Here is a 57671-nt window from a genome sequence, read left to right as displayed (position 1 = left end):
TCTTTTTCCAGGAAATTGTCGCCAAATAACAGGGATAAATCTTCTGTCATGGCTATATTTGTTAGATGCTGCTCATTGCTTGTGTCTTCATCAAAGGAGAGAAAATCGGATAAATCGCTATGAGCATCTTCAGCATCAGTGCTACTGAAATCAATCCCAAAGTTCTCGGTGGCAACAGTATCTAAGGTTTCTTCTTGATGCCAGCTTTCATCTAGTTCGGGAGTATCACCTTCAAATAAATCGGCAAGGGTATTTAACTCAGCTATTCCTACCTCTGGCCCATTAGGGTCAAGATTACTACTGATTGGATGTACTTCGTCATGTGTGGTGATAAGACTAGTGTGGTTTAATGGTGTCCCTTGTTGAAGATAAGGGCGAACGCTAGTATCTTCGTCTAGATTAAGTTCTTCTGTTGTCTGGGCTAGGTTAGTTATCACTAACGGCTCGGTGTTACCAAATATAATTGGCTCTAACGCAGTTGATGATTCTGTCAAAGCCGCAGACTGTTCGTTAAATAAATCAGGGATAACTTCTAATAACTCAATTTCTGCAAAGCTCAAAAGTGCTTCTAGTTGCTGACTAATTGCAATTTCGGCTTCCCTACCTTGCAGGACTAATTCTTGAGCTTGCTTGATTTCGGTAATGACAATTTTAGCTAATGTGAGATAGGTATTTTCAGGATTGCCGATCGCACTGGCTGCTGCTTGACACAAACCACACCACTTGGACAAATTCCAAGTCTCACCAAGTTTGACTAACTGGTAACAGCATTGTTGAAGATTTTGCCGAGTTGAGGGTGTTGTGGTTTGCTTAAACAGTTGCAACATTTCCCGCAGTCTTTGCAGCACCTGGGCTTGAAACTCGCCCCAATTGTGATTTTCTTTAGCGGTGGCTACCGCTTGTGCCTCTTGGGGTGCTACTGACAAAGATGTTTCTGGAGATTGCTGATGGGTATCTTCTGGCAAACTAGGAACATCTTGGCGTAGGAAAAGTTCTGTAAGTGCGGAGACATTTTCTACAGAGGTTGTGTGTAGTTCTGTTGTGCTAGCTACTCCACCTTTTCCTTGTTCTACAAGTAGTTCTAGATGCTGATACAACCATTGAAAGACTGGCTCAGTTTCTGACATCAAAGTATTAGCTGCATCTTCGGAAAGACCATAAGGCCCACTCAAATGCTCTAACAGCGCTTTTAGGGTATCAGATACACCAAGAAATAAAGACTCTAACTTTTGGTCAATCTGAACCGGATGATCTTTGAGAACTTTGAAACAATCTTCCAGACGGTGGGAAGTATGCTGGATGCTAGTCAATCCAAGCATCGCCGCTCCTCCTTTGATGGAGTGAGCCGCCCGGAAGACCTCACTGATCATTTCCGGGTCGTTCAGGGTACCTTCTAAATTCAGCAAGCCCTGCTCAATGGTATTCAGGTGATCCCTGGCTTCTTCAATAAAGTAACCCAAAATCCGCTGTTGTTGTTCCGGCAGCATAGCAAAAGTTATGAGTTATAAATTATGAGTTGTGAATTATGAGTTATGAATTATGAGTTATGAGTTGTGATTTTTATTTCTAACTCCTCACTCCTAACTCCTAACTTTTTTACCTAGTTTCCATAGTTTCCACTCGGAAACGTTCAACGGAGGCGATCAAGTCACGGGATACACCTGCTAAGTGTTGTAGGGCACCTGAAACTCGTTGTGCTTCCTGGGAAGTTTCTTGTGCAGTGAGTTCTACTGATTGCATTACGTGAGCGACGGCGCGGGAGGTTTCAGTTTGTTCGACAGTGTCGGTAGTAATCGAGCGCACAAGAATATCGATACGATTCGCCACTTGAATAATGTTTTCGAGCGATCGCTTGGCTTCTTCTGCCAATTTTGTCCCTTTAATTACTTGTTGTGTGCCTTCTTCCATCGCGGTCATTACAGAGCCTGTTTCGCTTTGGATTTGCATCACAATTTGTTCAATTTCCTTGAGAGATTTAGCAGATTTGTCTGCTAACTGGCGCACTTCGTCTGCAACGATCGCAAACCCGCGTCCAGCTTCTCCCGCCCTTGCCGCCTCAATACTAGCATTGAGTGCTAGTAAGTTTGTTCTAGAAGCAATTTGGGAAATCAACGCCACAATTTTAGAAATTTCTTGGGAAGATTCCGCCAACCGTTTCACTTTGCGAGTGGTTTCGGCAACGGTTTCTCGAATTTCCAAAATCCCCGCCACAGTATTTTCTACTGCTTCGCCACCTTTCAAGGCGATCGTACTAGCATCACGGGCAACGGTTTCAGCTTCCCGCGCCGCCTCTGCTACCCGTTGAATCGAGTCAGTCATTACTTGTACAGAATTTAGCGTCACTGCCAACTCTTCTGCTTGGCGCAAAGCATCACTAGATAAGGCTCTCGCAAAGGTTTCGGAGTTGGTTGCACCTTTTGTTACATCCTTCGCTGCCACTTTTACCTGTTGCACAATATCCCGTAGGTTTTGAATTGTCAGGTTAAAAGCATCAGCTACGGCTCCCAATACGTCGGCTGTAACTTCAGCTTGGACTGTTAAATCGCCTCTAGCAGCTCCTTCCACATCATCTAAAAGGCGAATTACCTGACGTTGGAGGTTTTCTTTGGCTTCCTCTTGTTCATCGGCTTTTCGTTGGGCTTCACTTGTAGTCGTGAAAATTACCCGTGCCATTTCATTAAAGCCAGTGGCTAAATGCCCCAATTCATCTTCAGAATACACCGTGGCTTGAGCATTCAAATTTCCTTGACGTACGGCCTCAAACTGAGCTTGCAGATCATTGGTTGTGCGCCGAATTTGTTTGAGTGCAAGATTCCCCATAAAGCCTGCGGTAGCAAAACCTGCAATCCCAGCTGCGAGGGACATTGCCCAACCTGTGTTTCGTACTGATTCCCGTTGTTGGGGTGGCGAAAATGTGGTGGCCACAAAGCTAACTGTGGCTACAACCAGCGCCGAGACAATGCCTACACTTCCAGCAATTAACCATTGTTTTCTTTCTATGGAGGCATTCTCTAATGGTGCTAACCATCCTTGCTCGACGCTGACGTTGGGTTCTAGTTTCGAGACATCTGTTTGGCTAAAAACTGGAACTTCTTCATGGGAACCAGTCATTGAGAATAGTTCTTCCTCGCGATCGGCTGCATTACTTGCAGAAGCTTCCACGACTTGAGAGCGTCCACTGCCACTGGTTTCTGATGGAGCAGAATGCATTGCTAGATCACTGAAGTTAGAATCTCCTTCGAGTAGGTCAAACCCTGGAATGCTGCCTAAATCATCAAATTCCTCAAAGTCATCTAAAAATTCTATATTGCTCTTAGAATTTTCTCCATTCAGTATATTGTTTGAGTCTTCATAAGAGCTTAACCCCTCTGAGCCAAAGGCAGACTCAAATGCTTCCATATCAAAATTATCATCGTCATCAAAGCTATTTTTACCAATGAGTTCACCTGAGTTAAACTGCTTTTCTTTTAAAGGTAAGTTGCTGCTAAAAGATGAAGAATCATCAGACAAATCTGGAGTAATAGCTTCTTCTATTTCAAAAGTTTTTGACTTTAACCAATCATGCGCTTCGGTTTCAGGCAAATCATATTGACTGTGGTTATTTGTTGACGAACTATTTCTAAGTTCTTCATCAACAATAAGTAAAGTTTCGTCTCCCAAACTAGATTTTGTATATTCTAATTCGTCAATACTAGGTTCTGGAAAATTTGGCTCACTCGACAAATCAGGGAAATTATTCTCTTTGTTACCAGTTTTTGAATTAGAAGATGAAAAGTTATTATTGTCAATATCTAAATTCTCGTGAGCAGAATTTATCCCATTATCTGAAAAATGACTATCTACTAGTGATTCTTCATGGTTATCTTCTGATACATCTTCCTGCCAGAAAGCGGGCAACTCTAACTCTGTTTTCGCCTCCCAAATGTTGCTACTAGACTCTTGTGCCTGTGATTCTTCATTGAAGGCAAAAGGATCGTCACCAAAAGCTGTAGAAAAATCTGATATTTGTCCCGTTCCAATACTATCTTCTGTAGGTATATCAAATGGACTATTTGAAGATAACTCTTCAATGCCATTCCCAGTTTCTTGATGCTCTCCAAAAAAGTTTAAATCAAGATTCTTGCTGTCAAACTCCTCACTAGCCTTCAAATCTTCTAATTCTTGTTCGCTATATGCCAGTGCATCAGATATCTCTGGGGAATTTATTTGCTCTTGACTACCTGATGTATCAATCTCTCCACTGAATGACTGTAAATATTGATTGATATTCTCAATTCCATTATTGGCAAAACCAATAATTTCTTGATCGTTAGTCAAGCCTAATACCTGTTGATATTCTTCTTTTGCTACATCGTACTGCTGCAAAACATAGTAGATGTGACCCCTTAACAAATGGGTATTGGGGTCTTTTGGTAAATTTTGCACCACTTGATCAACTAAAGTGGCGGCAACCTCATAATTCCTTTGAACATAGGCGGTCATCGCCTGTTGATATGTTGGCTCGAAATTATCAATACTTATTGCCATTTCCTCCTCCAATTTCATCCTGCCCACCTAGCACTTCGTAAAATTGCCATTTGATCGAGCAGCCGTAAACACTGGTTGTTTTTAGCACCTAATAACCACTCTCCACGTAAAAAGGGAGCCATAGTATCTGGAACACTGGTTGGTGGCATGAGATTCTGGACATCTAACCAGTGCATACCACCGATTTCCTCTACTGCTAAACCCACTATTGTGTCTTGCTCTTCAATGGCAATCACCGGAATTTCAGCTTTATCCGTGTTTAATGCACTTGCTTCCCCCAGAAATTGACCCAAATCAGCCACCCAAATAACTCGACCTCGTAAATTTAGAGTACCCAAAAGTAAAGGAGAAGCATTAGGAATCGGGGTGATTCTATCAGGACTTAGTTCAATTACCTCCCGAATGCCAGTTGCTTGTAGTGCAAACTCCTGATGCGAGGGAATGTAAAACCTCAAATGTAACTCACCTTCAGGACTTTCTACTTGTAATTCTGGTCGGAAATGGTCTTGACCACTGCCACTTAAAAAGTCCGGTTTGCTGACCATATTGCCTTTATCCTTATCCTCGCAGCAGTTGTTTGACTGTTCCCACCAACTCGGTTGGTTGAAATGGTTTAGCTATGTAGGCGTCTGCACCTTGTTTCATGCCCCAATAGCGATCAAATTCTTCGCCTTTGGAAGAACACATAACTACAGGGACATTTTGGGTTTTTGGATCGGATTTTAACCGCCGACAAACTTCGTAGCCGTTCATCCGAGGCATGACAATATCCAACACCACTAAATCGGGAGGTGCTACTTGAATTGCCTCCAATGCTTCTAATCCGTCACTGGCATGGGTTACCGTTAAGCCAGTTGCTTTCAGGAGGTCTGTAATCATCTCCCTTTGCGCGATACTGTCTTCCACAATCAGAACTGTACTCATAAATGTCTATTTACCTCCTGATGTAGACGTTCCTATTTGGAACATTCCCTGATTCCTCCGCAAGTATTAACTGTATAAATTAATTCTAGTTTTTGACTTTTTTCTTGGGTATTGAGATTTCACTGAGTTAGCTGACTCTGTGATAACATCTTTTACCTAATCTTTTGGTAGATCAATAAATCTTGGATCTCTTTATCTGCCCCATGCCCAATATTCCATGCCCAATGCCCAATTTTCATTAGTTGTTGATATATTTCTCTACGAGCATAAGTAACTCAGTGTCTGTAAATGGTTTTGTTAAATAATCTGTTGCCCCGACCATACTAGCTTTGACTCGATCAATAAATCCATCTTTACCAGTGAGCATGATAATCGGTATAAGCCGAAATGCTGTTGAATGCCGCAGCATGGCGCAAATCTCGTACCCCTCCAATTCCGACATGGCAATGTCGCATAAAATTAAATCCGGTTTGAGTTGAAAAACTAGACTCAGTGCCTCTAAAGGATTGGTGAGAGCGATCGCTTCATAACCTTGTGGTTGTAAGATCGAATTTATAGTCTCACCGATGGCGATCGCATCGTCAATACATACTATCCGCCCCTTGTGTTTTTCCTTCAATTCACAGTTATCAGTATGAGTATCTGGTTTAGTTGTGAGTGAATATACTAGTTGTAACCAACTCTGTTGCACATATGGATATATTGCCTTAGCCACTGTCAAAATGTCTCGGTTAAGATAGCGAGCCAGTTGACGCAAGGATGTTTTACCGTCAGCCCAATGTTGTAGCTTACTTACGGTTGTTTCTGGTAGCGAGGATTGTAGCTGAACTTTGTCAGATAGCACTGGCAATTGTTCGGGTGACTGAATGTGCGGATACAGCTGCTTCCACTCTTGCACCTGCTTCGTAATTTTTGTAACAAAGGGAGCAATCTCGAAAGTGTTTAATTGCGGGGCAAGTGCTGCACCTTGATGGAAAATGAAGCTTCCTTGGTGTATACTCAGCAGGTCAAAAAGGGTTTCATGCACCAAGCCGTGAATAATACTACCAGCTATCTTAGGGTTGATAATATTCCGCTCCAAAAGTGCCCAAAGATAGGCATACTCTGGTGCGTCGGTTGATGGTAGGGAGGCAATTTGTTTGTCAGTGAGTCGCGTCTCAACTCGGTAATGACGTAAATAATCGTTAATTCTGGATAAACTACTCTCGCCTTCTTGACAATAGATAATTTGACCATTGAGGAAAAAGACGAACCAAGACTGTTGTTTGGGGCGATAAATGCTTGCTCCGTCTCCACCCAGTTTGTTGTTATGGTGACCAGTAGCTCTCACCCATAGTTGCCCAGTTCGCTGCCCTAAATCAATCAATTGCAAAATACTGCAAATATCAATTTCATTTAAATTTCCCTGCATTGATCTAAAAAGTACTCCTTCAGTGTTGCTGAATTCAGAATTCTGAATTCAGACTTCTTCTTTAAGTATTGATTATGGAGTATTGGCAAGATTTTTACCCTGTTTCTTGTTGCCATTACGAAATAGATTCAGCTATAGACCTTAATCTTTCGTAATACACTTCGACAAAGCTAGTGTTAACACGGAAGTCATCATCACTGCCATCAGTACAAAATATAAGGGCGCGACTAACTCGCTTTTATAAGTATCAAGACGTAATATCTGGCGTCTATAGTTTTGTCTGTCTTGCTCTCCTAAACTTCGGTTCAGTGAGGCAAGTTAACAGAATTATTTAAGGTATATCCCAAAACATGAACTTTAAGTGCATCCATAAAGGACTAACGGTGTGCTGTATTTAGCAGAAGTACAAAAACAGAAAGGTGGTTTACTCAGTGGCGGTGCCAAAACTGAACTGAAACTGCTAGCTTGTCAGCGAACTGACCAGAATTGGAATACTGTGTCGGAAGAAGTGATTGCCGCTGAGGACGCAAGCAAATTAAATGATGGTGCTTTGGTACTGGTTGAACTGAATCCGAATCGTCAAGTACAACGGATTCAAGAAGCAGGGCGACCACTAGTCAACATTTTGCAGAATTTTTCCCGCCAATTGGAGAAATTTAAGCTTAAGGAAGATGAGATTGATCAGTGGAAGCAATCACTGACGTTTCAGGCGCAAGAGTTGAATCGCCGTGAAATGGACATGGAAGTACGCTCAGAACAGTTGCAACAATTGGAGGATGAGTTGCAACAATTAGAGGAGCAAAAGCAGGAAGTTGACACATCTCGCCAAGAAATTGAACGGTTACAAACAGAAGTTGAACGCAACCGCCTAGAATTGGAAGGCGCTTGGGAGCATTTGCGGGGTGAACAGCGCCGCCTGGAGGAAGGTCTTGCGGATTTCCAACAGGGGACGGTTTTGGATGAGGAGCAAAGTCGGGTAATGAGTGAGTTACTCGATCGCTTGTCTAGTCGTGTTGCTCCCACGGAGATAGTCAGAGAACAGTTGCATTTGGCCTTTGAATTGGTCGAAAAGCAGCAGGCGACTCTTACCCCACACTGGCAAAAACTCCAGGAGCAAAAAACTGTGATCGCACAACAGCAAGAAGAAGTCGAGCTATTGTCACAAACATTTAGCGATCGCCAAAATGCATTGCAACAAGCACAAAATTCCCTAGTCCAGCAAACAGCACAATTACAGATAAATACAGCAGACCTTACCAGCAAGCAAGAGTATGCTAAGTCAATTAAAGAGCAGTTGCGAAAGGCGGAAGAGTTATATCAACAGATTCACTCTTTTGCTGCAACGTCTGGTGGTGTAGTTCTAGGACAGCAGGCTGATGTGAAAGCTTTGGATAAAATGCCTTTAGAAGAACTACAAAAGATAGTCCAAGAATTGGAACATAAGTTGGAAATAGACGCTAGCTTTGTTCACGATCAAGAACAAGAACTGAAATACAAACAAGAAGCTATAGAAGAACTGCAAAATAAATTAAGCCAAGCATCTGACCATGACCACATCAATTTGGAACTGGAATTAACGGATGAAAAAGACCTCTATCAGATGCTAAACTCCAGCTTGGTGGGACAACGCCGCAATATGCTACAGCATCAGAAGTTTCTCAAGCAACACCAAGCTGTACTGCTACGGCGACAAGGACATACTGTTGCTGAGGAAGAAGAGGGTAATAAAGTTAATTTAGAGCCAATTCTGTTACAAATTGAAACCCATCGACAACAATATTCGCAGGAAATCCAAAAGTTGGAACGTGAAATTGATCAGATCCGTGCTGGTATTGAACTAAATCAGGGAATGATTGACAATCAAACCCATGATTTAGATGAAAAGCGCCAAGAACTGAAAGCGATCGAAGAAAATTTGCTATCTTTACGAAGAACAACTGCTGAATGCTGTGGTCGGGTGAATCTTTATCAAGAAGCACTCCAACCAATTCAGGATTCTCTCGATGGCTTACGGCAAAAGCTGCAAGGAATTGGAGAATCTTTGGATCAATTCCAGGAAACTGGTGATTTTCAAGTCCAAGCGATCGCTCAGTTGCGTCATACTCTCCAGAGTTTAATATCTCAGCCACAACTACTAGCGTCTTAACAAGTTAGGAGTTAGGAGTTAGGAGTTTGCTGTTATAGTGCTTCCCAGAGTTATAGAACATACTCCATCGCATTAACTTCTAACTATTTCAACCAGATCCAGTCGCCTTCTACTTGAGTGATCGCACCACCAGGAAATGGATCAGTTTGCGATCGGGCATCAGCCCTAACTTATATTTTTCGGGCTAAAGCCCAACTACAAACTATGAACTTAGTTATTCCATAAATAAACTAGATTCTACATGAAAAAACTCTCCTAGCTTACACGCTTGTTCTGTATTTATCTTCTGTTGTCCATTTAAAATATTATCAACCAAATCTTCTTTCCCTAAAACCGCTACTAAATCATCTCTACTTTTCTCAGATTCCTCTAAAATAAATAACAACATAGATACAGGATTATTCTGCTGGCTTGGCTGATAATATTCTTGTTCAAATTTTTCAATTAAAGTAATTAATAACTGATAAAGTTCGTCTTCTTCTGGGGTGCGTTTCCGGTGCATTAAATCTTCCACTATCTCTAAAGCTTGCTCATTTTCAGCTTCACTTTTTATCAGCTTGGGAAGATAAGCTGTTAATAATTCCTTGTATTTATCTGGATTAAAAGTAAGGGTCATCTTTCCAGTTCTCCTTATCATATTCCGCATGGGTGAGGATATACTTAATATAAATTAACTGGCCTTCATAATCTATACTAACAATCAAGCGATATTTATTTCCTCTAATATTGAATACTGTAAAGTTACCAACAGCTTCAGCTTTAATAAAAATTTGCTGTACTTCAACTAAATTTTACCATTTCGCTTTAGTAGCAGCCTTATACCAATTGCTTAATGCTTCCTGACAATCTGCATGGGTTCCTGCATATTTTCTTAATATTCTAAAACTAATAATGTGCATCGTCCCTGATAACAAAAGACTTTAAATAACTATTTCAACCAGATCCAGTCGCCTTCTACTTGAGCGATCGCGCCACCAGGAAATGGATCAGTTTGCGATCGGTTTGGCGCTGTAATTAAACCCGTTAATTTCTCGATGTGTTCAAAACTGGGGGCATCAGTAAGTATTTGCTGCAACACCTGACGCATCACCCGGCGTTGCAGTGCCAATGGTGCGTTCTGCAATACTCGACGATTTAAGCATAAAGGGAGTGGGGAGTGGGGAGTGGAGAGTGGGGGAGATGAGGAAAAAGCAGGGGAACTGTTAGCAGGGAGCAGAGGATAAAGAGGTAATTTTTCATTCTCACCCATGCCCAATGCCTCTTCCCGTAACTGCTGGGCAGCTTTTTCGAGATATTCTACTTCTGCTTGAAGAAGTTCTGCTGTTTGGGCTAAGGCTGATTCTACTTGGGGATTGAAATTTTCCCGCAAATATGGTATTAATTCTTGGCGAATGCGGTTGCGGGCATATTGCAAATCTTGATTGGTGGAATCTTCCCAAATTGGCAATTTAAATTCTTGACAAAATTGCTCTGTTTGTATTCGAGTGATTTCTAACAGTGGGCGCACTAGCATAATGCCTGTAGTTAGGGGGCGTTGCCAAGTTAGAGCTTGTAAGCCATCAGCGCCAGTACCGCGAATTAAGTTGTAGAGGAGAGTTTCGGCGCGATCGCTTGCCGTATGTCCTGTAACTATATATTGATAATTATTTGCTTTGGCGATCGCACTTAAAGCTTGATAGCGCCAATCGCGTGCAGCAGCTTCACTATTTATAGGTTCGTTCGCTGTTTCTAAATAAAAGGTTATACCCCAAGTTTTAGCTAAATTTTCGACGTGATGAGCATTAGCTTCGGAGTCAGAACGCCAGCGATGATCGCAGTGAGCAATACCTAAATCCCATCCCCATTTGGATTGTAAATCTAAAAGTAATTTTATTAAACACAGAGAATCTTGTCCGCCGGAGACAGCGACTAATAGACGCTGGTTGCGCTCAAATAAGCGGCGCGATCGGATTGTGCGATGAATTTTTGCATGTAGAGGAGTCCATACCATTTTTAGAACTTCTCATACTAATTCGTAATTCGTAATTCGTAACTGGTCAGATTCAATTTGGGTTTCCAGGTTTGAGTTTGTTGCCTTATTTTAGGCAATTCTTGCAACACAAAGTAAATAATTTTGTAATTCTCTCTGCGTCTGTGCGTGAACCTTATCCCTAATTCAACGCATAATATACAGAATCTTGGATAAATTCGCAGGTGATTTAATGGCAGGAATTCAAGTAGGTATTGAGGGTGAAGGCGCACCAGTAGCAGCCGAGGCTTTGCTGGTGAGGATTTTTTGGTCAAGCGGGTTAATCCAGTGGTGTTACCTCTGCGCTGGGTTGAGAAAGAAACGGAAGCGTTTTCTGTGGAAGCACGACAATTGCGAGTATTGTTTATGGCAACCGACCCGGAAGATGTGGAACCAAAGTTAGAGTTTGAACAGGAAGAAGCGAGAATTCTGGCTGATACGCGAGATTTTGCTGTAGATTTGCGGGTGGAAGAAAGCGGTTGTGTTAGCGAGTTGGGTAAGGTGTGGAGTCGCTATTTTAATGACTTTGATGTGTTTCACCTCACAGGACACGCGTCAATTACTCCTCCCGAAGCGGAAAAGAACCCCACCCCCAACCCCTCCCCGCAAGCGAGGAGGGGAGCAGGTTTAGAGCCGAATACGCCTTACTTTATTACGGAGACGGAAATCGGCGATCGCCACGAAACCACAGCCGCAGAACTTGCCGATGTCTTCCGGTTTCGCTTTCCCAAATTGGTGTTTTTATCTGGGTGTCGGACTGGACAAGCACCAGATAAAGGCGCTGTCCCTTCAATGGCTGAGGCACTAATTGCACAAGGGGCGATCGCTGTTTTAAGTTGGGGGCGGCCTGTGGAAGATCGGACAGCTACAGCCGCCGCCGCGCACCTCTACGGCAAATTGGCAGCCGGATATCAATTAGCCCAAGCACTCGCTAGCACTTACCAGCAGTTGTTTAAACAGAATGTGCGTGACTGGCATTTGTTGCGGTTATACGTCCAGGGAGAATGTCCGGGTGCGTTGGTGGATGTGGTGGGAGATGTGCCACCCTCTGCGCCGGAACCTGCATACCAACAGTTTTTAGATCCCGATACCCAACAGGTGCGGGTGGCGAAACCCTCTGAGTTTGTTGGGAGACGGCGGACTTTGCAACGTTGTCTCAAAGCAATTCGCACTTCATTAGGGGTACTAATTCACGGACTGGGGGGTGTGGGTAAGAGTACGGTGACGGCGCGACTTCTGGAAAGGATGGTTGGCTATCACAGGCTGATGAACTTTCGGCAACTGGATGAGGACAAACTGCTCAAAACCCTTGCTGAACAATGTACCTCGGAACGGGGGCATGAAATTCTCAATGGCAAGTTACCCTTGATGCAGCGCCTCACCAAGTTTTTCACTGAAGGACTGAATACCAAAGAACAGCGCTTTGCCTTTGTGCTGGATGACTTTGAGGCTAATTTGGATTTACGAAATGGGGTTTATGTCTTGCAACCACAAGTTGTGGATGTACTGCTAGCGTTGCTGAAGGCGATGCAAAATTCCCAACTTCCCCACAAGGTAATTATTACCTGTCGCTACAATTTCACTTTGTCAGAACTGAATCATCGTCTGTACCGCGAACCTCTGGGTGCTTTGGGTGGGGCAGATTTAATTAAAAAGTATAATCGTCTGGATTCGTTTAATGGCAGTTGGCAATTTCAGCCAGATTTGCCCGAACGTGCCAAAACAGCAGCAGATGGAAATCCTCGGCTGTTGGAATGGTTAGATAAGATTTTGCAAAATTCCCCGAAGTCGCCAGAAGCGGAGAGGGGAGTTGAGATGATTCTGCAAAAGATGGCAGATAAGGAAAAGGAATTTCGTGAGGATATTTTGGCACAGGTATTGCTGAAGCAGCAAACTCCAGCTTTGCGTCTTATGCTGGGGAAGTTGTTGGTGTATGAGTTACCTGTTCCTCAAGCTGCGATTTTCCCGATTTGTGAGGATATCTCAAGTTGGGAAAGTCATATTCAACGCGCTGAAATTTTGGGTTTGTTGGAAGTTACCCTCACCAACAACACAGAGAGGTTGTATCGTGTTCCCCGGATTTTGTCACCGTTGCTAGAGTTTCCAGAAAACCCCAAGGGTGAAGAGTTGTATAAACAAGCTGCACAAATTTTATATCGTCTGTGGTGGGAAGAGGTGGAAGCTACTACAGAGGCACAAAAGTTAGAAATTCATCGCTTGGCGTTGCTGGGGAAGGATGGAGAAATTGCGGCGAAAATAGCCGTCTCTCTGGCACGTAACTGGAAAAATAAAAGCCGTTTTCGGGAATCAGTGCAACTGTGCAAATCTACTTTAAAACTCACTCCAGACTACCGCGTTTTACATCAAATAGCTCGCTCTCAAGCAGAACTCGGTGAAGTTGAAGAAGCACAGCAGTATTATCAGCAAGCGCTTGAATTTTGTTTGGAAACAGACAAAACAGACAAAGCTGCAATAATTCATAACCAGGCAATTCTCTACGCTAATAAAGGGGAAGTAGATAAAGCGCTCGTACTCTACAATCAGTCTTTGAAAATAAATGAACGCATTGGTAATCTCGAAGGCAAAGCAGCGACGTTGCACTGTTTAGGAATGATCTACGCCGACAAAGGGGAAGTGGATAAAGCGATGGCACTCTACAATCAGTCTTTGGAAATAAAAGAACGCATTGGAGATATCCAAGGCAAAGCGGCGACATTGCACAATCTAGGATATATCTACACCAACAAAGGGGAAGTAGATAAAGCGATCGCACTCTATAATCAGTCTTTGGAAATAACTGAACGCATTGGTGATGTCCAAAGCAAAGCAGGGACGTTGCACGAACTGGGACGTATTTACGCCGACAAAGGGGAAGTGGATAAAGCGCTCACACTCTACAATCAGTCTTTGGAAATAACTGAACGCATTGGAAATGTCCAAGGCAAAGCGGCGACATTGCATAACATAGCAAGTATCTACACCGATAAAGGGGAAGTGGATGAAGCGTTCGCACTCTACAATCAGTGCTTGGAAGTTTTTGAATGTATTGATGATGCTTACTGGAAAGCAGTAACGTTGCATAATATAGCAAATATCTACGCCAACAAAAGGGAATGGGATAAAGCGCTCACACTTTTCAATCAGTCTTTGGAAATAAATGAACGCATTGGAAATGTCCAAGGCAAAGCGGCAACGTTGCAAGAACTGGGATGTATCTACGCCAACAAAGGAGAAGTGGAGCAAGCGATCGCACTTTTCAATCAGTCTTTGGAAATAAAAGAACGCATTGGTGATGTCCAAGGCAAAGCAATAACTCTGTGGTGGTTAGGACATTTGGCGGAACAGCAGGGTGAATACACTAAAGCGATATCATATTTGCAACCAGCTTTAGAGATTTTGCAGCGATTGAAGTCACCGGATGCTGAAGGTGTGAGTGCAAGTCTTGATAGGGTAATTCGTAATTACTGAAAGATTTTTGTTTCACGCATTCGCCTTTAGGCGTTCCCGCAGGGTAGGCACAGAGGCGCGAAGAAGAAGGCAAGAGTGTGAGTTAAGTAAATGAAAACTGCTGTAATGAGTCTTTGATACTCGTGGACGAGTCTTTTATACTCGCGGACGAGTCTTTGATACTCGTGAATGAGTCTTTTATACTCGCGGACGAGTCTTTTATACTCGTGAATGAGTCTTTTATACTCTTGGATGAGCCTTTTATACTCGCGGACGAGTCTTTGATACTCGTGGACGAGTTTTTTACACTCGCGGACGAGTCTTTTATACTCGTGAATGAGTCTTTTATACTCGTGAATGAGTCTTTTATACTCTTGGATGAGCCTTTTATACTCGCGGACGAGTCTTTGATACTCGTGGACGAGTCTTTGATGCTCGTGAATGAGTCTTTGAACTCCATTAATGAACCTCAGAGCTTCGTTGATGAACCTCGGAGCTTCATTTGTGAACCTCGCAATGTTGTTCGGTTAAGGGAAAAGACGCGATAAATCGCCCTCTCTACAATAATCATTCCTTTGTAGAGACGGCGATTTATCGCGTCTTCGTGATTATGGGATTTATTTCATTAATAGATTTTGATAGCAATTCAAGTGAGAGAATCAGGATCTATGCCAAGCGATCGCAACCGTTCTGCTAATAATTGAGTGCGTCGTTGGGCAAGTTGTGCTTCTTGTTTTGCTTGTTGAGCTTCTTGTTGAGCAAGTTTTTTGTCTTCTTCTGGTGTTAAAAACCGTTGTCCTTGTTGGTTATACCAATACATCCACTCCCGTGGTATGCCTAAATACGTTCCTCGTTCGATGCCAATTCCTAAACCTATTTCTGGCAACCAAACTGGATTACCATCATGTAATTCATAAACATTGTTAACTAATTTGTAAACTTCTAAACGCGGCTTACGGCGACGAAATGGGTTGTAAACTACATAATACAAAATCCCCAATCTTCCATACTCTGCTTTCTTAGTCGAGTACTCACCACGATATGTTTTAGATACCACTTCCAGCGCTAATATGGGTAATTTCTTCTCTTCCCAAAGCACATAACTGGGACGGAGGTTTTCATCATAAAATCGCTCAACTCCCAGACTCAAAAACCCATCTGGGACTATTGCTGGTAAATCTGGATCATAATAAATTCCCATATCTACGCCAAAAAACCAATCCATGCGTTCTGGCCAAGCCATTGCCAGAAGCGCTTTGAGTAAACCGGGAATCAAATCTTGTAATTCATTATCCACTGGTGTATCGTCAGAGTCTGGCAGTTCCTCTGATGAGGGCAAACAAGCTAATGGATCGTAATTTAGCATGATTGATTTCCCATTCCTCAGTTATTAGTACATCTTTATTTTATAAATGAATCTTGATAGCAATTAAGGTGAGAGAATCAGGATGTATGCCGAGCGATGTCTACGACGGGCTATTCGGTGTCGCACTTTTCAATCAGTCTTTCCTTCTGTCTTCTTCACGTTTGCAAGTCCTTGTCTGCCCATCGGCTCAGAAAAACTGCGAGATTGAACACCCAAGATACTATAATTTAGTTGCAAATGAAGACATAATGTTTAATATTCGCTGTTTTCGTGGGATATGGCAAACCCTAGTTAGATTCTGATTTATCTTTTAACATGGCTGTTTCCGAAAATAGAGAAGCGTTCATTCCCTACACTCGCAGTGATATTATCAAGCTTTGCCTGCAAGATGGTCAGCTAAATGAAGATGATGCCAAAAAATTTCAAGATTTTTGCCAAATCCTCATTGCATATTATCACTTTCACTTCCACAAAACCTTAGAAGTTATCAAAGATAACTACATACCCTTTAACCCTAATGCAGATATTCAACCAATAACTCCACCAACATTCGAGCAATATGATGATATGGAGTTGAAAGTAGTTGAAGCCTTTAGGCATATTGTTGAAAGGGCTAATTATATTCTTTTACCTGAATCGATTCTCAAGCGATCGCTGGCAACAAAATCTCTAATTGAATTGAAAACTGAAGTCAATTTTGAGGATTTTGACCGCTTTATCTGTTATTACCGGGGTGATAGTTATAAAAACATTTCAGTTAAAAAGTTCTTCTTTTGGCAAGAAGAAAAGAGAATTGATCTTTTTGAACGGATTGTTTTATTAGTTAAGTTCAAAGAAGCAGCTTACTTTCTTGGGAAGAAAAACAAAATCCAAGAATTAAAATTTATTCCCGGCAAGATGTATGTTTACTTCTACAAAAATATTCCTAAGCTAGATGTTGACCTAATCTTTCCCAATGTAAAAACAAGTATGACCTGGAAAGATCGCTTATTATTTGGAATTCCGGCGATTGGAGCAGCAATTCCTTTGATATTAAGAACATTGCCGAATTTTTTATTGCTAGTGGCTGCAATTTTGCTAGTACTAAATGTACCCGTTTTGGTTGAATCTCTAGATGTAGAGTTGGATAAAGTCAGAAATTTTATGCCTGTTTTGGTGGCAACTTTATCATTAGCGATCGCTTTGGGTGGATTTGCCTTTAAGCAATACACTAATTACAAAAATAAAAAAATTCATTTTCAAAAACTTGTTACTGATACACTATTCTTCAAAAATTTAGCCAACAACAGCAGTGTTTTTCAAATGTTTATTGAATTGGCAGAAGAAGAAGAATCTAAGGAAGTTATTCTGGCATACTATCATTTACTTACCAGTCCCACACCATTAAGCCCTCAACAATTAGATTCTCGTATCGAAACTTGGATGGAGAATAAACTAGGTACAAAGATTAACTTTGATATTCAAGGGCCTCTGAGCAATCTAGAAGATATTCGTGGCCAAGTATTGCAAAATAGCGAAACAACAGACAATGTACCAGAAATCCCTTTACTAACCTACGATCGCCAGGGAGCATGTCACATTCTCCCTTTGGATGATGCTAAAGCAGTGATTGATTATGTTTGGGATAATGCTTTTCGTTATAACGGGATAATCTTGTAGACTTGTAAGCGATCGCCATCATGTAATTTATAAGTATTATTAACTAATTTGTAAACTTCTAAACTTTAATAGCAATATCCTATTTTATTTGTAAAGATTGAGACGCAAAAGAACCCCGACTTCTGAAATAAATCAGGGTTCTTTTAGTAATTGGGTATTAGTTTTCTACTTGTTTGAGTTTGTTAAAAATCTCATCAAGTGGTGACTCAGATTCATCAGGACAAAATTCTAAAGCAAGTCTCACTTTTCCTTTTTTCCATCCCAAAGTACTAAATTGTAAAACTTCACAATTCAATCCTTGGGTATACAAATTTACTTCATCTGTCTCATCTGCTCCAATATATTCCTTAATTGCTGTAATCAAATCACAGACTTTAAAAGTTTTAGCAATATTTAACTTATTAAAAGTGTCTGGTTCTATAGACACGACTTCATTGTGATTCAGTCTCTCGAATCCATCTTCCATACAATTCTCCTGTCGCTAAATCTATACTTTCCAGTGATATGACAGTTCATCCGAAATAAAATGATGAATTTTTTAGATTTAGTGCTGCTCAGTATAAAAATTTACGACTGTTTGTACAAACTTCTTCCCATCTCATAGTTAATATTTGCCTAGAGTGATTTGATTTTAACTCACCTATTAATAGTCATATCCACCGAATATTGCAGATATCTTTCGTTGATTCATAGCGAAAATCTCACGCAAATACGCAATTTCTTTTCTTAGCCACTTGGCGTATTTGCGTGAAATAATCAATCATATTATCCTAAACTTCTACATCCAAAGTACGCACCAAAAAAGCCCATTTATCTGCGGCTTCCTCGATAATTTTAGCTGTAGGTTTACCCGCGCCATGCCCTGCTTTAGTCTCAATTCTAATTAAGACTGGCGTATCACCTATGTGAGCCTCTTGCAAAGCGGCGGCAAATTTGAAACTATGAGCAGGGACAACGCGATCATCATGATCGGCTGTGGTAATTAAGGTTGGTGGGTAAGCTGTATTTGGTTTGATGTTGTGTAGTGGCGAATAAGCATACAGCGCTGGAAACTCCTCTGGATTATCTGCTGAACCATATTCGGAAGTCCAAGCCCAACCGATGGTAAATTTGTGGAAGCGCAACATATCCATGACGCCGACTGCTGGTAACGCTGCACCAAACAAATCGGGACGTTGCGTTATACAAGCACCTACTAATAAACCGCCGTTACTACCACCTGCGATCGCTAGCTTCTTAGTCTTAGTATACTTATTAGCAATCAACCATTCAGCAGCACCAATAAAGTCATCAAAGACATTCTGCTTTTTATCTTTTATTCCTGCTTGATGCCATTCTTCGCCGTATTCTCCACCGCCGCGTATATTAGGCATAGCATAGACACCACCCATCTCCATCCACACCAAAAGACTCACAGAAAAACCAGGTGTCATTGAGGCATTAAAACCACCATAGGCATAGAGATAAGTCGGGTTATTCCCATCTAATTTAATGCCCTTTTTATGGGTGATAAACATGGGTACTCTAGTACCATCTTTACTTTGATAAAAAATTTGTTTCGTCTCGTAATCATCAGGATTAAAATCTACCTGTGGCTGGCGGAAAATGGTACTTTTACCAGTTACCATATCATAGCGATAGATAGTTCCTGGTATGGTAAAACTGGTGTAAGTATAGAAAGTTTCGGTATCATGACGCTTTCCTCCAAAACCTCCGGCTGAACCGAGTCCAGGTAATTCTACCTCACGAATAAACTCACCTTTGAGGTCAAATATTTTTATTTGGCTGTGAGCATCTTTGAGGTAATCAGCAACAAATTGGTTATTCAGTATCCCGACACTTTCCAAGGTTTCTGCTGATTGGGGAATGATTTCTCGCCAATTTTCTGGTGCAGGGTTTTTGGTGTCAATAGCAATAACTCTTCCTCGTGGTGCATTTAAATCCGTGCGGAAATAAAACACGCTATCATCATTATCGATAAAGCTGTAATCTGCCTCAAACTGGTTAATTAGCTCTACGACTTCAGCATTAGGGTTAGTCAAATCTTTAAAGAAAACCAAATTTTTGGAGTCAGTTCCCAGCCAAATTGAAATTATTAAATAGCGTCCATCTTCAGTAACACCGCCACTAAAACCCCATTCTTTTTGGTCAGGACGATGATAAATTAGTACATCTTCTGATTGGGGTTTACCTAGTTGATGATAGTAGAGCTTTTGATAATAGTTAATATCTTCTAATTGAGTTTTTTCATTCGGCTCATCGTAGCGACTGTAGAAGAAACCTTGATTATCATGTGTCCACGATGCACCAGAAAATTTAATCCACTTCAGATGGTCTTGCAGGTCTTCACCAGTTTCGACATCGCGTACTTTCCACTCTTGCCAATCAGAACCAGAGGCAGATAGACTGTATGCTAAAAGTTTACCATCCTCACTAATAGACAATCCTGAAAGGGCAACAGTGCCATCTTCTGAAAGTTTATTAGGGTCGAGTAAAACTTTGGGTTGGTCGTCGAGGGTTTTCAGAGTGTAAAGGACACTTTGATTTTGCAGTCCATCGTTTTTAAAGTAAAAGTAACGTTCACCTTCTTTAAAAGGGATGCCATATTTTTCATAATCCCAAAGTTTGGTGAGGCGTTCTCTAATTTTTTCCCTAGTAGGAATTTCCTTCAAGTAGCCAAAAGTAACTTGATTTTGTGCCTCAATCCAAGCTTTTGTTTCTTCCGAGTCAGGATCTTCTAGCCAACGGTAAGGATCTGCGACTAAAGTACCGTGGTAATTATCGGCTTGATCGCTTTTATGGCTAGATGGGTAGGTGAGGGGTTTTTTAGAGGAGGGCATAATCTCAGGTCAAAAGTACTTCTTTACATACTACAAAGATAGACCTAAGACGTGGAGCATATACTAACCAAGCCTGCGGGAAAATTTCAATTTAAGACCAGCCTTTTCAAGGTGGTGAAATTTTTGGACAATGATTCCTCTTTTCTCTGTGTTCTCTGCGCCTTTGTGGTTCTATAAATTACTTTTAAACCGCAGAGACGCAGAGAGAAGAAAAGAGATTTTAGAAGTTACGTATTGACAGGAAATACTAAATATGTTGATTTTGAAATAATCACATCTGTCATAGGGGTAAAGGGCATTGCTAAACCCCTACAACGCTGGTCTACAGAAGCATTTAGTAGACTACTTGCCACCAACCGAAGGCTGGGCCGATAAAACGGATAGTTGCCCATGCTACAACCATAAGGAAAATACCTATCCAAGCACCACGACTTGTCCAACTGACAAATAATTCGGCTTGGGTTTTTGTGATGGGAAGCCAAGGCAAGATGCGAACCTCTTGACCGTATGTTTCCCCTTGTGTGGCTTTACGACGCTTTGCTTCACCCATAATCAGAAACTCAAATTTTTTTAGGTTCTAAATTTATCTTGCCAGGAATCATGGCTATAGAGAGGCAATAAATCACATTACCTTTATAAAATGTAAATTAGGCATTGGGCATTGACCTTAAGCGGAATTTTCCTCATCAGTATTAGAAAACAGACTGGGGTCGAGATAGTTAATGCGGGCCAGAGGACTTAAAGCAGCAAGAATTTGAGCGCCGTAACTGCGATTAACTACACGACTATCAAGTAAAGCAACAATACCTTGACTTTCTCGGACTGGAGCGATCGCTCTTTGTAATTCACTCAAGGCTGCTGGCAACAAATATAAACGGAACCAATCTTGATGCGATCGCTTATAACGAGCTACCCTACCAGCTACTAGCGGATTTTCTAAAGATGGTAAAGGTAAAGTAGCAATAATTAACAGATGGGGTGCTGGCAAAACTCGCTGATGTTCTCGCCAAAATTCCCAACCGCTAATCAAAATACCATTTTCATCTAAACAAGTTTTTTCTACTTGCACCCGCGAACCAAATTCTGAAGCCAGAATTGTCGCAACTTGAGCCTTTAGTGGTACATCTCCCACCAAGACAACCGTTAACCCCGGTGCTGTAGCACTTAGACAAACCAGTGTGCGGACTTTGTGAATAAATGCCGCTTGAAATTCTGGCGTGTTGGGTAGGGGCAACTTGTAAGGTACATACAGTTGAATTGCTTCTGCTTGATCCGCAGAGAACTTCAGACAAGTTAAATCGTCCAAACCAAGGCGCTGTCGGAAAAGAGGAGCTTCAGTTTCCGGTTCGATAGCGCTGCCAATTAAAACTACTGGTTGTCGCTGCCAAATAGGTGAGAGTATTTCACCTAACTCCATTGGGGCGTAGTGTAAAGAAAATAAACCTTGTCGATGGGCAATAGTCGCCCAAAAGAGGGCAGGGGGGGCAGGGGGAGATGAGGGGGCAGGGGAGGAAAGATTTTCATCAAGGGTTTGAAATTGCTGCCAGAAATTTTTCCAATTATCTGGGAGGTTGGCTTGATCTAAAGCTAAATACAGACGATTTAAAATTTCTATTTCTGGCTGGGAAATTAGGTAGCACTGATATGGATTGACAGGATGCTGAAAAAGTTGGTGTGTAAGTTGTATCCTTGCTTCCCGAATTGCCTCAGCTTGATTTGGGCAAGCCAGTATGAGTTGCTCCCAATCATCGGGTTGAATATCTTGGGTAAGTTGATGACGCACCCAATCTTCTAGATCATCTACCCCATCAATAATTGTGGGGATACCTTGGGGAAAGCAAGAGCCACCAGCAAATTGTCCTTTTAACCAAGCTTCTGGCGAGGTCAAAAGTAGCCCTTGGAACTCAGCACTAGGCCAAGCATCACCTGTCCTAATCGCTTTGTTAGCTGGTAGCCACTGCTGTAGACGAGGAATTTCCACCCGCAGCAGAAGTTGCTGCACCGCTTCTTGAGCAACAATAATTACAGGGCCGTGCCACATCAGGGCTGATGCTACGAAACTAGTACGATATCGCCCTTGATAGCCACAGACCGCCCCTACTTGAATTAGGGCGCTACGTCCCAGGCGCAAGGCGCGTGCTACCAACCGTGCCATCGTCAAATGATGGGGCCAGGAAGGGAACCCCGCCTGCGATCGCAAAAAGTTATGTAGTGAAAAATGAACTTCTGCTTCAATCACACGCTTTTAATTCCATACAAAGTGACTTTTACTTCCAATTGCCCCACTTCTATTATGTTGTCCTTTGTCATTTGTCATTTGTCCTTTGCTAATGACTAATGACCAATGACCCTTCGGGTTCACCAGTTGCTCATGGGGGAAACCCCCATCGCCCTTGGCGTCTCCCTTTGGGAGAAGACCGCACTGGCTCACCAATGACTAATCACCCAACACCCTGAATTATGCCAACTTACACAGGAATTTCCAGCGAAGCCTTCAGGCATCCACTAGATCGCCAAGCCGAGCAAGCTTTACGGAATTTACCGGGATTTGATTTAATCGCTCGTAAATTTGTGGAATTTATCTACGAACGCCCTCAGTTAGTCTATCTAATGGGTAACGCCATCCAAGTCGGGCCGCGTCAATATTCCACTATTTACCAGATGTTCCGGGAATGCGTCCGAGATTTGGACATTTACCCAGAACCGACACTGTTTGTCTCGCAAAATCCCCAAGCAAATAGCTATGCGCTGGGGCAAGAGAATCCTTACATAGTCATAAATACAGGGATACTAGACTTACTAGACGAAGCCGAGATTCGAGCGGTGCTAGCCCATGAACTGGGGCATATTAAATGTGGTCATACTATTTTAATTCAAATGGCGATGTGGGCGATGAGTGCTGCTTCCGCCTTGGGAGAATTGACCTTCGGCATCGGTAATATTGTCACACAAGGTTTGATTTACGCCTTTTTCGAGTGGCGGCGTAAAGCCGAGTTATCGTCAGATCGCGCCGCACTACTAGTCATGGATGACTTGAATCCGGTGATGTCAACGATGATGAAACTCTCTGGCGGTAGTAACAAATATGCCAATGAATGTAGTTTACAAGAGTTTATTAAGCAGTCAGAAAATTATCAGGCACTAGATGATGATGGACTGAATCAGGTGTATAAATTCTTAATGTACAATGGCGCTCAGGGTACGATGTTAAGCCATCCTTTCCCAGTGGAACGCTTGCATTACTTGCGGACGTGGGCAATATCTGAAGAATACCAAGAAATTCGCCGAGGAAATTATCAGCGATCGCCTGCTTCAGGATCAGTAAATGTTGCAGCAGAATCTTCCGCCAATGAAACAGAAACTTTACGCCGTCAAATTGAAGAATTACAACGCGAAATCGACAGAATGAAAAGGTCTGAGTAGTTTTGAGTCCTAACTGAAGTTATATCTAGTGCGTTAGATTTGTCTAATGCACTATTTATATCTCTTTTAGCACATGCTTTGTGTTAGGGATTTCCAGAAATTAAATTGAGAACTTACGCATTGACAGATAATTCATATTATGCAATTAAGTCCAACTTCTGTGACAGGTGTTCTAAAATAAAATCACAAGGTACTTGCAGGATTTACGCATTGACAGATTAACAGAAATGAGCAATCAAGTGATGATTTTGTAAAAACTTGAATTTGAGTCTGGATTTTAGCAAAAATAATTCAGTTAAGTTTGCCATTCTAGTTTTTTTGGATTCCCTTAAAGCGGATAATATTTTTTAGCTGAACTACCATCCTCTTGGGGGTGGATAAATTCAAGATTCAAAATTAAGGCTTGAAAATTGCTTAACTATATCTCAGCATTAAATTAGATGTAGGCATTTCTGAATATGGCAATTCACTTGACAAAACGGCTTTCTGTGTTCGCTGCTATTCTAGCTCTTGTCCTTTCCATGCCGGGAATTGCCTTAGCTGCACCCGTTAAACTCCATACTACTTCTGGTGTTATTTCCGCCCAAACTACCAAAACTGCAACCTACTCCACCTCGTCGGAGATTAACCTGACTCCCTTACAGCGCCAAGAACTCCAGGCTGTGCGTCAGAGAAGAAACAGGGAAATTGAGGCAGTCTTAAACACATCGCAACGTGCCCAACTTAATCGCAATCTCCGGGCTGGTAATAATATCAATCAAGCCCTAGAAAAACTGAATTTGCAACCAGAACAGCAAGATTTTGTAAAAGCGATCGGGCAATTTACTAACTTGAAAATGAAAGCTATTTCATCTAGGCATTCACTAACAGTAGATCATAAATAAAGGTTTGACTTGTACATTGAATTATTAAATCGTTGTCATAGAAGATATCAATCATATTTTCTATAACAATCTTTTGGATAAAGTGCGATCGCTTGATCGCACTTTTTATTTAAAAAATTTCATACTCAATTTCTGTTAGCTAACCTATGGAAACAGTTGACTAATCTGGACTTCAATCTCTGGAAATGCAATCAAGGATAACGTTGCATCCTCCTGCAAAATCAATTGTTGATTGTAGCCTTGAAAAAGTGGTTCGCGGAAAATAAAAACCTGACGCTGATTCACATCCAAAATCCAGTAATCAGCAATTCCTGCATTAGCATATAAAGGTGCTTTCTGTTTGCGATCCATGTCTAGCGTTGTATCTGCTACCTCAATCAATAAAAAGATTTCATTGGGTGCAGGATGATGATTAATGTACTTTCGCGCATCAATGCGGACAACTGCAATATCTGGTTCAGGTTCCGAGTATTGGCTTACCTGAATGGGATCTTGCACCCGAACTAAGGCAACTCCTGCTAGCGAACGCTTGAGATAATCAGACGCACACAGCGTTGTTGCTGCATGGGGGGATTTTTGGCACTCATGGGGATAACTTGCCCATTAATCAGTTCTACCCGTTCATCGGCTGTGATAATACCCGTCTCAAGCATCCGGTGATATTCATCTACATTCCACAAGCGCACTCTAGTTTGTGTCATTGTATTTGGTTTGGCGATATTATCATCTGCAAAGTGCAAATATGTCTTACTCTCAACTTTTGCAGCATCTATAATTAATCTTGCCCTATTTAGTTCGTCACCATGTCGGAAGAAGATATCCGAGCCGCAAGGCTGGAAAAAGTAGAACAACTCAAGCAGCTAGGGACTAATCCCTACGCCTATCGTTGGGAATCTACCCATCATGCAGCGCAGTTGCAAGAAAAGTTTGTCGATTTAGCCAGTGGGGAAGAAGTTGATTTAGAAGTTGCGATCGCTGGACGCATTATGGCGCGTCGCGTTTTTGGTAAACTGGCTTTCTTCACTTTGCAAGATGAAACTGGCACAATTCAGCTTTATTTGGATAAAAATCGCATCCAAGAAGGGATGGCAGATATTGATGCTGATGCCTTCAATCACTTAAAACAACTCACAGATGCAGGCGACATCCTGGGAGTTAAAGGTACTATTAAACGGACTGAAAAGGGCGAGTTATCTGTCTACGTTAAACAATATACTATCCTGACTAAATCCCTGTTGCCCCTACCCGACAAGTGGCATGGATTGACGGATGTTGCCAAGCGCTACCGTCAGCGCTACGTTGACTTGATTGTTAACCCGGAAGTGCGGCAAACTTTCCGCCGTCGCGCCCAAATTACTGCTGGTATTCGCCGTTATTTAGAAGAACGGGATTTTCTGGAAATTGAAACGCCAGTTTTGCAAAGTGAGACTGGGGGTGCAGATGCGCGTCCATTTATTACTTACCACAACACCTTAGAAATGGAGTTGTATCTGCGAATTGCCACAGAACTTCATCTCAAACGGTTGATTGTGGGTGGTTTTGAAAAGGTGTTTGAATTGGGGCGGGTTTTCCGTAATGAGGGAATTTCAACTAGACACAATCCCGAATTTACGACGATTGAAATTTACCAAGCCTACGCCGACTACAACGATATGATGGCGCTGACTGAGGGGATTATTACCACTGTTGCCCAAGATGTACTCGGTACATTGCAAATCACCTACCAAGGGGAATCTATAAATTTAACACCACCTTGGCGACGGGTGAAAATGCACGATTTAGTTAAAGAATTTACAGGCTTGGATTTCAATTCTTTCCAAACCTTGGAAGAAGCAAAAACAGCAAGTAAAAATGCTGGAATTCCTGGTGTAGATGAAGTGAAATCAATCGGAAAGTTACTAAATTTAGCTTTTGAAGAAAAGGTAGAAGCTAATTTAATTCAACCTACCTTTGTAATTGATTATCCAGTAGAAATTTCGCCTCTAGCAAAACCCCACCGTTCTCAACCTGGTTTGGTGGAAAGATTTGAGTTATTTATCGTAGGGCGAGAAACTGGGAACAGCTTCTCAGAACTTACCGATCCTATCGATCAAAGAGAACGCCTAGAAGCTCAAGCTGAAAGAAAAGCTGCTGGCGACTTAGAAGCCCAAGGTGTCGATGAAGACTTTTTGACAGCCCTTGAATACGGTATGCCGCCTACGGGTGGTTTAGGGATTGGGATTGATCGGTTGGTAATGTTACTAACTGATTGTGCCAGTATTCGGGATGCGATCGCCTTCCCGCTACTCAAGCCTGAAGGCAGCGTTATTAAGCAATTTACCTATGAGCCAAAAACTCAAACACTAACTATTGAATTTGACAGTGGAAGTGTTTACGAATATTTCAAAGTACCTTCAAGTGTGAAGGAAGACTTAGACAATGCACCGTCTAAAGGTCAATACTTTAACAAGTTCATTAAAGGGAAATTTAAGTTTGAACAGTTGAGTTAGTAAGTAGCATTCAACAGTCGGGTGCGTTATGGCTTTGCTTAACGCACCATTTTTATTACCTTGCGTTTTTATCTCACTGATAACTAAAAAAATATTGTGTAGCCCGATGCCTACGACTGCAAGCTACGAACCACACAATTTAAAATAATCTAAACTAAAATTTAATGACTAATTCGCTACTTCAGCTACCTCAATAACCCGCCCTTCATAGTCCTTGACCAAAAAATTCAGGGGCTTCTGGTTGCGAATCTTGAATTTCAAACCGCGCACTTCGACTCGCATTAAAATCATTTCCAGGCAGTTGTGGTCAAAGCAAACGTGGCGTTGCTGATTTTTGCTGCCTAAACTCGCGCCAGTAATCACATGTAGCTGGGTGTTTTTCTTCAATTGATACCACAGCCCATCATTGGCATTATTCATCATTTTGCTAGACAAACTCGGCCCAGTAGACATATATAGGGGATCAATGCCAGTCGCGCCAATAGTTTGTTCGTAGTTGTAGTAGTAGTGCAATGGCACCTCAGCTGCTGGCAAATCTAGCAGCCCTTCATACAACTGTCGGGCAATCTCCAAATCTGACACCATTACAGTGTGTACTTTTGGGGCACTGGTGAGAAACATCCACATTGCGCCAGCGTAAGCTGCTAGCAGCATCACCATAATGCCTTGGGTGGAGAACAGGCTATCTAAGGGCAGGGAAGGCAGAAAGGAGCCTAAAGTAAGGGGACTGAGCAGGAACGATATCACACTAACTGCTATAACCATGAACAAATAAGGATTCTATAAGGGAGCCGATTTTATGATTGTCGATTAAGACTAAAATTAAGTCTTTGTTTCTAGTTTATCAATACTCAAGTAGTCTGAGTTTGGGCTACAAACTGGGCAACACCAAGATATTATGCGATTAACTACGGGAGTGCAATTCTCAAAACTATTTTAACAACTATCAATTGAAAGGCTTATGCAAATTCCTCATTTCCCGGAAGCTAATCACCCACTGGTGAAGTCGCTGTTCCATCACAGTGATCATGAACTCCTGACTTTGTTTCAGCAAAATCCAGATGCCGGAAAGTACTTCACGGTGATTTTTTGTCGCTATAGTCCCATAGTGTATACCTTAATTCGGCATTCGGCGCGATCGCCTGTGCAGGCAGATTATCTGTTTGCCCTCACTTGGCGACATATCTACTACGAACTCGGTGGGCTAAATTTAACTGCCTCTGAATCAGGCGAGGAAGCCTTAACCATGCAAAATTGGTTAATTAATATGACAGCTTTCTGTATTAACGAGATTAAGTTACCACCCACAGAAGCAATTCATTATTCTCTACAAGCGACTTCGCCGCCACTATGGTGCTATGTAGAACAAGCATTAGACCAACTACCACCTGTTTTGCGATTAATCGTGTTGATGGCTCAAACTTTCCACTGGAGCGAAACTAGAATCGCCGCCTATCTGCAAGCTGAAGGAGAAGCGATCGCTCCAAGCGAAGTAGCCAATTTTCTCCAGGAAGGCTATCGTATGCTAGAAGACAAATTACCCACAGATATCCGCGCCATATACTTTGGAGAAGATTCTGATCAATCATAACTTAAGTGTAAACCCTTATATTGTTTGTCTTCAATTTAAAAACTTAAAACTTCTTCTTAGACCTTCTACTTAAACCCGCAACTTTAGGGGTAATTTTTATGAAACAACGGCTTGTATTTCCAAGGCAAAAGCTAGGCTTAATTTGTGTAGGCGTGATTTCTCGTCCCCAAATACTTTTACACAGCTTTTTAGTGTTTACTTTTTTGCTGAGTCCCATAGCGGTGGGTGCAGTTGATATTACGCAACAACTCCACCGTCCTTTAAATAGTTCTGTTGGGCGACAATCAAGAGATGAAGCAGATAGCCTGCTGAGTATCGGTGAACAACAATACACCTCAGGATATGCTGGTAAAACCATTGCATCTTGCTTGCGGGCACTGGAACTATATCACTCAATTGGCGACTTGAAAGCACAAGGTCTGGCTTACAATTTGCTTGCTAAGGCTTATGTTCAGCTAGGTAGTTTAAAAGAAGCAGAGGATGCTTTACGAAGAGGATTAGCGATCGCTCGTGACACTAAAAACTTTCAAGCTCAGATTTTTGTGCTGAATAATATTGGTACATTTTTCTTGCAACAAGGAGAATTTTCTACTGCTGGTAAAACTGTTGAAGATGCCCTTGCAATTGCTCACAATGTCAAAAATATTGAAGGTCAAGGACTATCTTTAAGTAATTTAGGTTTGGTAAATGCAAGGTTGGGAGAGTATAATAAGGCAATTAAATTGTATGAAAAAGCTTTAATTTTTCGCCGTCAGACTGGTGATACTATCGGTGAAGCAAATACCCTAAATAATTTAGGTGATGCTTACTTAGCATCTGGGAATTATCAGGATACCATTGGCACTTATGGGGCGGCGATGCGAATAGCTAAAACTAACCGCGATCGTACTAATGAATTACGAGCAATTGACGGTTTAGTTACGGCTCATACTGCTGTCGGACGTTATGAACGGGCTTCTGATTTACTAGAGCAACGTTTAGCACTTGCTAAAGAATTGCAAAATTTGCGAGAAGAATTAAAATCTTTTGAGTCTTACGCTCAGTTATACAAGCAACAAGGTAACTACCTAACTGCCCGCAATTTTTACGAAAGGGCAATTATACTAGCACGGACATTGAAAGACAGCAAACAAGAGGTGCAATTGCTGGATCAGTTAACTAAAATGCTTCAGCGAAAGTAGGAATCATTCAATTTTGGATTTTAGATTTTGGATGGAAGCAGAAATCTAAAATTGGCAGAATTTACTCTTTAATCAACATAAATTCGACGGCTCAGATCATGTCCACCAAATTACCTAACCAAAAGACCTCTCCCTGCTTTTACTACGCAAAACCTTCCCTCTCCGACTCGGAGAGGGACAGATTTGAATTTTAGTTTAAGTCAGGTTAATTCAAGAAGACTGAACCATTTTGTTCAATCCTCATAGCACTTTTACCTTGTGCGACATCGGTGGCTTCGTCAAATCTAACTTCTAAACTTCCTGACTCTGACGAGGACTGTGGTGTTACCGTCAACTGTCCGCCATCTTCACGTTGGAATGTTACAGTTACTGGTGCGCTTAAACTTTGCAGTATCACATCAGACTTACCTGGTAGCGATCGCGGTGCTGTATCGCCAATTACTTGGTAGGTTACATTAGTCGCAGTTTCATTTACCAACCTGATATTAACTCTACCATTCGCTAGTGTGATCGTAGCGCTGGGGGCTTGTTGCTCACTGGGTAAAGATGGTTGAATTATTGAAGTATTTGGGCTTCCGGGCGTTAGAGTTTGCTCACCTGGGACTGCGGTTGCTGGGCTGACACCAGGTTGTGATGAAGTCGAAGGTTGCGTTCCCTGCGCTGCTTCACCGCCGACACCCAATGTTTGCTCTTGTGATGGGTTAGCAGAGGCGGGAAGAAGCCCTTGAGCGGCTAGTCTTTGAGTTAACGCATTCGCAGGACATCCCTGCGGTACGATAACCCGACTGTTATGTGGTTCTTCGTAGAAAATTCTCGGACAGGGATTAATCTTAGGAGTAGATTGTTGTGCTACTGATTGTTGTGCTATTGCTTGAGGCATTGCTGGCAGAGTGATTAATAATCCACCACATATAGCGCCAAATAACTCAACAGACTTACGAAGATTTTGAAAATTCATATTCATTCTTAACTCCTGATACAATTATTCAATTTGTCTTTTTTTAAAGAAAAGTTTCTCAAACAGCAAATTTAATTAGCGGCTAATCTATCGCCGATTACATCTAAAAATTAACAACCCAGACGATTTTTTATCTCTAACTATAGGTTCAGAAATAATAGATAATTAGGCATAATATCTCATTCTAAAGTCTGACAAACTAAATCAATTAGGGATTTCCAACAAATAAATTATCCAATTTTGTAAGGTGGACATCTTGTCTACCTTTAATTACAGGTGGGCGAGACGCAGACTCCACAATAACTAGTTGAATATTTTTTTATTTATAAGTTCCTTAAGTAAGCAATACTTCGCCAAAATTTGATACTTTAGTTCTGTGCATCTGTCACAGGAAACAATTATTGAATTTACGAACTAAGACTCAAGAGTTATTGGAAAAGTGACAGTGAAGGTAGTCCCAATGCCTTGAATGCTTTCAACTTGAATATGACCCTGATGATGTTCAACAATAGCTTGGGCGATCGCTAATCCTAATCCTGAACCAGTAGCGCTGGCTGTAGCTTTATTCCCAGCTATATGAGTCCGTGCCGGATCTACCCGATAAAAGCGGTCAAACAAGTGTGGGAGTGCTTCTGCTGGAATTCCAACTCCAGTATCACTCACTTTAACTTGCAACTGGGCACTGCTGTAACGTAGTCCAGAAACGCGATTTATTCCCTCTATCCGCGCCAATTCAACTTTCACGCGTCCACCTGCTGGTGTGTAATGCAAGGCATTAGCAATTAAATTTGTGAACAGCCGCACCAGTTGATCCCAATTGCCTACAAGGGTAAACCAATTTTCCAGTAATTCTGGGTTAGTTTCAGAAGCAGGAGGATCGACTAAGTCTAGAGAAAGGGCGACTTTTTTTTCAGGAAATAACAATTGTTGTTCTTCAACCACCTCTATCAACAAAGCGTCCATCGGACAAGGTGAAAAGATATCTTTGCTAATACCACTATCCTGCCGTGCTAAGAACAGTAAGTCATTGACTAACTTCCCCAAACGCTGCGTTAACCGTTCCACTATTTTTAATTGTTGCCGATACTGCAAGGAAGTAGCCCCTTCTGTCTCTGCTAAATCCAAGTCAGCAAGGGCAACTTGCACATTTGTTTGAATCAAAGTAATCGGACTTCTAAGTTCGTGGGAAGCATCAGCAGTAAATTGTTTGAGGCGTTGATAAGATTCACGTACAGGTTCCATCGCTTTACCCGAAAGAAACCAGCCACTTGCGCCTACAGAAAGCACCATTACCCCAATACCTAGTGCCAAATCAAAAATTAGCTGGCGACTAGGTTTAGTAACTTCAAACCAGGGATGACTAACACGCAGATATCCTAATACCTGCCGTCCCACTTCCACTCGTTGGGTAACTTGCCGTAATAATAGTGCTGAGTCGCTCCAAGCCCCCTTCTCTGCCTTGACTACGCGTACAGTTTCACCAGTAAGATTGGCATGAATGGGAATATTTAGAGGTTCAAACAGAGTTGACCAGAGTAATTCACCCGTTGGGCTAAACCATTCTAGGTCAATATGGTCATCTTCTACACTGTCAGCATTATTGCGAAAACTGGATTCTACATTAACGCGGAATTTGCCAACATCACCATTGATCGGCTCAACTACAAGCGATCGCTCGACAATTTCCACCACATGATTGAGGGTATCGTCAATCCGCTCGATTAATGTACTGCGGACATATAAATATACTCCACTGGCGAATAATAGTAGTAAAACAGCAGTGATGGCAGTATACCAGACGGCAAGACGGCGACGAGTAGCTTGAAACATTAAATCAGCGAGTTAGGAAAGATGAAAACAGAGATAGTATCACCAATTATTTTCTCTACATAGACTTTCTGTATGGTTATTATAAGGCGCTTCACCCTATGCACTATTTAACTTACTATGTTTAGTATCCCCCAGTTAAATGGGCTATATCTGCCTGCCTTTAAGTCATTATGGCAAAATCTAAAAAAAGCTCTACTCCTATTAATCTCAGCGATCCACAATATTATCTTAACCGAGAGTTAAGCTGGCTAGAATTTAATAGCAGGGTGTTACATGAAGCCTGTGACGATCGCACACCTCTTCTGGAACGCCTCAAGTTTTTGGGAATCTTCAACTCTAATTTGGATGAGTTTTTCATGGTGCGGGTTGCTGGTTTAAAGCAACAAGTAGAGGCAAAAGTCACCCTGTTAACTCCCGATGGTCGGACACCACAACAACAGCTAGACGATATTCGGTCTACCCTGATTCCTCATGTAAAAAAAGAGCATCAACATTTTGAGGAAATACTTCGTCCCCTATTAGCAAATCATGGCATCCATATTTTAGATTACATAGATTTAAATCAAAAACAGCGAACTCATCTAAATAGCTATTTTGAGGAACAAGTATTTCCAGTTTTGACTCCTTTGGCTGTTGATCCTAGTCATCCCTTTCCTTTTATTTCTAATCTCAGCCTAAATCTGGCTGTTGTGGTCAAAAATCCAGACACCGAAGAAGAATTCTTTGCCAGAGTTAAAGTCCCTAGTGTTCTCCCACGATTTTTACCGATTCCGCCGGAGTTGGGAGATCAAAATAACGAAAAACCTGCCCACTGGACTGGAGTACCTTTAGAACAAGCGATCGCTCATAACTTGGAATCTCTATTTCCAGGGATGAACATTCAAGAATATCATCCGTTCCGCATTACTCGTGATGCCGATTTGGTCTTAGAAGAAGATGAGGCAGATGATTTATTGTTAGCGATCGAACAGGAACTGCGAAAACGGCGGCTAGGTGGGAGTCCAGTCCGCTTAGAAATTCAATCCCAGACTCCTGAAATAGTGCGATCGCGACTATTGCACGATTTGGAATTAACAGAAAGTGATCTCTACGAAGTAGATGGTCTTTTGGGACTGCGAGATTTAATGTCTTTTATGTCCTTGCCATTGCCAGAACTCAAAGATCCACCACGCCAATCTGTTGTACCATTACGCCTGCAAAGGCTAAGGGAACCAAGTTTAAACCCAGATGCACTGGAGACGGACGAAGGAAAAGACTTTTTTGCTGTGATTCAAGAAAAGGATTTGCTAGTACACCATCCTTATCAATCCTTTTCGGCTACAGTAGTGCGCTTTATTACCCATGCTGCCTACGATCCGAATGTGTTAGCCATCAAGATGACCCTTTACCGGACTTCTGGTGACTCGCCCATTGTCAACGCTTTAATTGCCGCCGCCGAAAATGGCAAGCAGGTATCCGTACTGGTGGAATTGAAGGCGCGATTTGATGAAGAAAATAATATTTATTGGGCAAGACGACTAGAGAGAGTTGGAGTTCATGTTGTCTATGGTCTAGTGGGACTAAAAACCCATAGCAAAACCATCCTGGTGGTACGCCGGGAAAAAGACCGGATACGTCGTTACGTGCATATTGGCACAGGTAATTATAACCAGAAAACGGCACGGCTGTATACAGACTTGGGATTATTTAGTTGTCGTGAAGAATTAGGTGCTGACATCACAGATTTATTTAATTTTTTGACAGGTTACTCCCTGCAAAAATCTTATCGAGAATTGTTAGTTGCACCTGTAAATATGCGCGATCGCTTTTTGGCACTAATTCACCGCGAAATCGAAAACGTTCAGAATGGATTTTCTGGGCGCATTGTTGCCAAAATGAATTCTCTAGTCGATCCGCAAATTATCGCCACTTTATATGAAGCTTCCCGCGCCGGAGTGCAAATTGACTTAATTATCAGGGGCGTTTGCTGTTTGCGCCCAGGACTCAAAGACATTAGTGAAAACATTCGCATAATCAGCATTGTCGGTCGCTTTTTAGAACACTCTCGGATTTATTATTTTCATAACAATACACAAGAGGAAATCTATATTGGTAGTGCCGACTGGATGCGACGCAATTTAGATCGCCGCGTGGAAGTAATTACCCCAATCAAAGACCCTGATATTGCTAAAGATTTGCAAGAAATTATGGGAATTATGCTCGCAGATAATCGCCAAGCTTGGGAATTACAAGCCGATGGCACTTACATTCAACGCCGTCCTTATGAGGATTCTCCAGAAGCTAATTCACAAAAAATTCTTATGAATATGGCATTACGCTCAAGTGGTGTAGCCTCAAACCTGATTGATTAAAAATAAGTTACCAATAGCTTAATAACTAGCTCAACTGAGTTTTTTTTAGAAAACTTAACTTTATTGAGAAGTTATCTAAGTTGTTTTTCATGGGTTCACACAAGTTATTCAACCACAGGATAGAGTTAGTGCTGGCATTCGTTCCCATAGACTAGAGAGGTTGTTCTGAAATAATTTCGTCTTTCCCCTCAATGCTAATGTTATCCTGTGAGCTTTCTACCTTGCGTGTTTTAGTAGTTGATGACCACGAGTTGACTCGTTTAACCTTACAATTAGTTTTTTCTTGCCAGGAAAATATTCAAGTAGTAGGTTTAGCCAGTAATGGTGAAGAAGCTATAGAAATGGTTAAACGTTGCCATCCTGACGTAATCGTTCTAGATTTACAAATGCCAGTTATGGATGGCTGGAGTGCATCTAGTCACATTAAAGCTATATCTCCGAACACGCAGATCCTTGCTTACTCCTCAGTGGAAGACGTAAATCTTCAGGGAACAAAAGCAATGTCTAACTTTGATAACGTTTGTAAGAAAGATGTACCTACAAGCGAACTTATTGCATTAGTTAGGCAGTTAGGTCACCGTGCAGGCGATGATTAACTTGCCGGATGAATGATACAGCAATTATATAGCTATATTGCTTTGCAAACTCACGCTTAGTTCAGTTTGAGGATTTGAGGACATGATAGCACTGAGGAGCGTCGGTATAACTTGAGGTTGACGGTTAAACCGACGCAATTTTTGATAATTTCTACTCTATCGGAATGGTGCGTTGAAATTCATCAATTAATTCGTCTAGCTCTTCCAAAGCCTGATTTACGTCAACTCTCAAAGTTCCCAAATTTGGTTGCTCAAGTAAGCCTAACAGGTACTCGCGTTTGCTTTGAACTGCGAGAATTCGTTCTTTTATAGTCTGTATATCCATTACTTTTTTCCTATCTCTAAACTGCCTTTAAATTTAAAGTTAACTCAAAATTCAACATTCTGGCGCACTCTACGCCTTAGTAGTCTACTACACTAAGCTTGTGGCTGAGGAACTTTCCGCGTTCCTGCATCTACCGCAGTTCTGGGTAAGGAAGACAGAACCTCTTGTTTCTGGAAATTTTGAGTTGTTTGAATACTAATGACTAGAGACGATGTTCTTCCCTAAATTGTTATTCATAGCCGATGATAATAAAACTGAGGTATTCAGAATTTATATTAATTTAAGCTCATGCTACGCAAAATCTCTTTGGGAACACTCGGTTTAACTATTGGTGGCATATTAACCATCATAGGCTTCGTCGCCTATGCTGATAATAATGCCACACTCAATCTTGTCGGATTTTTTTACGGGATTCCTCTATTGTTGGGAGGGTTGGCGCTAAAAGCTAATGAACTCAAGCCAGTACCCTTTAGCCAAACTACGTCACCGTCAGCCTTGATATTGCGGGAACAGCAAGCAACTGATACTCAAAATAAAATTCGCAAAGACATTACCCGATATCGTTATGGCCAAGATGCTCATCTAGATACAACACTTTCTTTTCTGGGTTTGAGTCCCTCAGACCAGGAACGGCCAACAGTAATAGGCTTGCGAGAAACAGAAGTCAATGGCAACTATGCCCTAATTTTAGAATTTGATTCACCCCTAATACCGATTGATGTGTGGCAAAAAAAGCAGGAAAAAATGACCAACTATTTTGGCCCTGGATTAGAGGTTGAAATAACCCAGCCATCTGAAAATACAATTGAGTTAGCGCTGATCCATGCTCCACAACAGTCATTAGTCAGTAGTCAATAGTCAAGAAGAGAAATTATGGTTGTCTAAGCTCCATGCGTTGATGGCTTGTCGTTATCCACATTTTTGTAACAGTTAAAGTGTAATGTTAACAAACATCTCGCCCATAACTTAAGTTCTGGACTAATAGCTTCTATACACTAAGGTAGGAATGAAATTTTCACTTTTTAAAAGCAATAGAAGCTATTAGTATCGGAATTTATTCTCAGACCTGATAGAAACAAAACAGAAGTTTATAAGATGTTGATAATGATAAAGCTTTTAAGTATAAAACTTTTGCCCTGCTCCCCTGCTTCTTCCTTAACTTATTTTCCTTTTAACCACTTATGAAACAAGTCATTTTTCTAAACGAACTGCATACCACTGCAAATATTGCCCTGGAGCAATATCTAATTTGCAACTTGTATCGAGTAAGTATTGTGCTTGAGCTTCCGCAGTATTAAAGTTTTGCAAGTCAGGCGGTAAATCTTCAATTATGAGTTGTTGGAGAGTTATTTTGAGCTTTTCTAATAACTCTGATTGTGTCAGAAATTGCTCTGATTGATTTGGTTCTAGAACAACAAAATGATCTTGCTGATACATTAATGAGTCTGGCATTTTAAAGATTTAGTGGGTGTAAATAAGGTTTAATTTTTTTGTAATAACTTCTGATTGTTAGTGTAGCTAACAAGACTGTCGTTTGATGTGCTGTATGGAAAGAAATTTAAGACTTAATTGTTTAAAATATTAATTTTATTATAGTATATCTTCATTTAAATTTAGCTAAAAAATAATCTATTTTTTAATTTATTAAACTATACTGAATAAAATTTAATAAAACTTTTACTTCGTTTTTTGACGTGAACTTATTGATAAATAAAGCTTTGCTCCAAGTTTAATCTCAATCTTATATAATTATACTCAACCTCCGCAGCACTTACCAAATAACTAAATAAATTTAAGTCAAGGATACTTGTATTTTGCCTTAAATATCTTTGAAGCATAACTTGGCGATCATTTTAACCTGTATCTTTAGGTTTCTAAACTGACTACAGAACTAAATAATTAAGATGTGCATTTGCAATTCTCAAAAAAATTTCAATTTGACTTTAGCAATGGGGAAATATAAAAGTAACATTTCCTCCCATAACCACAGCCGAACAGAAAGGTAACAATTGCCTTCGTGTTCCAATTATAGATTGTCTATGCAACTTAGTTATCTACCGCTTGCTTGGCTCACTAACATTGAGCAGTCTATTGCCAAAAAACAGTTGATTGTGAAGCTAGACACACCTTTGCCACAAATCCTGGCATTGATGAAAACAGCGATCGCTCCCATGCAATTGAGTTGCACACCCTTTTTCAGGATAATCCCGCAAGTGGAAGGCAGCTCATGTCAGGCATAAGCTCATTTTCTGTATCTAAGCAACCACCACTGATTCTAGTGGCTGATGATGACAAAACCATCCGCGTGTTGTTGCGTAAAGCTATGGAACAAGAGGGTTACCGAGTGGTCGAGGTCAGTGATGGTAAGCAATGTTTAGATGCTTACGAGGCTATCAAACCGGATATAGTTTTGCTAGATGCTGTAATGCCTGTAATGGATGGTTTTACCTGCTGTAAGCACTTGCTTCAGATTGCCAGGAATAATTTAATCTCAGCCCTTGCAACCTTTGATACTGACTCGACACTTAATAATACTGTGATTTCTAAGATATGGGAGCGCACTCCCATATTGATGATCACGTGCTTGGATGATGAAGAATCCGTAGACCGTGCTTTTGACGCAGGGGCAACTGATTATGTGACTAAGCCAATTCACTGGCCTGTCTTGCGCCAGAGGTTACGCCGACTACTACAGCAAGTGCAAGTATACAAACAATTAGAGGCGGCAAACCAAGCTTTGCAGCATCTTGCCAATGTAGATGGCTTAACTGAGTTGGCTAATCGTCGCCGTTTTGACGATTACCTCAATACTCAGTGGATTAATCTGGCACAAGAGGAATCTCCTTTGTCAATGATTTTGTGTGATATCGATTATTTTAAGTTTTATAACGATAAATATGGTCATCCTGCTGGAGATGTCTGTTTACAAAAGGTGGGTGGTGTATTAAGCCTCAAGGCGCAAAAACATCAGGATTTAGTAGCGCGTTATGGTGGAGAAGAATTTGCTGTGATTATGCCATACACGCCTGCATCTGGAGCAGTTCATGTTGCCGCAGCGATACAAGAGGGAATAAAAGATTTGCAAATTGTTCACGATGGGTCTGCGGTGAGTCAGCATATCACCCTAAGTATGGGCGTGGCTACTGTTGTGCCCACTTGGGAATCCTCACCTTCAGATTTGATTGTCCAGGCAGATAAAGCACTTTACCGAGCTAAGGCCGGGGGGCGCGATCGCTTTGTCTCAAGTTTTTAATTGTCATTTGTCATTTGTCATTTGTGAATGACCAAAAATAAAAAAGTACAGAGCAAGTAAATTTATTTATGGAAAATAAAAAAATGTATTTCAAGACACGTAGTGCAAGAAATACTACGTCAGTTGACTCAGAGCAAATAAATTTATGGGCTTGGTAAATTTTTGACTTCCCCAAAGGGGCTGACCAATCCCTAAAAAGGATAAACTGGTAGTGTGAAGTGAAACCATGCTCCATTATTGGGGGCAGAGTCTACCCAAATTTGACCATAATGTGCCAGGATAATCCGTTGGCATAAAGAAAGACCAATCCCGTAACCTGCTGTACCTTCATCCCGTTGCAGGCGGAAGTGGTTTTCAAAAATGCGATCGCGATTCTCTACAGGAATACCAGGCCCAGTATCACCAATACTAAACTGAACTTTTTGGGTAGTACGGTGCAATCCGGCAACACTAATCTTGCCACCTTCTGGGGTATATTTGATGGCATTATCCAACAGATTCACTAGCACTTGACGGATGCGTTCTGGGTCAGCATATACATAGGGCAAATCACTAGGAATATCTATTTCTACCTCTTGAGATTTGGCGGTGTAGCGATCGCACAATTCTTCTAGTACATCTAAGAAAAGTTTACCTAGTTGTACTTTTTGTGGTAAAATGGGAAACTCTGTATCTTTGCCACGACCTACCTCTAAAAGATCAGCAATCATCCGATTAATAACCTTAGTTTGATTGCGGGCTTGTTTTAATAAATGCGCCGTCATCGATGGCTTAAGGCGCTGGAATTCTCCTGTGTCTGAATTGTAGTTAGACTGGAGAGTTTCGATCGCGATCGCAGCAGCAGTTAGCGGATTGCGAAGATCGTGCGCCAGCATAGAAATCACCCGGTCTTTAAACTGTAGCTGCTCTTGGAGGTTATCTTTTTCTTGCTTCAAACGAAAAATTTCGTCTGAGAGTCGGATTAATTCCGCAGAAACAGCAACTGAACGAATAGTGGATTTGGGTAACATCACCCTAGTATTGTCGTCTATACGTTCTTGTAAGTCTTCCTGCACTTTTAAGTAAGCGTCTACAGCAGTTTGCCAGCGAGGCCACCAATTTTTCAATTGCGCTATTATATTACTCCCGGCCAGAACCTGTCGTGGTTCCGGATGGATTTTGATTAAAGCTGGCGTTGCTATCAATTTAAAGTGTTCTGCTAAGTAAGGTTGTTGTCCAACATCGATAGTTTGAAGTTCAAAACTATACTCAGCCTGCAATTCTTTTAAGTAAGCACGGATTCGCTGCACTTGTTGCCGGGACTTTGGGCGTCCATCGACAAACAGTAACAGCTGGAGTGGAGCCTCAGAATAAATAGGCTGATCCTGGGAAACTTGCATGTAATCGTGTTTCAGCACTGGTAACAACCCGGCGACGCTTTACAGAAAGTAAAATAGACTGACGGTTGTCAATGGTCGTTGTTTTTCTTCAATTTAATATCTATTTTAGATACTTAATACTCCTATCAGTTCTGCGTTTTTGACATAGACATATCTTTTTCAGCCTTTTGCCGCGTTTTGGTTAACTTCATCTCCAAGAAACGCCCTTTTCCTTGAATATAAGTCTTAATTTACCCTGAATCAAAAATTTTCGTCAGAGCTAGCAGGTGAAAGGTTTAAAACTATGTCAATTAGAGTACTTGCTTTGAACAAGCGATTACCCAAGCAAACGCAGATGCTAATTGTATCTAATCTATCAGGAAGCTGTTAACTGTTCAGACCAAGTTTGTAGAGGGCTTTCTCAACCGCCAGTGCATCCGATGAAGTGTCTTTTTTGCCTCTACCCAATCATTACTAAAATTGGGAAAACAGTTACAGATAACTATAGTACTGCCTCTATAACTTGCGAAGCACACCCTCTTATCCAGCCTTCCTAAAATAATCCTTACCTATCCCAGAAGAACAGGAGACGGATTGCCAAAGATAAAACTTTGGATAACCTAGAGGCGATGCCTACGGCGGTAAACTACGCATTTTTAGAGTCAGCACTCACTGTTTTCGAGGCTGCCAAGAAACTCTTGACTACAGTCCAAGTAGCACTTTCCCTAGAAAATCAATTTAGAGATACTAGGAAAACTGCTGTGACACTTGACTGCTTTGCCTATGACCCCGACCCCCAAGAACCACAAACTTACGCTAAGTTCCTGAAATTGCCTAATATTGGCATTTTGTACCTATTGCCTTATTCAGCTTACCATCGTCAGATGAATAATTTCCAGAATCGATTTTAAGCTAGCGTTAGCGAACTTTATCTATTCCCCTCTTTGGGTGAGGCTAAGGGGGGCTTTAATTCTAGTCTATCACTTCAGTTGGTTGGCGTAGGCATCGCACCAACCTAATGCATTTGGAAGGAGATAAAGCTTTTAGTACCTACACTCTTATTTGGTGGCCTCCCTTTAGCGATCATTTTTGGATTGGTCAAGTACTTGCTTAGAGCATCCAAATCATAAAACTCTTATCTAGCAGGTATTTCACGTTTATTTATGTTTTTTTTTCAAAAATGTTAGTTTGCCAGAATTTTAGGGAACTCTATAAATAAGCATGGGAATTATCAAAACCTAATGGCTGTAAAACGAAGACAATACGGTAGCTTTTGCTACCGTTTACTCATTTTTAGAGATATTATCATTTTTACCAACAAAGACATTTACTAAGAGGACGTTGTGAGTCGGTAGTGTCTTTTGGTGATAAGCTGATGCGTGCCTTGTATAAAGATTTACGGTCGTTAACTGTTGACGGTTAACGGTTATCAGTCAACAGTCATTGGTCATCAGTCTTCATATAAATGTTCAAGTTAAATACGTAACAGCTTATTAATAAGCTAGAGAGGCAGAGGAGCAGAAATAAATGGGTTTTTACCCAATATTCCATTCCTAATGCCTAATGCCCCATGCTCATTTAATGAACAGTCTGCGCTAGGGTAGAAATTGAAACTCAATTTGTGATATCCTGTGCTTCCCTGTAAACGTCCATCTGTATTTCTAATTTGGGCTGTTCTACTGACTTCGTTAGCAGCCTGTGCTAACAGTCCAATCACCAAAAACCTTGAAGAATCTTTGGCGGCAGATCCTAAACTGCAAAGCAATCCAGTTGTCTTTGGAGAGTCTCAGGGTAACCAACCGCAAGCACAGCAGAACGAATCTACACTTCAGTTACCAGCTGATTTTCCCAAAGATATACCTCTATATTCCAATGCCAAACTACAGGAAGTTACACCTGCTAGTGGCTCAGAAAACAGAATCTCAACTCGTTGGTTGAGTTCTGACCCCAGCAACTTTATTGCTAGCTTTTATAGTAGCCAGTTTCAAACAAATAACTGGCAGATTTTGCAACAGCCAAGAGATGATTCAGGAGGCGTGTTTGAGGCACGTCGCAACAATTTGCTGTTGAAGGTTTCCATTCAGCCTAAAGCAGTTACTAACACTACCCCCAATCAACCCCAAACAGCCACTGAATTACTGATTGACTACGTACCGAATAATACTACAACGGCACAATCTACCCAAACTATAAATCCTAACGAAAATACTAACGCTGTTCCTCAACCAGGAGATTCACAATTCATTGGCCCGGTACAACCTACAAATTTGGCAGCACAGCCACCAAGTACGGCTAATAACCAAACAACTTCTACAGCCACAGCCGAATCTCAGGAATTCAACGATCTGAATAAGGCACCCCAAGAATGGCGGCAATATATCCAAGACTTGGCTGCATTAGGTGTTTTATCTATAGAACCAGAGGCAACCAAGAGCAATACTACCACAACTAACCAGTTTGAACCCGGTAAAATCGTTACACATCGGGAATATGCTCGTTGGCTAATTGCTGCTAACAATGCTATGTATGCCAGCAATCCAGCTAAACAAATTCGCTTGGCATCAGAAACTACTCAACCAGTTTTTAGTGATGTATCTGCAAAAGACCCTGATTTTCCAGCAATTCAGGGATTAGCCGAAGCTGGGTTAATTCCCAGTCCTTTGTCTGGAGATTCTACAGTAGTTTTGTTTCGTCCTGATGCACCCTTAACGCGGGAACAGTTGCTGCTGTGGAAATTACCTCTAGATACTCGCCAAGCTTTACCCTCTGCTAACTTAGATGCGGTCAAACAAACCTGGGGTTTCCAAGATGCAGCGCGAATTGACCCCAAGGCTTTAAGAGCAGTGTTGGCTGATTACCAAAATGGCGAACAATCGAATATTCGGCGGGTGTTTGGTTATACGACTTTGTTTCAACCCAAAAAACCAGTAACTCGTGCTGAGGCTGCTACAGCTTTGTGGTATTTTGGCAGTCAGGGTGAGGGTGTGTCGGCTACTGAGGCTTTGAAATTAAAAGGCGGTTAGTCTATCGGTATCATAAAAGTGAGCAATTACCTTCTAAAAGGTGGTAAATTTGCCATTTCTTTTTGAAATAACTATTTTTTATAAATAAAATGTAAATCTAAGTATTTTCAGCGTTTTTACCCGTGTTTAATGAATTTTTGGTGCATAGTTAAGTAAAACGCGTAATCTAACTCAATAGGCGTACTTAGTTTTGAAGTAAGTCACGTAGGGGCAATTCATGTAGACGCATTAGCGAAGCGGTAGCGACGTTCGCGTAGCGTCTCGCAGAGAAGGAGCGTCAGCGGCTTCCCGCAGGGTATTGCCCCTACCGCCTGTAGTTTTGCGTAAGTCCTAGATAAGTCGTCAGACTATCGCCCTTTCATTACACTTTTAAACAAATTAAAAAATATCATGGGTAAAAAAATATGAAAAAACAAGCTGTAGCAGCAGGATTTGTTCTCTTATCTTTCATGTTGCCAACCAAAGCCTCAGCTGCGAGTTTTGATTTTGATCAGCTTTATGTATTTGGCGATAGTCTTTCCGATACAGGCAATATATATAATGCTACTGGAGGAACGTTCCCTCAAAGCCCACCTTACTTTGAAGGACGTTTTTCCGATGGGCCACTCTGGATAGATTATCTTGGAGATCAGCTAGGGTTAAAGCCTACTTTATTAAGTACTATTCCTTCCACACCTTCTACACAAGGGATAAACTTTGCTTTCGGTGGTGCTAGCTCTGGTTTAGGTAATGCTCTTGTTCCCGATCCAAATTTACCAGGAGTACTCCAACAAGTCCTTGGTTTTGCTGGAACTCTGCAAGCAAATAACCAAACTGCTAACCCAGATGCACTTTACACATTGTGGGGAGGTGCAAATGATTTTCTTTTTCCTAACCCCGAAGACTCTACCACGCCAATCAATAATATATCTCTGGCGTTGAATACTCTAGTAGGAATCGGCGCGAAAAATATTTTGGTGTTTAACTTGTCAGATTTGGGACAGATACCAGCAGCTACAATTGACGATCGCAACCCTGCAACCCTTAGTAAATCGACTAGTGAGTTTAACTTGGGTTTAGTACAAACTGTTACTGCTTTGAGTCAAAACCCAAATCTCAATATCATCCCTATTGATACTTTTTCTTTATTTAATCAGACAAGTGCATTAGGTTTTACGAATGTAACCGAGTCTTGTCTATCTAGACTAGATATATGTGACCCAGGTAACAACAAGTTTCTCTTCTGGGACGATTTCCATCCAACTACTGCTGCTCATAAGGTGATAGCAGATACTGCCCTAGCAGCGATTGAGGCTAAGTCTGTCCCTGAACCTGCAATAAACTTGGGGATTTTAGCGGTTGGTGCATTTGGTGCGGTAGGAGTGCTGAAGCGTCAACAAAAAAGGTCAGCACTTGTATTAGCCGATCGGGTTGTTGATGCACAATAGTCTCATATAACGGTTGAAAATTAAACTAACTGTATTGATGTGGGATTACGATCGCTTATTTGAAATTATTGAAGAATTAATCATGCACCATTCTCCTAGTGGTGTAGAAGCTGAGATTAACCAGTTGTTGATGCAACGATTTGCAGCACTGGGTGTAGAAGTATGGTGCGATCGCGCCGATAATATTATTGCCAAGATTCCAGGGAAAAGCTCAGACAGAGCGATTGCTATCACCGCACATAAAGACGAAATTGGCGCAATTGTCAAGAATATCGCTGATGAAGGTCGTGTGGAAGTCCGCAAACTCGGCGGTTCTTTCCCGTGGGTTTATGGCGAAGGCGTTGTCGATTTACTCGGAGATAACGAAACCATTAACGGTATTCTCAGCTTTGGTTCCCGCCATGTTTCCCATGAATCGCCCCAGAAAGTGCAGCAGGAAGATACCACTGTTAAGTGGGAAAATGCCTGGATTGAAACGAAGCTCACTACGGCTGAATTAGAAGCAGCTGGCATTCGACCTGGAACTAGAATGGTAATCGGCAAGCATCGCAAGCGTCCAATTCGGTTAAAGGATCATATTGCTGGTTACACTTTGGATAACAAAGCCTCTGTGGCGATTTTGCTCGCTTTGGCTGAGAACCTGAAACAGCCAGTTGTTGATGTTTATCTGGTGGCTTCAGCAAAAGAAGAAGTGGGAGCAATTGGGGCGCTATTTTTCACCCAAAATCAGCGTTTGGATGCCTTGATTGCTTTAGAAATTTGTCCATTATCTGAGGAATATCCTGTTAAAGATGGGGAAAGTCCTGTACTTTTATCTCAAGATGCTTATGGGATATATGATGAGGGGTTAAATGGACAACTGCGCTATAGTGCCAAGCAACTCAATATGCCAGTGCAGTTAACAACTCTGAGTGGGTTTGGTAGCGATGCTTCAATTGCGATGAAATTTGGGCATATTGGGCGTGCTGCTTGTTTGGCATTTCCCACACAAAATACACATGGATATGAAATTGCTCATTTAGGAGCGATCGCTAATTGTATTAATTTGTTAAAAGCTTTTTGCGAAACTGAGTTTGAGTAATATTTAAAGGTTTTTATTTAGAGGAGCGATGCCTACGGCGGTAAACTACGCATATCAACCCAAAACAGCGTAAATTTTTCTGGTTGTCGAAAATGTGCGTAGGCGTAGCCCGTCGTAGACATCGCCACAATATATAATGAATAATACTTAGATTACCAAGTAAAAGATTTAGAATTAAAAGTTATTTGTCTTTGTAATATAATGTTTCTTGTAAAATTCATTTTGCTTACAGGATCAAAAATAATACTAAACTTTGGAACATCTTCCAAACTACTTACGACGACAAGAGCATAATCATTTTTATATTCCTGCGCCTTCCAAAATTCATTATTTGTTAATCTTACACTACCATAATTAGATTTAATACCTTTTATTTCAGCTAAAAATGCTTTTTGGAAAACATCTACTTGAAAATCGTAGCCATCTCCAAACGTTCGGGCATCTTCTAAAAAACCATCTTTAAATTCGTGGATACTTTGATAATTTTGTATAAAAAACAGTTCTGCTGCTTTCCCAGTATCTTGTAGTTGCTTAAATTTGCTCTTTAAAATAGGGCTTATAGGTTTCGCATTTATAGTGTCTATACTACTGATTTTTTTATGTAAGTAGAGTTTGATAATATTTGCATAAGATTTATAATTTTCTGAACCAAAAAGGGAATCAATTAGTATTTTCCGATGAATATATGTATTTCCCTTTTGCCACCATCCTTTTCTTGCATTATCAAAAAAAGGATCAAATAAATCTTGTCTATTTTTTATTGTCCCTACAGTTTTAGCAATACCAGTGTTTACAAGATAAAGAAAAAACTCTTGCTTAGTTTTAAAACTAAATTCTCTAACAAAATCCATATCAAATTTAGCTAAACCATATCCAATTAAATTAAGAATTTCATAATTCTCATGTTTGTTATTATTAGCTCGGCTCATAAATTTGACTATGAACTTAGAAGAATAAAGTAATAATTTAAATAGTTTTAATATCAGCGATTACATTATATCAAGCAGCATCTAGAATTGCGGGAAAAGCTCTATCCGAAATGTCTGAACGAATGCTAAGTGGAGTTGCAACTGTCTACGGCAGAAACAGTATGGAGTATTCCAAAGCTGGCGGCTCTAATCGAAGACGAAGTAAACAACATAGTTCAAAGGTTACTCCAGTTGTAGCGGTTCTTACTACTCAACCTACTCAAGCTGCAATTGCGAATGCGTCAACTAACGGTAATGGCACAACTCCTCTGCTGCAATAATAATCCACACCTACTTAAACAAGAAATCAGATCCCCGACTTTTTAGAAAAGTCGGGGATCTTTTTGTCGCCAACATTTTGTTATATCGAGGATGCGATCGCCATATAAAAATCTGGGTGTCTTTGCTACATCACGAAAGTTGCCTGGAAGCTCAAGTTTGCTTTGATTTTTAGCTGCGGCGATGTCTGCGACGGGCTTTTCTACGAGAGGCTATGCCAACGCCTACGCTCCCGAATTAGTAGTAAATACCTGAATTCCTGGCACTGTCACATAATCACCATCATCAGTCATAATCTAGATTTGATGACAATAATTTGTCACAACGACAAATAATTAGTCACTGTACATGATTTGTGTCAAACTTGACTATTGAGCAATACTTTCATCAAAGCCGATGATGGGATTTGAACCCACGGCCTGCTGATTACGAATCAGCTGCTCTACCACTGAGCCACATCGGCGTACACAATCTAAGAGTATAACATGATTTAATCATGGTAGATCAAAATCGCAAAAATCGCCTTAACCCTGAACAATACGCCAGCCTCAAAGCAGAAATTGCCGCTCCTTATCGCGGCTTCAGACAATTTATTTACATTGCTTTCGCTGCTTCTGGCTCAATTGGCGCATTTGTCTTTTTCTTCCAAGTGCTTGCCGGACGCAATCTTGAGAGTGCAATACCAAGTTTAGCTCTCCAATTAGGAATCGTTGCCCTAATGGTCTTCCTCTGGCGCTGGGAACAGCGTCGGTAACGAAGCACCCAATCGGGTAAAAATTCTAATTCCTGAAGGGAGAAATTTTAGTGGTTATTTTTTTATTACTTTCTTTTTATATATCTTTATATTCTTCACATTTATTAAGGCTTTGATGAAGATGAAAATATCAAAAGAGAAAAAATAAAAAAATTATTAGGAAATCTCAAAAAGCAAAAATTTCTGAGAAACTAGAAATCGTTGAAACGGGGTCAGCCCATATAAAGACCCTGACCATAAAACCAATTACATTCAAATGGGGTCAGCTATATTTAAAGACCCCAAATTTTATATTTCAAAAACCCTAAAATTAATAAAACTCACAATATTGAAAGCGCCAGACTGATAATTTGTTAGTCTGGCGCTTCAATTTGCTAACTAGTACAGCACGGCGGAAATAAACCACCCTTTTAAGGTATCTAGAATCCTTGCGAATTACGAATTACGAATTACGAATTACGAATTACGAATTACGCGCAGAGGTACTAGGCATTTACTGAACTGTTACCAAATAGGATGAAGGAATTGGTTGGGCACGTCCAGCATTGACAAGTGCTTGATAAACAAAGGCAGCAACTTCGGCTCTAGTCGCTTCACGATTAGGATTGAGTTGCTTCGCTGTGGGATAGTTGACCACTAGTTGCCGTGCAGTTGCCGCAGCAACAGGAGCGATCGCATAATTAGGAATTTGGGCAGCATCGGTGTAAAAGGAAAGGACATTCTGATTACTCGCTGTTAAGCCCAAACCATTAGCTAAAGCGACTAACGCCTGCACTCTGGGAATTTCCTGTTGTGGCTTAAAAGTGCCATCAGGATAACCAGAAACAAATTCACTCTGGTAAGCAGATTGAATTGCAGCGTTAGCCCAGAAATTACTTGGTACATCCTTAAATTTAATGGCTGCACGTTTAGTTGCTGGTGTTAGGGCTTTAGTGACAATAGTGGCGAATTGAGCGCGGGTTACAGGATCATTTGGTTTAAAGCTGCCATCAGGAAAACCAGCAATAATATTTTGAGAAGCTAAAGCTTCGATGTAAGCTTTTGCCCAATAATTTGCTGGCACATCCTTAAAGGCGACAGGCCCTCCAGGCGGTACGTCAACAGTTGCAGCAACGAAATTTACTGAGCCGAAAATCTTTTTCTGATCAATATCGTTGCCAACAGCGAGGATTTGACTGGTTTTTGTGGCGTTGTTCACATCATAACGAGTGTTATTGCGAATAAGATTTCCACCAGGATTTTCATTAGTGCCAAGATCGGGTAGAGCATTGACAGTTGCTATTATTCCATCCCGCTTATTGTTCTGAATAACATTCTTACGCAGTACGGGCTTTGCTGATTCGGAGATATAAAGACCGTCTTGGTTTTGGATGATTTGATTCTCCACAATTAGAGGTGTGGAAGTACCACCGATTGCTAAACCAAAACCAGTATCTTGAAATAAGTTATTCCGAATTTCTCCTTGGGCAGTTCTAGCAATTGAAATCCCGTTGCCTTTGTTTTGCACAAAGAGATTACCTTCAACTGTGGGATTGCCTGTACCCGTGACAAAAACACCCTCTCTGACACTGTTAGTAAAAGTATTGTTTTTGATAATCGGATTAGTTGACTCCACCCACACCCCCGTACCCCGGCTATTTGGGTTGGTGACAGTGACACCTGCGATCGTGGTATCTCGATCGGCAAGCATGGTAATGTCTTGTCTTGCAAAGGTACGACTAGTGTAAAAACCTCCACCTGTAATCAATATCCCCTGACCTTTAGTAGCTTCATCACCCCGCAGTGTTACCCCTGGTTTCAGCAACAACGGGAAGGTTTCGCCACTTTCTTGGTTATAGTTCCCAGGTGCTAACTGAATAACCGCACCTGGTTGGGCTTGACTAAGAGCGAAACTGATGCTTTTGTAGGGTGCAGTTGAGGTAGTACCAGCACCAGCACTATCTACACCAGTTTGTGGATTAACGTAAATCGTTGCGGCTGTTGTTGGAACTTGCGCTGTGAGAGTTGGGGCGATACCTTCTGGGTGACTAGCACCAGCATTAACCTCACCAGGTAGTAATATTGACCCACTAGAAACGACTAACAAAGCTGTTAGTCCGGCTCCCAGGCGTAAAGTATAACTGAGATGACTGCTAGAAAAAAGGCGAAAATTTTTCGCTAGAGCAATGTGAAAACCCCGGTATTTCATTTTTTCCGTCTGTGATGTGATGAATTATGGTCGAATAAGGTTGAAGGTAGCAAGCAGCCTTGTAGCTGCTGTAAAACCCATGCAAAACTATACTGGATGATTAGCAATGATCCAGCTAAATTCCTTAGATAGATCACAGAACTTATACATTAGTTATATTTTTTTATTCAGAAAATTCTACTAGTACACTGTAGCCGAAGTGTGCCTAGCTTTAACAAGGAGTTTTTATACTAAGTCTTGTTAATTGAGATGGCATCTGGATTTTCACCAAGCTAAAGCTGTACTAGGGACTTTCCGCATGAGGCGATGGCTATCGACAAGTCTCTCGCTACTTTATCTAAGCGCTCATCCTGCCTTTACTACAACTATTGAATAATTTATTTTTTTGTATTACCTAAAGCTAGATGCTGTAAATAATATTACTGGAATATCATCACAGTAAAAGCAAAGCTATTGGAAATCAGGAGAAATGCGTTTTAAATTTTTAGGGCTGCGTCGCGCCTTAGTTTTACTAAGTAGTACCTATCTTCTACTTTTATCCACTCCTGCCTTTGCTGCGGAACGAGTAGTGCTAAACTATGGTATTTTCCGTGAATCGCTTTCTGTAGAAGAGCTATCCACCTTTGCCCAAACAGGTGAACTTTCACGTTCACTACGAGTTAATTTTGCTTTGGCGCGACAAGATCCCAAAGTTATTCGTCAGTATTTAACGGAGCCAGTAAAGGTAAACCTTCTATTTTTAGATAGAGTACTAAATAGCTCTATCGGTAATATTATTTTGGATCAAATTAGTCAAGTTATTTATACACCGTCTCGCAGAGCAGACAGGCAGGCTTTGCGGGCCGCTTTGGTACTTTCTGCGAGTCAAGACGGGCAGGTGTCAGTAATCGAAATTATTGAAAATTATCCCACTAACGAAGTGGAAGTTGATGGCAAACGCTTGGAAAGTGCATACCGTCAACTCCGTCGCTTGCAAACAAGCGTACAAGATTTACTTAATTTTTAGTAAGCTAAAGTTTCTAAAGTTTCTCTTAAATACCGTTGTACCTGCTGTTCCAAGCGAATTCCGTGTAATTGAGCATCGCGTTCTAGTTGCCAGCGTTGAAAACCGGAACTAGTGGATATCGCACATTTGAGACTATACCAAATTTCAGTATCAGCAGAAAATTGGCGATCGCTAGAAGCTGGAATTTGAGCCATAGTTCCTCATTCCTTTGTTTTAACTTCAACGGTAATTGGGCATGGGCCATGGGGCATTGGGCATTGGGCATGGGGCATTGGGTATTAATTATTTTCCCTCCCCCTGCCTCCCCTGCCTCTCCTGCTCCCTCACCTCCCCCTACTCTCCTCTCTAGCCCTTTAAAGTGAAATAATATACTTTATGGGCTACTACGAATCTGTATTAATCCTAAACAAAGATTCTAATAACCGGGGCACGATTTGATTAACTCGCACACCTAAAATCGTGAAATCTTGCTTAATCTTTTCTAAAGATAATGGCTCTATGCCAGCGAATTCTGTGTCATTAGTCACTAAAACTCGCATTACACTCACAGGTACTTGTAAAAATAGATTGCTGCCCAAAAAGGCTAACCCCGCAAGCACTAGTGCAACGCTGCGCCATTGTGGAAGAAATTTAGCTGAATTTGCTACTAATGGGGCAATTTGGTAGAGATGCCACAGTACCCAAAGTGATAGTACTGCTGCCACTAATGCCAGGATACGATTTAACTTTGTATTAGTTAAACAGAGAATTTTTCGCTGCCGTTCAGTCAGATTTTCTGGCTTTAGGGCTATTCCTAAAAGAGCAAATATATAAAAAGGACGACGCAATTGCATCCATAGTAGAGGAAGAATGCCAATGGCGGCAACTAAACATAGCTCCATCCAGACTGGCAAAAATGGCTCGCCTACAGACAAAAACAATAAGCAGAGCAGTAAAAAAATAGGCAACGTCGCCAATCCAGCGACATGAATCCACAAAATAGGTTCAGAGCGAAATGAATGCATAATAAAAAGTTATAAGTTAAGAGTTATTAGGAGTTACAAATTAGCAGTCTTTAACTCCTAACTCCTAATTTATTACTCCTAACTTCTAACCATTTTACCCTCAACACTATCTCGTTAAGGTGAGAGTGCGGCGCTTCGTAACCATCTGATAGGATTCGATGATGTCACCTTCAACCCAATCATTGAATTTATCTATGCCGACACCGCATTCATAACCAGCGTTGACTTCGCGAGTATCTTCTTTCATCCGTTTTAGGGAGTCAAGAACGCCTTCAAAGATCACCTTACCGCCACGTCGCACCCTGACTTTGCAGTTGCGAATTAGCTTGCCAGATTGAACATAGCAACCGGCAACAGCACCGCGACCGACTGGGAAGACGGCACGGACTTCGGTTTGGCCCAAGGGTTCTTCGACCAACTCTGGTTCCAAAAGACCTTCCAAGGCATCTTGGATATCTTCTAGGAGTTTGTAGATCACGTTGTATTCTCGGACATCTACACCCGCTTCATCGGCGGCTTGTCTAGCGCCACTGGCAAAGGTGGTGTTGAAGCCAATAATTACAGCGTTACTGGCAGCTGCTAAATCGATATCTGTCTCGGTAATTTCTCCAGCAGTAGCCAACAGCATCCGAATTTGGACTTCGTTTTGTGGGATTTCCTTGAGCGCTCCCACAATGGCTTCTACAGAACCTTGTACGTCTCCCTTCAAGATCAAGTTGAGTTCTTTCAACTCGCCTTCTTGTGCTTGAGCCGACAGGGTTGTAAGGGTAACACGACCTTGTAACAGGCGGGATAGGCGTTGTCTATCGGCGCGCTCGCTAGCGAGCGCTCTGGCTTCTTTTTCGTTCTCGAAGACCTCGAACTCGTCGCCTGCTGCTGGCACAGCACTTAAACCTAGTACCTCAACAGCAAAGGAAGGAGAAGCAATATCTACTCTCTTACCTCTGTCATCTACCATCGCCCGGACTTTACCGAAAGCCGAGCCAGCTACCAAGATATCTCCCACATGCAGGGTGCCATTCTGAATTAGCAAGGTAGCAACTGCTCCCTTGGCTTTATCGAGATGTGCTTCAATTACAGTTCCTTTGGCGGTACGATCTGGGTTGGCGGATAGTTCTGCAACCTCTGCTACCAGCAGAATCATCTCTAAGAGCGTATCCAGGTTTTCACCTCTGATGGCGCTCACGGGAACCATGATTGTCTCACCACCCCAATCTTCTGCGGTCAGACCATACTGGGTAAGTTCTTGTTTAACCCGTTCTGGTTGTGCCCCTTCTTTGTCAATTTTGTTGATTGCAACAACAATTGGCACTCCGGCTGCTTGGGCGTGGCTAACGGCTTCAATGGTTTGAGGACGGACACCATCATCAGCAGCTACTACTAATACGGCAATGTCTGTTACCCGCGCTCCTCTAGCCCGCATCGCTGTAAAAGCTTCGTGGCCAGGAGTATCTAGGAAGACTATCTGCTGTGGTTTGCCCTCATGTTCCACATCCACATGGTATGCACCGATGTGTTGAGTGATACCACCAGCTTCGCCAGCAGCCACTTTTGTTTTGCGAATTGAGTCGAGCAGGGTTGTTTTCCCGTGGTCTACGTGACCCATAATTGTCACGACTGGCGGACGGCGGTGGAGATATTCTAAGTCTTCTGCGCCGACCATTTCTGTAATTTTCCGAGCTTCTGCTTCTCGCTCGACGGTTTCGACTTCTATTTCTAGTTCTTTTCCTACCAGGGTAATTGTGGGAATATCCAGATTTTGGGTGATACTCACCGCCATGCCTTTGAGGAACAGGATTTTTACAATCTCTGTATCGGGAACGGCTAAAACGTCAGACAGTTCTTGCACAGTCAAGGGGCCAGTGATCGTGACCTTTTCGGGACGGTCACGCTTTGTATCGGCTTCTTGTTGTTGGCGACGATTATTGTGATGGTCACGGCTAGAACCAGATTTAGAACCAGGTTTTCTACTTCCTCTAGCAGTTGGGGCGCTAGCAAGGGTTGCCCCTGGCATCTGCACAGGTCGAGTAGCTTTTGGCTTGGGAGGACGGGCAATGGAAAGGCTGACTTGGACGGTGGCTGGTGAGTCGCTATCGTCATCATCCAGTAAATCTTCTTCAAACTCATCATCCAGTATCGGCTTGATCCGCTTACCTTTGACGCCGGCTTTAGCCTTCTCTTTAACTTCGTCAATTATTTCCTCTTCTACCCACTTTTTGCCACCTTTGGTGGGGCGAGGGGGACTTGGGCGTTTCAAATCGAGGAGATCAGGTGTGACGACTGGCTCATCACCCAATCCTTGAGATTTGCCCGCTATTCCTGACATCTGTCTGGGTGGAGTAGCGATCGGCATTGCGGCGGCTACAGCTTCACCAGGGCGTGCTGGTCTGGGTCTTTGCCCTTCTCCTAACTGTGATGGTGGAGATGGTCTATTGCCCCTCTGCTCTGGTCTAGTGGGTGCAGGGGTAGGTCGAGCCTGTCTTTGTGGCGCAGATTGTGGAGATTGGTCAGTTGGTAGTTTAGCAACTCTTGGCTTAATTTGTTCGCGATCGCCTTCGACGGGCCGTTGCCGTTGGTCGCGCTTGAGGATCGGTTTGTCTGCCTGAGATACTTGCTCTTCTGCCACCGGGGCTTCTTCCGCCGCAGGTCTTGGCGGTGGGGCAGCTAATTGCGGTTTGATCGGTTTTTCCGCTTTCGGTCTGGGTGGAACTATTTTTTCTGGTTTTTGGGATGCTGTTTTTTCCGACGCCTGATTTGGATTTGGCGTTTGTTCCAAGTCCGTAACAGGAGGAACAGGAGGTTGCTCTTGAGTCTCAGATTGAGTCCGGGGCACAGGTCGAGTTGGTGCTGCCGGCTTCATGGGTGAGACTGGTGTAGCGAAAGGCCGTGGTGGAGAGGGAGGATTAGCTTCAGACAAGGCAGCTTGGGTATTGGTAGCAACTGACGCCTCTGGGGCGTTGGGGGTAGTATTTCTCAATATTTTGGGTTTGCGTATTTCCAAAATTTGCTGTTTGTGGGGTGCAGCAGGTCGGGCAGATCCGCCGTTTGGCGGTGAGTTTGGCTTATGGTTGGTTGTACGTAGTTCCTTTTTGGCGGAGACATTCGTCGCTGCGAGTTTTTCCGCAGCCGTACGGATGTTTTCTGCCTCGGATTCTGAAATCGTGCTGCTATGACTTTTGACCGAGATGCTGAGCTGGTCGCAAATTGCTAGTAGCTCTTTGTTATCCAAATTCAATTCCTTTGATAATTCATAGATTCTAACTTTGCCGTTGTTCATCCACTCTTCCCCTTTAATTTACAGTTTTAGCGGATGGTTGCCTGGTTTGCGACATCTCCATCCTTGGATTACTGTTTTTAGACTGCCGTTCAGTTTTTGCCGGTGCCTCCAATCAGGAAAGAGAGATGTTTCGGTTTAATAATGGCATCCCCACCAGGAATGATGGTTGAGGGACACCCATAAAAATTTTTTAAATAAAAGATTTTTATAGGAACCCCTGACGCCGAACTGCGCCTAAGCGCTACCAGGTTGCCATTTTGTAGTTTCTTGTTTTGGTGATTCTGAGCCTTCCACAACACAATCGATTACATCTTGTTCTGGGAATCTTGCCTCGCCCCTCTTAATTATTTGGAGAGCCGAAGCCTTTTACACCCATTTACTATTTTGGCACTAACCTTAACGATCAACAGAGGGTGTCATGAAAGCGCGACTTCGGCTTTCGCACTATTCCTTTGATGATGACGTCACGAAGTTGTTCCAACTAAATTTGGTTTTGGGTATTGGTGCGGGCTAGACGTTGCGACAAGCTTTGGTACAGTGTTTCTGGCACTGATGCATGTAGCGATCGCCCTAGTCGATTTTTTTTTTGAGCTGCTTGTAGGCAACTCGTTTGCGGACAAATATAGGCAGAACGCCCCATGCCCTGATCTAATTGTACCTTTCCCGATGGAAAGACGCGGACAATCCGCCAAAACTCATCTTTTGAGCCTACTTTCCGGCAACTAACGCAGCGCCGATAATTTGGTTTCATCGGTTCTCTGTGATCTTAGTCCAGCATTCTGGGTGTAAAAATAAGTTTTTTATTACTATTTTTTACTTATACCAAGGCATCTTTCAGAAAATAATCTTTGAGACTCGGACTACAATCAACATTATCAAAACTTTACAAGGTTTATCAATTACTCGTCGTCGCTAGTATCAAAAGTATCCTCCTCTTCTAATTCTTCCTGATTTTCATCTTCTAATTCTTCCTCAAACTCAAGCTCATCTTCGTCTGATTGATATTTTGCTCTTACAGCCGCAAATTTCTCATCCTCTCCTGCATAGTCGTATTTAGCTTTGTCTTTGATGTCTATTTTCCAACCAGTCAGACGGGCTGCCAAACGGACATTTTGTCCTTCTTTCCCAATGGCTAAACTAAGTTGGTCTTCAGCCACGAGTACATGAGTTTGCCGGGATTCTGGATCCATCAAGCGTACTTCATCCACCCGTGCTGGACTTAAGGCATTGGCAATATATGTTGCTGGATCTGGCGACCAACGAATTACATCTATTTTTTCACCGCGTAATTCGTTGACTACCACTTGAATTCGCGATCCCCTGGCTCCGATACAAGCGCCAACTGGGTCTACATCGCGATCAAGGGTATCTACTGCTATTTTAGTCCGGGGGCCGACATAACGGGAGGGGGGGTTTGCCTCCCTAGCTACGGCAACTATCCGTACCACTTCATCTTCAATTTCTGGGACTTCGTTGGCAAATAGATAAACCACCAAACCAGCATCAGCGCGAGACACAAGTAACTGTGGCCCTCGTTGCTGACCTTGGGAGACTTTTTTGAGATACACCTTGAAGGTGGCATTTGCCCGATAATTATCGTTGGGCAGCTGTTCCCGCTTCGGTAATTCGGCTTCTACTTCTGGCTGACCAAAGCCACTGCTAACTGCCAGAACCACAGACTGCCTCTCAAACCGCAGGACTCTTGCTTGCAGGACAGTTCCTTCTAAATCTTGGAACTCTTCTTGCACCATTTGGCGCTGTTGATCCCGCAATTTTTGCGCCAATACCTGCTTAGTTTGCATCGCTGCCATCCGACCAAACTCTCCTTGATCGGGAGTCACATCCAGCACCACAGAGTCCCCTAACTGCGCTTCGGGAGCTACTTGTTGAACTTCCTCTAGGGAAATCTGATGGTCTGTGTTATTGACTTCTTCGACAATAGTTTTGGTAGAAAGAACGCGAAATCCTTCTCCGTCAATATCGAGTTCTACTTCAAAATTCTCAAAATAATCTTCGTCAAACTGTTTGCGCTCTAAATTTTGGGCGCGACGATAACGTTCGTAGCCTTTAAGTAGTGCTTCTCTAATAGCTGATTGA

General features: G+C 41.9%; 47 protein-coding genes, 1 tRNA gene and 1 pseudogene (2 of these 49 running past the window's edge). 20 read left to right on the top strand and 29 right to left on the bottom strand.

The features are described 5' to 3' along the window. From H6G96_RS10905 to H6G96_RS10885, 5 genes are all read right to left on the bottom strand, one after another. Window positions 1–1487 carry the beginning of a response regulator gene (locus H6G96_RS10905; RefSeq protein ID WP_190911460.1) on the bottom strand. The gene continues 4474 nt to the left of window position 1, outside the view, so the window shows 1487 of its 5961 coding nt (coding positions 1–1487); the start codon lies at window positions 1485–1487; its stop codon lies beyond the left edge, outside the window. A gap of 109 nt (window positions 1488–1596) precedes the next feature. Next, window positions 1597–4527: a methyl-accepting chemotaxis protein gene (locus H6G96_RS10900; protein ID WP_190911459.1), complete on the bottom strand. Its 2931-nt coding sequence runs from the start codon at window positions 4525–4527 to the stop codon at window positions 1597–1599. Between the two features lie 14 nt (window positions 4528–4541). Next, the gene (locus H6G96_RS10895; protein WP_190730773.1) at window positions 4542–5072 is read right to left on the bottom strand and encodes a chemotaxis protein CheW; all 531 of its coding nucleotides are present in this window, start codon (window positions 5070–5072) and stop codon (window positions 4542–4544) included. Window positions 5073–5085: 13 nt separating this feature from the next. Next, window positions 5086–5451: a response regulator gene (locus tag H6G96_RS10890; RefSeq protein WP_012412195.1), complete on the bottom strand. Its 366-nt coding sequence runs from the start codon at window positions 5449–5451 to the stop codon at window positions 5086–5088. Between the two features lie 238 nt (window positions 5452–5689). After that, on the bottom strand, window positions 5690–6862 hold the full coding sequence (locus H6G96_RS10885; RefSeq protein ID WP_190911458.1) for a response regulator: 1173 nt from the start codon (window positions 6860–6862) through the stop codon (window positions 5690–5692). Window positions 6863–7247: 385 nt separating this feature from the next. On the opposite strand from H6G96_RS10885, the gene hmpF reads away from it, so the two are divergent. Next, window positions 7248–9008, top strand: coding sequence for a pilus motility taxis protein HmpF (hmpF, locus tag H6G96_RS10880; RefSeq protein ID WP_190911457.1), 1761 nt, complete (start codon window positions 7248–7250; stop codon window positions 9006–9008). A gap of 214 nt (window positions 9009–9222) precedes the next feature. On the opposite strand, the gene H6G96_RS10875 is transcribed toward hmpF, so the two are convergent. The 3 genes and pseudogenes from H6G96_RS10875 to tilS all read right to left on the bottom strand — a co-directional run bounded on the left by H6G96_RS10875 (window position 9223) and on the right by tilS (window position 10998). Further along, a complete protein-coding gene (locus H6G96_RS10875) occupies window positions 9223–9624 on the bottom strand; it encodes a hypothetical protein (protein WP_190911456.1) in 402 nt (133 codons plus the stop codon). Beyond that, window positions 9608–9907 (bottom strand): annotated as a pseudogene (locus H6G96_RS10870) (type II toxin-antitoxin system HigB family toxin). Before H6G96_RS10870 ends, H6G96_RS10875 begins: the two are co-directional and overlap by 17 nt. A gap of 29 nt (window positions 9908–9936) precedes the next feature. Further along, window positions 9937–10998, bottom strand: coding sequence for a tRNA lysidine(34) synthetase TilS (gene tilS / locus H6G96_RS10865; protein ID WP_190911455.1), 1062 nt, complete (start codon window positions 10996–10998; stop codon window positions 9937–9939). A gap of 306 nt (window positions 10999–11304) precedes the next feature. Here tilS and H6G96_RS10860 point away from each other — a divergent pair, with 306 nt between their 5' ends. After that, complete coding sequence (locus H6G96_RS10860; protein ID WP_347242213.1) at window positions 11305–14484, top strand: tetratricopeptide repeat protein; 3180 nt, start codon at window positions 11305–11307, stop codon at window positions 14482–14484. Window positions 14485–15109: 625 nt separating this feature from the next. Here the strand turns inward: H6G96_RS10860 and H6G96_RS10855 are convergent. Continuing rightward, window positions 15110–15829 (bottom strand): Uma2 family endonuclease, encoded by a 720-nt coding sequence (locus H6G96_RS10855; RefSeq protein ID WP_190911454.1) that lies wholly within the window; start codon window positions 15827–15829, stop codon window positions 15110–15112. A 315-nt stretch (window positions 15830–16144) separates the two neighbouring features. Between H6G96_RS10855 and H6G96_RS10850 the strand changes: the two genes are divergently transcribed. After that, complete coding sequence (locus H6G96_RS10850) at window positions 16145–17488, top strand: TMEM143 family protein (protein ID WP_190911453.1); 1344 nt, start codon at window positions 16145–16147, stop codon at window positions 17486–17488. A gap of 157 nt (window positions 17489–17645) precedes the next feature. Here H6G96_RS10850 and H6G96_RS10845 read toward each other — a convergent pair whose 3' ends face one another. From H6G96_RS10845 to H6G96_RS10830, 4 genes are all read right to left on the bottom strand, one after another. Further along, entirely contained in the window at window positions 17646–17954 is a 309-nt protein-coding gene (locus H6G96_RS10845) for a KGK domain-containing protein (RefSeq protein WP_190911452.1), read from the bottom strand. Between the two features lie 304 nt (window positions 17955–18258). After that, the gene (locus H6G96_RS10840; RefSeq protein WP_190911451.1) at window positions 18259–20328 is read right to left on the bottom strand and encodes a prolyl oligopeptidase family protein; all 2070 of its coding nucleotides are present in this window, start codon (window positions 20326–20328) and stop codon (window positions 18259–18261) included. Between the two features lie 334 nt (window positions 20329–20662). Next, window positions 20663–20878, bottom strand: a complete 216-nt coding sequence (locus tag H6G96_RS10835) for a DUF2839 domain-containing protein (RefSeq protein ID WP_190911450.1) — start codon at window positions 20876–20878, stop codon at window positions 20663–20665. Window positions 20879–20995: 117 nt separating this feature from the next. Further along, a complete protein-coding gene (locus H6G96_RS10830; protein ID WP_190911449.1) occupies window positions 20996–22567 on the bottom strand; it encodes an ATP-dependent DNA helicase in 1572 nt (523 codons plus the stop codon). 221 nt (window positions 22568–22788) lie between these two features. On the opposite strand from H6G96_RS10830, the gene H6G96_RS10825 reads away from it, so the two are divergent. Together H6G96_RS10825 and H6G96_RS10820 are read left to right on the top strand one after the other, a co-directional pair. Continuing rightward, window positions 22789–23751, top strand: coding sequence for a M48 family metallopeptidase (locus H6G96_RS10825; RefSeq protein ID WP_190911448.1), 963 nt, complete (start codon window positions 22789–22791; stop codon window positions 23749–23751). Between the two features lie 458 nt (window positions 23752–24209). Then, on the top strand, window positions 24210–24635 hold the full coding sequence (locus tag H6G96_RS10820; protein WP_190911447.1) for a hypothetical protein: 426 nt from the start codon (window positions 24210–24212) through the stop codon (window positions 24633–24635). 144 nt (window positions 24636–24779) lie between these two features. Here the strand turns inward: H6G96_RS10820 and H6G96_RS10815 are convergent, their stop codons facing one another. Both H6G96_RS10815 and H6G96_RS41260 read right to left on the bottom strand, forming a co-directional pair. Beyond that, window positions 24780–25133, bottom strand: coding sequence for a Uma2 family endonuclease (locus H6G96_RS10815; protein ID WP_347242212.1), 354 nt, complete (start codon window positions 25131–25133; stop codon window positions 24780–24782). A gap of 20 nt (window positions 25134–25153) precedes the next feature. Next, window positions 25154–25336, bottom strand: coding sequence for a Uma2 family endonuclease (locus tag H6G96_RS41260; RefSeq protein WP_242063238.1), 183 nt, complete (start codon window positions 25334–25336; stop codon window positions 25154–25156). A 102-nt stretch (window positions 25337–25438) separates the two neighbouring features. On the opposite strand from H6G96_RS41260, the gene lysS reads away from it, so the two are divergent. Further along, window positions 25439–27124 (top strand): lysine--tRNA ligase, encoded by a 1686-nt coding sequence (gene lysS, locus H6G96_RS10810; RefSeq protein ID WP_190911446.1) that lies wholly within the window; start codon window positions 25439–25441, stop codon window positions 27122–27124. A gap of 168 nt (window positions 27125–27292) precedes the next feature. On the opposite strand, the gene H6G96_RS10805 is transcribed toward lysS, so the two are convergent. Then, window positions 27293–27889: a glyoxalase-like domain protein gene (locus H6G96_RS10805; protein WP_190911445.1), complete on the bottom strand. Its 597-nt coding sequence runs from the start codon at window positions 27887–27889 to the stop codon at window positions 27293–27295. A 196-nt stretch (window positions 27890–28085) separates the two neighbouring features. Between H6G96_RS10805 and H6G96_RS10800 the strand changes: the two genes are divergently transcribed. Both H6G96_RS10800 and H6G96_RS10795 read left to right on the top strand, forming a co-directional pair. Continuing rightward, complete coding sequence (locus tag H6G96_RS10800) at window positions 28086–28715, top strand: sigma-70 family RNA polymerase sigma factor (RefSeq protein ID WP_190911444.1); 630 nt, start codon at window positions 28086–28088, stop codon at window positions 28713–28715. Between the two features lie 98 nt (window positions 28716–28813). Beyond that, entirely contained in the window at window positions 28814–29896 is a 1083-nt protein-coding gene (locus H6G96_RS10795) for a tetratricopeptide repeat protein (protein ID WP_190911443.1), read from the top strand. 205 nt (window positions 29897–30101) lie between these two features. Here H6G96_RS10795 and H6G96_RS10790 read toward each other — a convergent pair whose 3' ends face one another. Together H6G96_RS10790 and H6G96_RS10785 are read right to left on the bottom strand one after the other, a co-directional pair. Continuing rightward, entirely contained in the window at window positions 30102–30860 is a 759-nt protein-coding gene (locus H6G96_RS10790; RefSeq protein ID WP_190911442.1) for a hypothetical protein, read from the bottom strand. A 408-nt stretch (window positions 30861–31268) separates the two neighbouring features. Continuing rightward, window positions 31269–32684 (bottom strand): ATP-binding protein, encoded by a 1416-nt coding sequence (locus H6G96_RS10785; protein ID WP_190911441.1) that lies wholly within the window; start codon window positions 32682–32684, stop codon window positions 31269–31271. A gap of 170 nt (window positions 32685–32854) precedes the next feature. Here H6G96_RS10785 and ppk1 point away from each other — a divergent pair, with 170 nt between their 5' ends. Next, window positions 32855–35035: a polyphosphate kinase 1 gene (gene ppk1, locus H6G96_RS10780; protein ID WP_190911440.1), complete on the top strand. Its 2181-nt coding sequence runs from the start codon at window positions 32855–32857 to the stop codon at window positions 35033–35035. A 191-nt stretch (window positions 35036–35226) separates the two neighbouring features. Continuing rightward, the gene (locus tag H6G96_RS10775) at window positions 35227–35631 is read left to right on the top strand and encodes a response regulator transcription factor (RefSeq protein ID WP_190911439.1); all 405 of its coding nucleotides are present in this window, start codon (window positions 35227–35229) and stop codon (window positions 35629–35631) included. 151 nt (window positions 35632–35782) lie between these two features. On the opposite strand, the gene H6G96_RS10770 is transcribed toward H6G96_RS10775, so the two are convergent. Beyond that, on the bottom strand, window positions 35783–35956 hold the full coding sequence (locus H6G96_RS10770; RefSeq protein ID WP_190911438.1) for a hypothetical protein: 174 nt from the start codon (window positions 35954–35956) through the stop codon (window positions 35783–35785). Between the two features lie 288 nt (window positions 35957–36244). Here H6G96_RS10770 and H6G96_RS10765 point away from each other — a divergent pair, with 288 nt between their 5' ends. Next, entirely contained in the window at window positions 36245–36814 is a 570-nt protein-coding gene (locus H6G96_RS10765) for a DUF2854 domain-containing protein (RefSeq protein ID WP_190911437.1), read from the top strand. Window positions 36815–37147: 333 nt separating this feature from the next. On the opposite strand, the gene H6G96_RS10760 is transcribed toward H6G96_RS10765, so the two are convergent. Further along, window positions 37148–37408, bottom strand: coding sequence for a chlororespiratory reduction protein 7 (locus H6G96_RS10760; RefSeq protein ID WP_190911436.1), 261 nt, complete (start codon window positions 37406–37408; stop codon window positions 37148–37150). Window positions 37409–37995: 587 nt separating this feature from the next. On the opposite strand from H6G96_RS10760, the gene H6G96_RS10755 reads away from it, so the two are divergent. Continuing rightward, the gene (locus H6G96_RS10755) at window positions 37996–38196 is read left to right on the top strand and encodes a hypothetical protein (RefSeq protein ID WP_190911435.1); all 201 of its coding nucleotides are present in this window, start codon (window positions 37996–37998) and stop codon (window positions 38194–38196) included. Beyond that, window positions 38184–39209, top strand: coding sequence for a PleD family two-component system response regulator (locus tag H6G96_RS10750; RefSeq protein ID WP_190911434.1), 1026 nt, complete (start codon window positions 38184–38186; stop codon window positions 39207–39209). Before H6G96_RS10755 ends, H6G96_RS10750 begins: the two co-directional genes overlap by 13 nt. A gap of 191 nt (window positions 39210–39400) precedes the next feature. Here H6G96_RS10750 and H6G96_RS10745 read toward each other — a convergent pair whose 3' ends face one another. Beyond that, on the bottom strand, window positions 39401–40606 hold the full coding sequence (locus H6G96_RS10745) for a histidine kinase (RefSeq protein WP_190911433.1): 1206 nt from the start codon (window positions 40604–40606) through the stop codon (window positions 39401–39403). A 572-nt stretch (window positions 40607–41178) separates the two neighbouring features. Between H6G96_RS10745 and H6G96_RS10740 the strand changes: the two genes are divergently transcribed. From H6G96_RS10740 to H6G96_RS10725, 4 genes are all read left to right on the top strand, one after another. Continuing rightward, window positions 41179–41478, top strand: a complete 300-nt coding sequence (locus H6G96_RS10740; protein ID WP_190911432.1) for a hypothetical protein — start codon at window positions 41179–41181, stop codon at window positions 41476–41478. 720 nt (window positions 41479–42198) lie between these two features. Beyond that, the gene (locus H6G96_RS10735) at window positions 42199–43590 is read left to right on the top strand and encodes an S-layer homology domain-containing protein (protein ID WP_190911431.1); all 1392 of its coding nucleotides are present in this window, start codon (window positions 42199–42201) and stop codon (window positions 43588–43590) included. Between the two features lie 404 nt (window positions 43591–43994). Next, window positions 43995–45017, top strand: a complete 1023-nt coding sequence (locus tag H6G96_RS10730) for an SGNH/GDSL hydrolase family protein (RefSeq protein WP_190911430.1) — start codon at window positions 43995–43997, stop codon at window positions 45015–45017. A gap of 37 nt (window positions 45018–45054) precedes the next feature. Further along, entirely contained in the window at window positions 45055–46098 is a 1044-nt protein-coding gene (locus H6G96_RS10725; protein WP_190911573.1) for a M42 family peptidase, read from the top strand. Window positions 46099–46250: 152 nt separating this feature from the next. Here the strand turns inward: H6G96_RS10725 and H6G96_RS10720 are convergent, their stop codons facing one another. Next, complete coding sequence (locus H6G96_RS10720) at window positions 46251–47027, bottom strand: DUF3883 domain-containing protein (RefSeq protein ID WP_190911429.1); 777 nt, start codon at window positions 47025–47027, stop codon at window positions 46251–46253. 110 nt (window positions 47028–47137) lie between these two features. On the opposite strand from H6G96_RS10720, the gene H6G96_RS10715 reads away from it, so the two are divergent. After that, the gene (locus H6G96_RS10715) at window positions 47138–47347 is read left to right on the top strand and encodes a hypothetical protein (protein WP_242063236.1); all 210 of its coding nucleotides are present in this window, start codon (window positions 47138–47140) and stop codon (window positions 47345–47347) included. Window positions 47348–47736: 389 nt separating this feature from the next. Here the strand turns inward: H6G96_RS10715 and H6G96_RS10710 are convergent. After that, window positions 47737–47808, bottom strand: a tRNA-Thr gene (locus H6G96_RS10710). Between the two features lie 33 nt (window positions 47809–47841). Between H6G96_RS10710 and H6G96_RS10705 the strand changes: the two genes are divergently transcribed. Then, complete coding sequence (locus tag H6G96_RS10705; RefSeq protein WP_190911428.1) at window positions 47842–48099, top strand: DUF3493 domain-containing protein; 258 nt, start codon at window positions 47842–47844, stop codon at window positions 48097–48099. A 493-nt stretch (window positions 48100–48592) separates the two neighbouring features. Here the strand turns inward: H6G96_RS10705 and H6G96_RS10700 are convergent, their stop codons facing one another. After that, window positions 48593–50287 carry a DUF1565 domain-containing protein gene (locus H6G96_RS10700; RefSeq protein WP_190911427.1) on the bottom strand — a complete coding sequence of 565 codons (1695 nt, stop codon included), beginning with the start codon at window positions 50285–50287 and terminating at the stop codon, window positions 48593–48595. Between the two features lie 469 nt (window positions 50288–50756). Between H6G96_RS10700 and H6G96_RS10695 the strand changes: the two genes are divergently transcribed. Continuing rightward, window positions 50757–51293: an alpha/beta hydrolase gene (locus H6G96_RS10695; RefSeq protein ID WP_190911426.1), complete on the top strand. Its 537-nt coding sequence runs from the start codon at window positions 50757–50759 to the stop codon at window positions 51291–51293. Here the strand turns inward: H6G96_RS10695 and H6G96_RS10690 are convergent. From H6G96_RS10690 to nusA, 5 genes are all read right to left on the bottom strand, one after another. Continuing rightward, entirely contained in the window at window positions 51290–51487 is a 198-nt protein-coding gene (locus tag H6G96_RS10690; protein ID WP_012412012.1) for a hypothetical protein, read from the bottom strand. The genes H6G96_RS10695 and H6G96_RS10690 overlap by 4 nt on opposite strands. A 189-nt stretch (window positions 51488–51676) precedes the next feature. Continuing rightward, on the bottom strand, window positions 51677–52297 hold the full coding sequence (locus tag H6G96_RS10685) for a low-complexity tail membrane protein (protein WP_190911425.1): 621 nt from the start codon (window positions 52295–52297) through the stop codon (window positions 51677–51679). Between the two features lie 106 nt (window positions 52298–52403). Further along, window positions 52404–55574 carry a translation initiation factor IF-2 gene (gene infB, locus H6G96_RS10680; protein WP_190911424.1) on the bottom strand — a complete coding sequence of 1057 codons (3171 nt, stop codon included), beginning with the start codon at window positions 55572–55574 and terminating at the stop codon, window positions 52404–52406. 481 nt (window positions 55575–56055) lie between these two features. Then, the gene (locus H6G96_RS10675; RefSeq protein ID WP_190731269.1) at window positions 56056–56325 is read right to left on the bottom strand and encodes a YlxR family protein; all 270 of its coding nucleotides are present in this window, start codon (window positions 56323–56325) and stop codon (window positions 56056–56058) included. 148 nt (window positions 56326–56473) lie between these two features. Continuing rightward, window positions 56474–57671, bottom strand: the 3' portion of a protein-coding gene (gene nusA / locus H6G96_RS10670; RefSeq protein ID WP_190911423.1) for a transcription termination factor NusA. It continues 80 nt past the right edge of the window; the window shows 1198 of its 1278 coding nt (coding positions 81–1278); its start codon lies beyond the right edge, outside the window — the gene reads right to left on this strand; its stop codon occupies window positions 56474–56476.

The sequence above is a fragment of the Nostoc sp. FACHB-892 genome, assembly GCF_014698795.1.
Lineage (GTDB): Bacteria > Cyanobacteriota > Cyanobacteriia > Cyanobacteriales > Nostocaceae > Nostoc.
Note: the sequence above shows the minus strand (reverse complement) of the source record. Positions and strands in the feature narration are given on the sequence as shown.

Excerpts from the sequence above, each read along its gene's own strand:
- H6G96_RS10835 (WP_190911450.1), bottom strand. The coding sequence starts at position 20,878 with ATGGGTGAAGCAAAGCGTCGTAAAGCCACACAAGGGGAAACATACGGT.
- H6G96_RS10795 (WP_190911443.1), top strand. The coding sequence starts at position 28,814 with ATGAAACAACGGCTTGTATTTCCAAGGCAAAAGCTAGGCTTAATTTGT.
- ppk1 (WP_190911440.1), top strand. The coding sequence starts at position 32,855 with ATGGCAAAATCTAAAAAAAGCTCTACTCCTATTAATCTCAGCGATCCA.
- H6G96_RS10805 (WP_190911445.1), bottom strand. The coding sequence starts at position 27,889 with ATGGTTATAGCAGTTAGTGTGATATCGTTCCTGCTCAGTCCCCTTACT.
- H6G96_RS10685 (WP_190911425.1), bottom strand. The coding sequence starts at position 52,297 with ATGCATTCATTTCGCTCTGAACCTATTTTGTGGATTCATGTCGCTGGA.
- H6G96_RS10715 (WP_242063236.1), top strand. The coding sequence starts at position 47,138 with ATGTCTGAACGAATGCTAAGTGGAGTTGCAACTGTCTACGGCAGAAAC.
- H6G96_RS10700 (WP_190911427.1), bottom strand. The coding sequence starts at position 50,287 with ATGAAATACCGGGGTTTTCACATTGCTCTAGCGAAAAATTTTCGCCTT.
- H6G96_RS10750 (WP_190911434.1), top strand. The coding sequence starts at position 38,184 with ATGTCAGGCATAAGCTCATTTTCTGTATCTAAGCAACCACCACTGATT.
- tilS (WP_190911455.1), bottom strand. The coding sequence starts at position 10,998 with ATGGTATGGACTCCTCTACATGCAAAAATTCATCGCACAATCCGATCG.
- H6G96_RS10675 (WP_190731269.1), bottom strand. The coding sequence starts at position 56,325 with ATGAAACCAAATTATCGGCGCTGCGTTAGTTGCCGGAAAGTAGGCTCA.
- H6G96_RS10755 (WP_190911435.1), top strand. The coding sequence starts at position 37,996 with ATGCAACTTAGTTATCTACCGCTTGCTTGGCTCACTAACATTGAGCAG.
- H6G96_RS10790 (WP_190911442.1), bottom strand. The coding sequence starts at position 30,860 with ATGAATATGAATTTTCAAAATCTTCGTAAGTCTGTTGAGTTATTTGGC.
- H6G96_RS10825 (WP_190911448.1), top strand. The coding sequence starts at position 22,789 with ATGCCAACTTACACAGGAATTTCCAGCGAAGCCTTCAGGCATCCACTA.
- H6G96_RS10855 (WP_190911454.1), bottom strand. The coding sequence starts at position 15,829 with ATGCTAAATTACGATCCATTAGCTTGTTTGCCCTCATCAGAGGAACTG.
- infB (WP_190911424.1), bottom strand. The coding sequence starts at position 55,574 with ATGAACAACGGCAAAGTTAGAATCTATGAATTATCAAAGGAATTGAAT.
- H6G96_RS41260 (WP_242063238.1), bottom strand. The coding sequence starts at position 25,336 with ATGACACAAACTAGAGTGCGCTTGTGGAATGTAGATGAATATCACCGG.
- H6G96_RS10885 (WP_190911458.1), bottom strand. The coding sequence starts at position 6,862 with ATGCAGGGAAATTTAAATGAAATTGATATTTGCAGTATTTTGCAATTG.
- H6G96_RS10695 (WP_190911426.1), top strand. The coding sequence starts at position 50,757 with ATGCGTTTTAAATTTTTAGGGCTGCGTCGCGCCTTAGTTTTACTAAGT.
- H6G96_RS10850 (WP_190911453.1), top strand. The coding sequence starts at position 16,145 with ATGGCTGTTTCCGAAAATAGAGAAGCGTTCATTCCCTACACTCGCAGT.
- H6G96_RS10875 (WP_190911456.1), bottom strand. The coding sequence starts at position 9,624 with ATGACCCTTACTTTTAATCCAGATAAATACAAGGAATTATTAACAGCT.
- H6G96_RS10845 (WP_190911452.1), bottom strand. The coding sequence starts at position 17,954 with ATGGAAGATGGATTCGAGAGACTGAATCACAATGAAGTCGTGTCTATA.
- H6G96_RS10890 (WP_012412195.1), bottom strand. The coding sequence starts at position 5,451 with ATGAGTACAGTTCTGATTGTGGAAGACAGTATCGCGCAAAGGGAGATG.
- H6G96_RS10900 (WP_190911459.1), bottom strand. The coding sequence starts at position 4,527 with ATGGCAATAAGTATTGATAATTTCGAGCCAACATATCAACAGGCGATG.
- H6G96_RS10705 (WP_190911428.1), top strand. The coding sequence starts at position 47,842 with ATGGTAGATCAAAATCGCAAAAATCGCCTTAACCCTGAACAATACGCC.
- H6G96_RS10840 (WP_190911451.1), bottom strand. The coding sequence starts at position 20,328 with ATGCCCTCCTCTAAAAAACCCCTCACCTACCCATCTAGCCATAAAAGC.
- H6G96_RS10895 (WP_190730773.1), bottom strand. The coding sequence starts at position 5,072 with ATGGTCAGCAAACCGGACTTTTTAAGTGGCAGTGGTCAAGACCATTTC.
- H6G96_RS10725 (WP_190911573.1), top strand. The coding sequence starts at position 45,055 with ATGTGGGATTACGATCGCTTATTTGAAATTATTGAAGAATTAATCATG.
- H6G96_RS10720 (WP_190911429.1), bottom strand. The coding sequence starts at position 47,027 with ATGAGCCGAGCTAATAATAACAAACATGAGAATTATGAAATTCTTAAT.
- H6G96_RS10770 (WP_190911438.1), bottom strand. The coding sequence starts at position 35,956 with ATGGATATACAGACTATAAAAGAACGAATTCTCGCAGTTCAAAGCAAA.
- lysS (WP_190911446.1), top strand. The coding sequence starts at position 25,439 with ATGTCGGAAGAAGATATCCGAGCCGCAAGGCTGGAAAAAGTAGAACAA.
- H6G96_RS10765 (WP_190911437.1), top strand. The coding sequence starts at position 36,245 with ATGCTACGCAAAATCTCTTTGGGAACACTCGGTTTAACTATTGGTGGC.
- H6G96_RS10775 (WP_190911439.1), top strand. The coding sequence starts at position 35,227 with ATGCTAATGTTATCCTGTGAGCTTTCTACCTTGCGTGTTTTAGTAGTT.
- H6G96_RS10785 (WP_190911441.1), bottom strand. The coding sequence starts at position 32,684 with ATGTTTCAAGCTACTCGTCGCCGTCTTGCCGTCTGGTATACTGCCATC.
- H6G96_RS10730 (WP_190911430.1), top strand. The coding sequence starts at position 43,995 with ATGAAAAAACAAGCTGTAGCAGCAGGATTTGTTCTCTTATCTTTCATG.
- H6G96_RS10800 (WP_190911444.1), top strand. The coding sequence starts at position 28,086 with ATGCAAATTCCTCATTTCCCGGAAGCTAATCACCCACTGGTGAAGTCG.
- H6G96_RS10760 (WP_190911436.1), bottom strand. The coding sequence starts at position 37,408 with ATGCCAGACTCATTAATGTATCAGCAAGATCATTTTGTTGTTCTAGAA.
- H6G96_RS10820 (WP_190911447.1), top strand. The coding sequence starts at position 24,210 with ATGGCAATTCACTTGACAAAACGGCTTTCTGTGTTCGCTGCTATTCTA.
- H6G96_RS10690 (WP_012412012.1), bottom strand. The coding sequence starts at position 51,487 with ATGGCTCAAATTCCAGCTTCTAGCGATCGCCAATTTTCTGCTGATACT.